Consider the following 56,783-nt stretch of genomic DNA (forward strand, 5'->3'; position numbering starts at 1 on the left):
ACTTAGCGCTGGAAAAAGTGCGCGCCATTCGCCGCAGCGCCAAAGAGCGGGTCTTTGTCACCAACGCCCTGCGCGCACTGCGTCAGGTCAGCCCCACCGGCAACATTCGCGATATTCCGTTCGTGGTGCTGGTCGGCGGTTCGTCGCTGGATTTCGAGGTCCCGCAGCTGGTCACCGATGCGCTGGCGCACTACCGCCTGGTTGCCGGGCGGGGAAATATTCGCGGCAGCGAGGGCCCCAGAAACGCGGTGGCCACCGGCCTGATTCTCTCCTGGCATAAGGAGTTCGCGCATGGACAGTAATCACAGCGCCCCGGCTATTGTGATCGCCGCCATCGACGGCTGCGACGGCCTGTGGCGCGAAGTGCTGCTGGGTATCGAAGAGGAAGGCATTCCTTTCCTGCTCCAGCATCACCCGGCCGGGGATGTCGTGGACAGCGCCTGGCAGGCGGCGCGCAGCTCGCCGCTACTGGTGGGCATCGCCTGCGACCGCCATACGCTGGTCGTGCACTACAAGAATTTACCCGCATCGGCGCCGCTTTTTACGCTGATGCATCATCAGGACAGTCAGGCCCAACGTAACACCGGTAATAACGCGGCACGGCTGGTCAAAGGGATCCCGTTCCGGGATCTGAATAGCTAAGCAACAGGAGAACAGCAGTATGAATAACGCACTGGGACTGGTTGAAACAAAAGGGTTAGTAGGCGCCATTGAGGCCGCCGATGCAATGGTGAAATCGGCCAACGTGCAGCTGGTCGGCTACGAAAAAATTGGCTCGGGTCTGGTGACCGTAATGGTTCGCGGCGATGTCGGCGCGGTCAAAGCGGCGGTAGATGCGGGCAGCGCGGCGGCAAGCGTCGTAGGCGAAGTGAAATCCTGCCACGTGATCCCGCGTCCGCACAGCGACGTTGAGGCCATTTTACCGAAATCAGCCTGATTGATGGCGAATAAGGAGCACCGCGTGAAGCAATCACTGGGATTACTTGAAGTTTGTGGTCTGGCACTGGCTATTAGCTGCGCCGATATCATGGCGAAATCCGCTTCTATCACGCTGGTCGCCCTCGAAAAGACCAATGGTTCAGGCTGGACGGTCATTAAAATTACCGGTGATGTGGCCTCAGTACAGGCGGCCATCACCACCGGTGCACAGTTTGCCGAACAGCGAAACGGTCTGGTGGCTCATAAAGTCATCGCCAGACCCGGAGAAGGGATCCTGCCCGCAGAGGCTCCCCCCCCCTCCGTCATGGAACCTGAGCCTGAAGAGTCAGAGACGGCTAATGTCGTTTCTGAAGCGCCAGCAGAAGAGCCCCTCCAGCAACAAGGCGTGGTCAGCTGCAACCTGTGCCTGGATCCCAAATGTCCGCGCCAGAAGGGCGAGCCGCGCACCCTTTGCATTCATCCCGGCAAGCGAGGTGAAGCGTAATGGATAAACAGCTTCTCGCATCAACGGTCAGTAAAGTCCTCGACGAGATGCGTCTGCGGCCCATTCCGCTGGGGGTTTCAAATCGTCATATCCACCTGTCGGCGTCGGATTATGAACGCCTGTTTCCTGGCCATCCCATCAGCGAGAAAAAAGCGCTGCTGCAGCCGGGACAGTACGCTGCGGAGCAAACCGTCACCCTGGTAGGGCCGAAGGGGCAGCTTAAAAATGTGCGCCTGCTCGGCCCACTGCGTTCGGTAAGCCAGGTGGAAATATCGCGTACCGATGCCAGAACCCTGGGGGTTGCGGCGCCGCTGAGAATGTCTGGCGATCTGAAAGGGACGCCGGGCATCCGTCTGGTCAGCCCCTATGGCGAACTGACGCTCTCGTCAGGGGTTATCGTCGCGCAACGGCATATTCATATGTCGCCGCTCGATGCGCTGATCCTGCGGGTTTCCCACGGCGATAGGGTCTCCGTGGCCATTGAAGGCGACGAGCGCGGGCTGATTTTCAACAACGTGGCGGTTCGCGTTTCACCGGATATGCGTCTCGAAATGCACATTGATACCGATGAAGCCAACGCCGCCGGCGCCGATAATCCGCAGGCCTTTGCCCGGCTGGTAGGCCCGCGATGAACGGCGAAGTTCTGCAGCGCATCGTGGAGGAAATCGTCTCCAGGCTGCAGCGTCGCGCCCACAGCACGGCGACGCTGAGCGTGGCGCAGCTGCGCGATGCCGACTGCCCCGGGCTGTTCAGCCAGCACGCCTCGCTGCGCATCCTGCTTGTCGACCTGCCGCTGCTGGGCCAGCTGACGGAGGCGGAAACCGACGATCCTGCGGCCCGGAAAATTCACGACGCGCTGGCTTTCGGCATCCGCGTGCAGCTCACCCTGCACAGTCAGCTGCTGCCGGTTATCCCGGTCAAAAAACTGGCGCGCCTGCCGGCGATCTTCACCGACGAGCGCGGGCTGCCGCTGATCCTGCACGCAGGATCGGTGCTGAGCTATCGCGACGTCGCGCATCTGGGCCAGGGTCGCCTGGTTATCCACCGCAAATGCATCGTGACCGCGCTGGCGCGCGAAGCGGCACAGGCGCGGCATATTCAATTAATTAAGCAGGAGTAAATCATGCATCTGGCACGAGTCACGGGCGCGGTTGTCTCCACGCAAAAATCGCCTTCCCTGATCGGCAAAAAGCTGCTGCTGGTGCGGCGGGTCAGCGCCGATGGCGAGCTTCCCGCCTCGCCGACCTCCGGTGATGAAGTCGCCGTGGATTCCGTCGGCGCGGGGATCGGCGAGCTGGTTCTGCTCAGCGGCGGCTCCAGCGCCAGGCACGTTTTTTCCGGGCCAAACGAGGCCATCGACCTCGCCGTTGTCGGCATTGTCGATACGCTTTCACGTTAAGGAGCGAATATGGCGATTTATACCCGAACGGGCGACGCTGGCACCACCTCACTCTTTACCGGCCAGCGGGTGAGTAAAACCCACCCGCGGGTTGAAGCCTACGGCACGCTGGATGAGCTGAACGCCGCGCTGAGCCTGTGCGCCTGCGCCGCCGCGGATGAAAATCACCGCGCCTTACTTGAGGCCATCCAGCAGCAGCTTTTTTGGTTTAGCGCAGAACTGGCCAGCGACAGTGAACGGCCGTCGCCGAAACAGCGCTACATCAGCAGCGAAGAGATTTCCGCTCTGGAAGCCGCCATCGATCGGGCCATGGCCCGCGTCGAACCGCTGCACAGTTTTATTTTACCCGGCCGCTGCGAAGCCGCGAGCCGCCTGCATTTTGCCCGCACGCTGGCCCGCCGGGCCGAACGGCGACTGGTTGAGCTGGCGGCGGAAGTCAACGTGCGCCAGGTGCTGATGCGCTACATCAATCGCTTGTCAGACTGCCTGTACGCCCTGGCGCGCGCGGAAGATAGCGATGCGCACCAGAACAACATCATTCGTGAAGTGAGCCGGCGCTATCTGGCCGCCACTCTACCGAGCCGCAGCAAGGAGAAGACGCCCCTGGACCTTTCATTCCACGATCTGCACCAGCTCACCCGCGCCGCCGTTGAGCGCGCGCAGCAGCTTCAGGTGCCGGTGGTGATCAGCATCGTTGACGCACACGGCACCGAAACCGTGACCTGGCGGATGCCGGACGCCCTGCTGGCCAGCAGCGAACTGGCGCCGAAAAAAGCCTGGACCGCGGTGGCGATGAAAATGGCGACCCATGAGCTGAGCGAGGCCGTTCAGCCGGGCGCCGCGCTTTATGGCCTCGAAACGCATTTGCAGGGAAAAGTGGTTACCTTTGGCGGCGGTTACGCCCTGTGGCGCGACGGCTCATTAATTGGGGGTCTTGGCATCAGCGGCGGCAGCGTTGAACAGGACATGGATATAGCACAGACCGCCATCGCGGCCATTAACGTGGGAACTCATCAATGAATACTACTGAACTCGAAACGCTTATTCGCACCATTCTTAGCGAACAGTTATCCCCAGCCCAAACGCCAAACCCGGCGCAGGGCAAAGGGATTTTTCAGTCCGTGAGCGAGGCCATTGATGCCGCGCATCAGGCGTTCTTACGTTATCAGCAGTGCCCGCTAAAAACCCGCAGCGCCATCATTAGCGCAATGCGTCAGGAGCTGACGCCGCATCTGGCCGCCCTGGCGGAAGAGAGCGCCAATGAAACGGGGATGGGCAACAAAGAAGATAAATTTTTGAAAAACAAAGCTGCGCTGGACAACACGCCGGGCGTGGAAGATCTCACCACCACGGCACTGACCGGCGACGGCGGCATGGTGCTGTTTGAGTATTCGCCATTTGGCGTTATCGGGTCGGTCGCACCGAGCACCAACCCGACGGAAACCATCATTAATAACAGCATCAGCATGCTGGCGGCGGGCAATAGCGTCTACTTCAGCCCGCATCCGGGAGCAAAAAAGGTCTCACTGAAGCTGATTAGCATGATTGAAGAGATTGTTTTCCGCTGCTGCGGCATCCGCAATCTGGTGGTTACCGTAGCAGAACCCACTTTCGAAGCCACCCAGCAGATGATGGCCCATCCGCGCATTGCGGTTCTGGCCATTACCGGCGGCCCGGGTATTGTGGCGATGGGCATGAAGAGCGGTAAGAAAGTCATTGGCGCTGGCGCGGGTAACCCGCCCTGCATCGTTGATGAAACGGCGGATCTGGTTAAAGCGGCGGAAGATATCATCAACGGCGCCTCGTTCGATTACAACCTGCCCTGCATTGCCGAGAAGAGCCTGATTGTGGTGGAGAGCGTCGCCGAACGTCTGGTGCAGCAAATGCAAACCTTCGGCGCGCTGCTGCTGAGCCCTGCCGACACCGACAAACTCCGGGCCGCCTGCCTGCCTGAAGGCCAGGCGAATAAAAAACTGGTCGGCAAAAGCCCATCAGCCATGCTCGAAGCGGCCGGGATCGCCGTTCCGTCGAAAGCGCCGCGTCTACTGATAGCGCTGGTTAACGCCGACGATCCGTGGGTTACCAGCGAGCAGCTGATGCCGATGCTGCCGATAGTGAAAGTTAGCGATTTCGATAGCGCGCTGGCCCTGGCGCTGAAGGTTGAAGAGGGACTGCATCATACCGCCATTATGCACTCGCAGAACGTGTCGCGCCTGAACCTCGCGGCCCGCACCCTGCAAACCTCGATATTCGTCAAGAACGGCCCCTCTTATGCCGGGATCGGCGTCGGCGGCGAAGGCTTTACCACCTTTACTATCGCCACGCCGACCGGTGAAGGGACAACCTCGGCGCGCACGTTTGCCCGATCCCGTCGCTGCGTGCTGACCAACGGCTTTTCCATTCGCTAACCGAGGTCGCGATGAAGACTTTCTCACTACAAACGCGGTTGTACAGCGGTCAGGGTAGCCTGGCGGTGCTCAAGCGCTTTACCAACAAGCACATCTGGATTATCTGCGATGGCTTTCTTGCGCGCTCGCCGCTGCTGGAAACCCTGCGTCAGGCGTTGCCCGCAGATAACCGCATTAGCGTCTTTAGCGAGATAACCCCGGACCCCACTATCCACACCGTGGTACAGGGCATTGCGCAAATGCAGGCCCTGCAGCCGCAGGTGGTCATCGGCTTCGGCGGAGGATCGGCAATGGATGCGGCGAAAGCTATCGTCTGGTTCAGTCAGCAGAGCGGCATCAGCATCGAAACCTGCGTGGCCATACCGACCACCAGCGGTACCGGTTCAGAAGTGACCAGCGCCTGCGTCATTAGCGATCCGGATAAAGGCATCAAGTACCCGCTGTTCAACAATGCGCTCTATCCCGATATGGCGATCCTTGACCCGGAGCTGGTGGTCAGCGTGCCGCCGCAGATTACGGCCAACACCGGCATGGACGTGCTGACCCACGCGCTGGAGGCGTGGGTCTCTCCGCACGCCAGCGACTTTACCGACGCGCTGGCGGAAAAAGCCGCCAAACTGGTGTTCCAGTATCTGCCCACGGCGGTGGAAAAAGGCGACTGCGTGGCGACGCGCGGGAAAATGCACAATGCCTCAACGCTTGCCGGGATGGCGTTCAGCCAGGCGGGGCTGGGGCTTAACCATGCTATCGCCCACCAGCTTGGCGGGCAGTTTCATCTCCCGCACGGACTGGCCAACGCGCTGCTGTTAACCGCGGTTATCCGCTTTAACGCCGGTCATCCGCGCGCCGGAAAACGCTACGCGCGGCTGGCCAAAGCCTGCGGCTTTTGTCCGGCAGACGCCAGCGATAGTACGGCGATCAATGCGCTGATCCAGCAAATCGAACGGCTCAAGCAGCGCTGTGCGCTGCCGTCACTGGCGGTCGCGCTGAAAGAGGGACGTGCCGAGTACTCAGCGCGCATTCCGGCCATGGTGCAGGCCGCACTGGCTGACGTGACCTTGCGCACGAATCCTCGCCCGGCCAGCGCCGGGGAAATTCAGGAACTGCTGGAGGAACTGCTATGAGTACCGCCGTCAACGCTGTTGAAATGGCCAGAAGCGCCGATGAAATCCGCGAGCGCGTTCGCGCAGCGGGCGTCGTCGGCGCGGGCGGCGCGGGTTTTCCCGCCCACGTGAAGCTGCAGGCGCAGGTGGAGATCTTTCTGGTTAACGCCGCCGAGTGCGAACCGATGCTCAAGGTCGACCAGCAGCTGATGTGGCAGCAGGCTGCACGTCTGGTCCGCGGCGTGCAGTACGCGATGACGGCAACCGGCGCACGCGAAGGGGTGATTGCCCTGAAAGAGAAGTACCGCCGGGCTATCGACGCCCTCACCCCGCTGCTGCCTGCCGGTATTCGCCTGCATATTCTGCCGGATGTCTATCCCGCAGGCGATGAGGTGCTGACTATCTGGTTAGCTACCGGTCGACGGGTCGCACCCGCCGCGCTGCCGGCCAGCGTTGGGGTCGTGGTGAATAACGTACAAACGGTGCTCAACATGGCCCGTGCGGTTGAGCAGCAGTTTCCGGTGACCCGCCGCACGCTGACCGTTAACGGCGCGGTCGCCCGGCCGCTGACCGTCACCGTCCCCATCGGCATGTCGCTGCGCGAAGTGCTGGCACTGGCGGGCGGCGCGACGGTCGACGACCCCGGTTTTATTAACGGTGGCCCGATGATGGGCGGCCTGATGACTTCTCTCGATAGCCCGGTAACCAAAACTACCGGCGGCCTGCTGGTGCTGCCGAAAAGCCATCCGCTTATCCAGCGGCGGATGCAGGACGAGCGCACGGTGCTTTCCGTGGCCCGTACCGTCTGCGAGCAGTGCCGACTATGTACCGATCTCTGCCCACGGCATCTGATCGGCCACGAACTCTCCCCGCACCTGCTGGTGCGGGCGGTGAACTTTCATCAGGCCGCCACGCCCCAGCTGCTGCTGAGCTCCCTCACCTGTTCGGAATGCAACGTCTGCGAAAGCGTGGCCTGCCCGGTAGGGATCTCGCCGATGCGCATCAACCGCATGCTGAAACGCGAGCTGCGCGCGCAAAACCAGCGCTATGAAGGGCCGCTCTATCCGGCCGACGAAATGGCGAAATATCGCCTCGTGCCGGTGAAGCGACTGATCGCCAAACTGGGGCTGAGCCCCTGGTATCAGGAGGCGCCGCTGGTGGAAGACGAACCGGCAGTAGAAACCGTGACGTTGCAGTTGCGTCAGCATATCGGCGCCAGCGCGGTAGCGAACGTTGCGGTGGGCGACCGCGTTACCCGCGGGCAATGCGTTGCCGACGTTCCGGCGGGGGCATTAGGCGCGCCGGTTCACGCCAGCATCGACGGCGTGGTTGCGGCCATCAGCGAACAGGCCATCACGGTTGTAAGAGGTTAACCATGTCTCAGGCTATAGGAATTTTAGAACTCACCAGCATTGCCAAAGGAATGGAACTCGGCGATGCGATGCTGAAAAGCGCCAACGTCAATCTGCTGGTCAGCAAAACTATCTGCCCGGGTAAGTTTTTACTGATGCTCGGCGGGGATATTGGCGCTATCCAGCAGGCCATTGAAACCGGCACTTCGCAGGCCGGCGAAATGCTCGTCGACAGCCTGGTGCTGGCGAATATCCATCCCAGCGTACTCCCGGCCATCAGCGGCCTGAACAGCGTAGACAAACGCCAGGCAGTCGGCATCGTTGAAACCTGGAGCGTTGCGGCCTGCATCAGCGCCGCGGACCGGGCGGTGAAAGGCTCCAACGTCACCCTGGTACGGGTGCATATGGCTTTCGGCATCGGCGGTAAATGCTACATGGTGGTGGCGGGCGACGTTTCCGACGTCAACAACGCGGTTACGGTAGCCAGCGAAAGCGCGGGTGAAAAAGGGCTGCTGGTTTATCGTTCGGTGATCCCGCGACCGCATGAAGCCATGTGGCGACAGATGGTGGAGGGATAATGGAAAGACAGCCAACAACGGATCGCATGATTCAGGAATACGTTCCCGGGAAACAGGTCACCCTCGCGCACCTGATTGCCAATCCCGGGAAAGATCTCTTTAAGAAACTCGGCCTGCAGGATGCGGTGTCCGCCATCGGCATCCTCACCATTACGCCCAGCGAAGCGTCGATTATCGCCTGCGATATCGCCACCAAATCCGGCGCGGTGGAGATCGGTTTTCTTGACCGCTTTACCGGCGCCGTGGTGCTGACCGGCGACGTTTCCGCCGTCGAGTACGCCCTCAGGCAGGTGACGCGCACCCTGGGCGAGATGATGCAGTTTACTACCTGCTCAATAACCCGGACGTAGCGCGATGAAACGTCTGATGTTGATCGGCCCCAGCCAGTGCGGCAAAACCTCGCTGACCCAGGGCCTGCGCGGCGAAGCGCTCCATTATAAGAAAACCCAGGCGATTGAATGGTCGCCGATGGCCATCGACACGCCGGGCGAATATCTGGAGAACCGCTGCCTTTATAGCGCTCTGTTGACCAGCGCCTGCGAGGCCGACGTTATCGCTCTGGTGCTGAACGCCGACGCGCAGTGGGCGCCGTTTTCTCCGGGTTTTACCGCTCCGATGAACCGCCCGACGATTGGCCTGGTCACGAAAGCCGACCTTGCCGATGCGCAGCGGATATCGCTAATCGGCGAGTGGCTCAGGCAGGCTGGCGCCCAGCAGATTTTTATCACCAGCGCGCTGAATAATCTGGGTCTTGATGCCGTGCTGGATTTTCTGAATTCGAAGGAACCTTTATGTCTTACAAAATAATGGCCATTAATGCCGGCAGTTCATCGTTAAAATTCCAGCTGCTGGAGATGCCTCAGGGCGATATGCTCTGCCAGGGATTGATCGAGCGTATCGGCATGGCAAACGCCCAGGTGACCCTCAAAACGCCGGCGCAAAAATGGCAGGAAACGGCGCCCGTAGCCGATCACCGTGAAGCCGTCACCCTGCTGCTGGAAAAGCTCCTCGACCATCGGATTATCCAGAGTTTGCGGGATATCGATGGCGTCGGCCACCGCGTGGCGCACGGCGGGGAGCGCTTTAAAGATTCGACGCCGGTGACCGATGAGACCTTAGCGGAAATCGAGCGCCTGGCGGAGCTGGCCCCGCTGCATAATCCGGTCAACGCGCTGGGCATTAAAGTCTTCCGCCAGCTGCTGCCCGACGCGCCGTCGGTGGCGGTGTTTGATACCGCTTTTCACCAAACGCTCGACGAGCGCGCGTTTATCTATCCGCTGCCCTGGCGCTACTACAACGAGCTGGGCATTCGCCGTTACGGCTTCCACGGCACCAGCCACAAGTACGTTAGCGCGACGCTGGCGGAAAAGCTGGGCGTACCGTTGAGCGCTCTGCGCGTGGTGAGCTGCCATCTCGGCAACGGCAGCAGCGTATGCGCAATCGAAGGCGGGCGCTCGGTTAACACCTCAATGGGCTTTACGCCGCAGTCCGGCGTGATGATGGGCACCCGCAGCGGCGATATCGATCCGTCGATTCTACCGTGGCTGGCGCTGCATGAGGGAAAAACGCCAGAGCAGCTTAATCAGCTGCTGAATAACGAGTCCGGCCTGCTGGGGGTTTCCGGCATCTCGCACGATTATCGCGATGTCGAGCAGGCGGCGGACGGCGGTAATCGTCAGGCAGCCCTGGCGCTCTCGCTGTTTGCCGAGCGCATTCGCGCCACCATCGGCAGCTATATTATGCAGATGGGCGGCCTGGACGCGCTGATCTTTACCGGCGGCATCGGCGAAAACTCCGCCCGCGCCAGGAGCGCCATCTGCCATAACCTGAATTTCCTCGGGCTCTCGGTCGATGAAGAGAAAAACCAGCACAACGCTACCTTTATTCAGGCCGAAAATGCGATGGTCAAAGTGGCGGTCATCAATACCAATGAAGAGCTGATGATTGCCCGCGATGTGATGCGCCTGGCGCTGCCGCAAGCGCACGAGCTGGCGGTGTCGGTATAAACGGCGCCTCTCCCCTTGCGGAGAATCATGGTAACCGGCGAATCGCCGTGCCACTATGCGCCCTGGCGAAGGTAAGCGGAAAGGTGAAAACGTGGCCGTTGCACAATGTCCCGCCTCGTGCGGAGAACTTATCCAGGGCTGGATCCTTGGCAGCGAGAAGCTGGTCTCCTGCCCGGTGGACTGGTACAGCACCGTCGAGGTCGAGACCGGCACGCCGCGAAACGATGAGCGGCCACTGTCGCGGGCGATGGTCGACCAGCTGCTGGCCCACTGGGGCTACCCGGCGGCGCTGAGTCAGCAGATCCGCATCACCCTGCACTCGACGATCCCGGTCGCCAAAGGGATGGCCAGCAGCACCGCCGATATCGCCGCCACCGCGGCGGCTACCGCCCATCATCTGGGCCACGCGCTGGATGAGCCGACGCTGGCGCGCCTGTGCGTCGCGCTGGAGCCCACCGACAGCACCCTGTTCCGCCAGCTGACGTTGTTCGACCATAATACCGCCGCCACGCAGATTGCCTGTGACAGCCAGCCTCAGCTCGATCTGCTGGTGCTGGAAAGCCCCGCTACGCTGCTGACCACCGATTACCACCGACTTCCCCGGCTTGAAAAGCTGCACGCCTACTCCGCGTCTCTGCAGCTAGCCTGGGAGAAAGTTCAGCTAGCCTGCGAGACGGATAATCCCCGGCGGATGGGAGAGGCCGCGACGCTTAGCGCCGTCGCCAGCCAGCATCTGTTACCAAAGCCGGGGTTTGATACGCTGCGGGGGCTGGTGGAAGAGTGCGATTTATACGGTATTAACGTGGCGCACAGCGGCAGCGTAGTCGGCCTGATGCTCGACCGTCAACGTCACGACATTGAGTATTTACAGCGACGGCTGGAAGAGACGCGACTTAGCGAGCTCTGGCCCAGGCAGCACCTGCTGCGCATGGTGCAGGGCGGCGTCGAACTGCGCTAACGCTGCCGCAGCTATGCCCCGGAGGCGGCGCTGCGCGCCTTATCCGGGCTACCGACCCGCAGACGGCTATGAACCCGTAGCCCGGCTAAGCACAGCGCGAGCCGGGAAGAACCGCAGACGAACAATAGCGGCAGACATCTACTCGTTAAATACCCGCCTGAAGGCCGTCAGCAGCCGGGTATTTTCCTGCTGGCTGCGGATCGCGACGCGAAAGTAGCGCCCGTCGAGCCCTGGATAATTGGCACAGCTGCGGATCAGGATGTGCTGCTGCAGCATCGCGTATTGCAGATCCAGATCTGCAACGTCGCAGCGCAGAAACAGATAGTTTGCCTGTCCGGGATAGACCGTCAGGCCGGGAATATGGCGCAGTTGATGATAAAAGCGCTGCCCTTCCTCCGCCAGCCACTGCCAGGTTTTCTGCTGGTAGGCGCTATCCTGGAGAATGATCTCCCCCGCCAGGGCGGCAAAAGCATTTATCGACCACGGCATTTGTCGCTCGCGCATTCTTGCCACCGCCCGCGCATCGCCATTGACCAGATACCCCAGGCGCAGGCCAGGTATGGCATAAAATTTGGTGAGCGAACGCAGCACCCACACGTGCGGATTGTGGGCCAGAAGCGGAATAAATCCCGGCTCATCGGGGATAAAATCGATAAACGCCTCATCGAGGATCAGGGCGATGTCCAGCGACTGACAGCGTTCAGCAATCAGCGCCAGCAGTCGACGATCGGGCAGCAGGCCGGTTGGGTTGTTCGGCGTGCAGAGAAATAAGCAGTCCAGATCCGGCGTCAGGGCGTCAAGAATCGCTCCGGTGAGCTGCCAGCCATCCTCCTCGCGCAGCAGAAATTCCCGCACCGCGCACTCCACCGACTGCAGCGCCCGGCGATATTCGGCAAAACCCGGAGTGACGATCATCGCCTGGCGCGGTTTCAGCCCCTGAACCAGGGTAAAAATCGCTTCAGTTTCGCCGTTTCCTGCAAGGATCGACGACGCAGGAATATGATGATGTTCCGCCAGCGCAAGGTGCAGCTGCTGATACTCAACGTCGGGATAGCGTTCAGCGCAGTCCATATTGTTGAGAATTGCGCGCTTTAAACTTTCCGGCATTCCCAGCGGATTGATGTTGGCGCTAAAATCCAGCAGCTCGTTGGGGGCAATGCCCAGCAGGGCGGCGGCCTCGCGGATATTGCCGCCATGGGCGCTTTTCAGTAAGGCCATATCCTTTTCCTGTGTGGTTATCCACGCCGGGCCAGCGTCGCGCCGTCGGCGAAGTACGCTTTAATCCCGGCAAGGATCGACTCGGCCACCTCCTGCTGGAATTTGGCCGTTTTCAGCTTCCGCTCCTCTTCCACGTTACTGATAAACGCCGTCTCCACCAGAATGGAGGGGATATCGGGCGCCTTGAGCACCGCAAAGCCCGCCTGCTCTACCCGATTTTTGTGCAGATTATTGATGTTACCCATTTTCTCCAGCACCGCCTTACCAAATTTAAGGCTGTCGGCGATGGTGAGGGACTGCACCATATCGAACATGGTGTGGTCGACATAGCGATCGCCGCTCTTGCTGACCCCACCGATCAGATCCGAGGCGTTCTGCGTCTGGGCGAGATATTTTGCCGCGGTACTGGTGGCTCCCTTGGTGGAGAGCGCAAACACCGAGGAGCCGCTGGGCTGGCGGCTGGTAAAGGCGTCGGCGTGAATCGATACGAACAGGTCGGCGCGCTGCTTCTGCGCCTTGGCGACACGCACCTTCAGCGGGATAAACACGTCTTCGTTGCGGGTCATATAGGCCTTCATATTGCCTTCTTTGTCGATCAGCGCCCGCAGGCGACGGGCAATCTGCAGCACCACGTCTTTCTCGCGGGTGCGATACTTGCCCACAGCGCCCGAATCTTCGCCGCCGTGGCCGGGATCGAGCATAATGACAATCGGCCGATCGCGCCCGGCTTTGCCCGGCTGCGGCCCGCTTTGCGCCGGCGGTACCTGACGCTGCAGATCGCCTTTGTTGTAATCCTCGAGCAGCGCCAGCAGCGGATCCTGCACATCGGTGGCGTTGGCGGGGTAAAGATCCATCACCAGACGCTCTTTAAAGCCGGCCACCGGCGCAAGGGCAAACAGCTGCGGCTTAACGTTCTGCTTGAGCTCGAAGACCATGCGCACGGTTTGCGGATCAAACTGGCCCACGCGGGCGGACTTAATAAAGGGATCGTCATCGCGGATCTGCCCTCCCATGCCTTTCAGCACCGAGTTCAGATTAACCCCTTCCAGATCCACCACCACCCGTTCCGGATTACTGAGGGCAAACTGCCGGTATTTCAGCACATGATTCGATTCCACCGTGACGCGCGTGTAGGTCGATGCAGGCCAGACGCGAACGGCAACCACCCGCGCGGCGGCGGCCAGCCCAACGGGGCTCACGCTCATTAACCACATGGCGCCCGCGCCCTGCAGCAGACGGCGACGGCTTAATCCAGAGTTGTTTCCCGACATGCCACTCCCAAGCAATAAAACGCATTTATACCCAAAACAAACAGATTGACCAGAAACTTTAACGAAAGGCATATAACCTGTCATCTATAAAAGGGTAAACATTCATTGACACCCTGCGCCGGGTCACATGTTTTTCAGGGCTTAGCCTCAAATTGGGGCTTGCGTTTAACGGCAAAACAGAATAAAAATACAATAATTACGAATAATCATGCATTGAGGGTTTGTCATGGTGAAGGAACGTCGCACTGAACTGGTAGAAGGATTCCGCCATTCTGTTCCCTATATTAATGCCCATCGGGGAAAAACGTTTGTCATCATGCTGGGCGGCGAAGCCATTGAGCATGAAAATTTCTCAAATATTGTCAATGACATAGGGTTATTGCATAGCCTGGGCATTCGCCTGGTAGTGGTCTATGGCGCCCGCCCGCAGATTGACGCTAACCTCGCCGAGCACCATCACGAGCCGGTCTATCACAAGCAGACGCGAGTGACTGACGCCAAAACGCTGGAGCTGGTTAAGCAGGCGGCGGGGATGCTGCAGCTGGAGATCACCGCCCGCCTGTCGATGAGCCTCAACAACACCCCATTGCAGGGAGCCCATATCAACGTCGTCAGCGGCAACTTTATCATTGCCCAGCCGCTGGGCGTTGATGACGGCGTTGATTATTGCCACAGCGGCCGCATTCGCCGCATTGACGAAGAGGCGATTCATCGCCAGCTCGACAGCGGCGCCATTGTGCTGATGGGGCCGGTCGCGGTGTCGGTCACCGGCGAAAGCTTTAACCTGACTTCGGAAGAGATCGCCACCCAGTTGGCCATCAAGCTGAAAGCAGAGAAAATGATCGGCTTCTGTTCTTCGCAAGGGGTTTACAACCAGGCCGGGGAAATTGTCTCCGAACTGTTCCCCAATGAAGCGCAGGCCCGCGTCGAAGAGCTGGAAGCGGACGAAGATTATAACTCCGGTACCGTGCGCTTCCTGCGCGGGGCCGTGAAGGCCTGCCGCAGCGGCGTGCGGCGCTGCCACCTGATCAGCTATCAGGAGAATGGCGCGCTGCTGCAGGAGCTATTCTCACGCGACGGCATCGGCACCCAGATCGTCATGGAGAGCGCAGAGCAAATCCGTCGGGCGACCATCAACGATATCGGCGGTATTCTCGAGCTGATAAGCCCGCTGGAACAGCAGGGCATCCTGGTGCGCCGCTCCCGCGAGCAGCTGGAGATGGAGATCGACAAATTCACTATTATTCAGCGGGATAACACCACTATCGCCTGCGCCGCCCTCTATCCTTTCCCGGAAGAGAAGATCGGCGAAATGGCCTGCGTGGCGGTGCATCCGGATTACCGGAGCTCGTCGCGGGGAGAGGTGCTGCTGGAGCGTATTGCCGCCCAGGCCAGACAGATGGGGCTGAGCAAGCTGTTTGTGTTAACCACCCGCAGCATCCACTGGTTCCAGGAGCGCGGCTTCACGCCGGTGGATATCGACCTGCTGCCGGAGAGTAAAAAGCAGATGTATAACTATCAGCGCCGGTCGAAGGTGCTGATGGCCGACCTCGCTTAAGCCCTTCTTCGCTGTTGCTAACGGCCCGGGATAAAACGGCGTTTATCGCTCCCCGGGCCAGTCCCCTGCTACGCCTGGCCGGCACGCTGTCTGCGGCTCGCGGGTAGAATTCTGCTTTTCGCGTAGACCCTTTACCTCGCTGGCTCACCGATATGCGCCCAGCCGTCGAGGAGCGTCGTCACGCTACCCGTCGCCCAAACGCGGCATCTCAGGGGGCTTTGTGCCCGGCGAAGATCTCCGTCAGGCCGCTTCGCCGCTCGGTTCGCGTCACAATGGCCTGGGAGAACACCTGCTCGTCGGCATAGAGCGACAACCGCTGTTTCGCGCGGGTGATCGCGGTGTAGACCAGTTCGCGCGTCACCAGCGGGACGCTGCGCGCCGGCAGGATCAGCGCCGCATGGTCGAACTCCGATCCCTGCGATTTATGCACGGTCATCGCCCAGGCGGTATCATGCTCCGGCAGGCGGCTCGGCTGCACCGACTTGATGGCGCCGTCGGGCATCAGGAACCACACCCTCAGCTCGCCGTTGCGCTCCAGCGCTATCCCGATATCGCCATTAAACAGTCCCAGCGCGCTGTCGTTGCGCGCGATCATAATCGGCCGACCGTCATACCAGCGGGAGTGGCGCGGCAGGGCGATCGCCCGCTGACGGTTGAGCCGCTGCTCCAGCCGCTCATTGACGCCGCTCACGCCGTACGGCCCTTCCCGCAGCGCGCACAGCAGCTGAAATTCGCTGAAGGCGGCCAGCATCGCCTGCGGTTCCGCCCGCTCGCGGCGCAGCTGCAGGTAGCGCTCATAGCCCTGCTGTGCCGCGCCGAGCATGGCTTCGTACTCTTCGGTCGTGCTGAGGGGATGAAGCGCGATATCGTCAAACGGCTGGCGCAGCGTGGCCTTCACCTCCGCGCGCGCGCCAGCGTTCACCGCCCGCGCCAGGCTCCCAATGCCGGAGTGACTGCCGAAGCGATAGCTCTTTTGCAGCAGGCACAAGCTATCTCTCAACGCGCCAGCGATAGCTCCCTCGCCCGCTGGTACCGGTGAACCGGTCAGCCGGGTCAGCTCCTGCGCCCGCGCGGCGGTGTAGCCCGAGCTCGCCCAGGCGCAGATATCCCCCAGCACCGCCCCCGCTTCCACGGAGGCCAGCTGGTCGCGATCGCCGAGGAAGATCACCCGCCCGTGAGCCGGCAGCGCATCGATGAGCCGCGACATCATCGGCAGGTCGATCATCGAGGCTTCATCCACCACCAGCACGTCCAGATGCAGCGGGTTGCCGGCGTGATAGCGCATGCGCTGGCTGCCGGGCTGGGCGCCCAGCAGACGATGCAGCGTGCTGGCCTCGGTGGGAATCAACGCTTTCTGCGCGTCGGTCAGCGGCAGTTTTCTCAACGCCGCGCCCAGCGATTCGGTCAGACGCGCCGCCGCTTTCCCCGTCGGCGCCGCCAGGCGAATACGACAGCGCGGACTGTCTTCAATCTGGATTAGCGCCGCCAGAAGTTTGGCCACGGTGGTGGTCTTCCCGGTCCCGGGACCGCCGGAGATCACCGAGATGCGGCGGGTCAGCGCCACCGCTGCGGCCACTTTTTGCCAGTCGGTTTCGCCGGTGGCAGGGAACAGAGCGTTCAGGGTTGACGTCAGCCGGGCCTCATCCATCTCCAGCACCCGGTTGGCTTCGTTGAAGAAGCGGGCGACGGTCAGCTCGTTGCGCCACATCCGGTTCAGATAGAGCCGGTCGCCGCATAAGATCATCGGCGCCGGGGCATCGCCGCCGCTCACCGCCGACGAAGCGAGCAGCAGCGCGGGCCAGTCTTCAGGCGCGCCGGCTTCGGCCAGCAGCCGATCGCGGATCTCCCCCGCTTTCCCACCGAGCGCCTCGTCGCCGCTCAGCCGCGAGAGCGGCAGGCATACGTGCCCCTCGCCGGCGTCCCGGCTCAGCAAGGCCGCCGCCAGCTTGACCGCCGGCGGGTCGTTTTGCGCCACCATCAGGGCAAACTGGACGTCCAGCGGCCGCAGCAGACGCTGCTCCACCGCCGCCAGCAGTAGTTGTTCGAAAGTCATGAGGCCTCCTCCTGAGTTTCTCCGGCAAAAAGCTGATCCAGACCGTCAATCAGCGGTCGCACCGGCCGGGTGGTGAAGATCCCTTGCCCCCCCTCCTGCCCGTCCATGCCGCGCAGGAAGAGATAAATCACGCCGCCGAAGTGGCGGTCATAGTCGTAATCGGCCAGCCGGTGGCGCAGATAGCGGTGGAGCGCCAGGCTGTACAGCTGATACTGCAGATCGTAGCGGTGAGCCCGCATCGCCTGCTCCATCGCGGGCCGGGTATAGGCCTCGCGATCTTCCCCCAGCCAGTTCGATTTGTAATCCAGCAGGTAATAGCGGCCTTCATGGCGGAAGACCAGATCGATAAAGCCCTTCAGCATGCCGCGCACCTGGCGGAAATCCAGCGGCGGCGTGTCGGCGGAAAGGGGATCGTACTGGCGGATAAGCGCGTCAAGGCGCTCCGCCGTCAGCAGCTGGGCGATAGGCAGATAAAATGCCATCTCCACCTGTTTATCCCGCGCCGCCAGCTGATTGAGCGCGATATCCGGCCCCGGCAGACGGGTCTGCAGCACGCCCCCCAGCCAGTCGGTCAGCACCGGCGCCCACTGCGCGTCAAACCCGCTCAGCTGCAGTTTCTCCGCCATCCACCCGTCCGGCACCGGCTGGGTAAAGTCCAGCTCCTCAAACAGACTGTGCAGGAAGGTTCCCGGCGCGGCGCCGCGCGGAAACTGGTGCGGGGTCAGCTGCGGCTCTTCCACGACTTCGCCGACGCCGGCGGCATCGACATCCAGACGCGGCAGCAGATCCTGTCCGCCGCTGAAACCATGCTGCTGCAGCCCGGAATAGCTGGTCACCCGCCAGTCGTCGGCGATGCGGCGCTGCAGCTCGCGCGCCGACAGCGGGGGAATGCTCGCCGCCGGCGCCTGCCACGGGGTCAGATCCAGCTCGCCAGGTCTCTGTAATGCAATATCGCCATGGCAGAAGTCCGCTAAACGCGCGGCCAGCCCGGCGGCATCCATGGCTTCGCCCGCCTGCAGCAGCCGCCCGAGGGCGCTCAGATGAAAATCGCTGTTGCCGGACTTTCGACTGCTGAGGGGCGCCACGCCAAGGCTGCAGTGCCAGACCGCGCGGGTCAGGGCGACGTACAGCAGGCGCAGATCTTCCGCCAGCCGTTCCGCCTCCGCCAGCTCGAGGCTGGCCTCATCTTGGCCCAGATCCAGCACCGCCGCAAACGTCTCGCGATCGTGATAGAACGCCTGGTCCTGTTTGCGAAACCGGGCGATAAACGGCAGCCAGACCAGGGGATATTCCAGTCCTTTTGACTTGTGAATAGTGACGATTTGCACGAGGTGCTTATCGCTTTCGAGACGCATCTGCTGGCTGGCGGCGTTGCTGTCCGGCTCGGCGATATGCTGCGTCAGCCAGCGCACCAGGGCATGCTCGCTTTCCAGCTGGCTGGCCGCCTCCTGCAGCAATTCGCTGATGTGCAGTATGTCGGTTAAGCGCCGCTCGCCGCCCCGGGTCGCCAGCAGGTTCTCGGCGATGTGCCGGGCCGTCATCAGCGCCCGCAGCATCGGCATCACCCCGCGCTGACGCCAGATCTGGCGGTATTCGCTGAACTCCTCCACCAGCGCGTCCCACGCCTGCTCATCCTGGTTGAGGTTTTCAATATCCAGCGCGGTCAGGCCAAACATTGAGGTCGCCAACGCGCTGCGCAGGGTATTTTCCCGCTCCGGGGACAACACCGCCTGCAACAGCCAGAGCAGCTCCTGGGCCTCCAGCGTCTCAAAAACGCTGTCGCGGTTGGAGAGGTAGACCGAGGGGATGCCCAGCGTCTGCAGCGCTTCACGCACCTGCGCCGCCTCCAGCCGGTTGCGCACCAGCACGGTAATATCCGAAGCCTGCACCGGGCGCGAGGTTTCCCCACGCCACAGCCGTGCGCGCCCCTGTTGACCGGCGCTCAGCCAGTCGCGGATCTGCGTGGCGCAGAGCTGGGCCATAAACGTCTGATAATCGCCGGCGCCAACGGTGTCGCCGGGCATCAGCCAGACGTTCATCGCCGGGACATCCGCCGCGTCAACGGTAAAGCGCAACCCCTGGTTCTTCGCCGCCGACTTCACCGGCAGGAACGGTATCTCACGAAACATGAAGGGGTTATCGCTGAGGCTGAACAGCCGGTTGACGCTACCCACCATGCCAGGCGAGGAGCGCCAGTTGGTGTCAAGCGTGTAGTGCGCGGCAACGTCGCCGCGCGCTTTCATATAGGTAAAGATATCGGCGCCGCGAAAGGCGTAGATGGCCTGCTTCGGATCGCCGATCAGCAGCAGCGCCGTCTCCGGACGCTGGCGCCAGATACGGCGGAAAATCCGGTACTGCTGGGGGTCGGTATCCTGAAACTCATCGATCATCGCCACCGGAAAACGCTGGCGAATGGCGCTGGCCAGCGCCTCGCCGCTGTCGCCGCGCAGCGCCTCGTCAAGCCGGCTGAGCATGTCGTCAAATCCCAGCTCGCCGCGGCGGCGCTTTTCGCGCGCGACCGCATCACGGATCTCGACCATCGCTCTCGCCAGCACCAGATCGGTGAGCGTCAGCGACGAGGCCAGCAGCGATTCGACGGCGCTAAACAGAGGATGCACGGGCGGTTCGCCACCGGCTTTGGTACGCTCAAGCAGAAACGACTGGGCAAATTTCTCCAGCGCGTCGGGCAACTGATAGCTCAACGTCTCTTCCTGCGCCCAGGCGGTCACTTTCTCAAGCCATTTGCCCTGGTTGCCGCGATTGAACTTCCGCCGGTCAAGGCCGGAATCTTCAAGCACGCCTTCGATCTCCCCCACCTGCTCGCGCCACTGCTGCTTGAGCGAGTCAATGCGGCCGATGATTTGCTGATGGCGTTTGGCCAGCGTCTCGTCGGCGGCTGGCGGCGACTTGAGCTGCGGCGCTTCGCCCTGCAGCCAGCGGTCAAGGGACTTCAGCAGGTCGCGCGGCCCTTTCCACACGTCATGGATCACCGCCGCGATATCGCGGGTCAGTGGATAACAGTGACGGCGCCAGAAGTCGGCGCAGGCCTGATAGCGCAGGCGGGATTCATCCTCGATCAGCTGCTGCTCGAACAGCATGCCCGACTCGAAGGCGTTAAGGCTCAGCATCCGCTGGCAAAAACCGTGGATGGTGAACACCGCCGCCTCGTCCATCTGCCGTTCGGCCAACAGCAGGGTCTTCGCGGCATCGTCTTTATCGGCGATCTCCGCCAGCAGCGCGCTGTAGAGCGGGTTGTCGGATTCACCGCGCATACAAGCGATGCGCAGTTCATGGATGTTGCTGCGGATACGTCCGCGCAGCTCTTCGGTCGCCGCCTCGGTAAAGGTCACCACCAGCAGCTCTTCAACGCTGATGGCGCGGGGATAGGCGGCCTCGCCGCCCAGCCCCAGCAGCAGCCGCAGATACAGCGCGGCGATGGTAAAGGTTTTTCCGGTGCCCGCAGAGGCTTCTATCAGGCGCTCGCCCCTCAAGGGCAAGCGCAGGGGATCCAAAGACTCAGCGGTGTCGGTCATTCATTCTCTCGCATCAGGGGTAAGGATTGCTGCAATGCGCTGACGTTTTCCCACACTTTGCCGCCTGCCGGCTGGGCGTAGTCCGCTTTGCCATTCTGGCTACCGGAAATCTGGGACAATATCGTCATGCCCTGCGGATCCACCACCGTCTGATGGAAGAAATCGGCAAGTTTTTGCGGCGTCAGCAGTTTAATCTGAGCCACTACTTTATCACGTGAATCAAAACGCATATTACCGCGATCGAAATCTTTGCTCAGTTTCGATGCCTCTTCGCCCAGCGTCTGCGGCGCCTGCAGCATCTGGCTTATCACCGCCTGCTGGAGTTGGGCAAACTCTTCCGGCTTCATCGCCCGCAGCTTCGCCTCCGCGGTGGGGAAGAAGGCCTGGAACCGCTGCCAGAGGAAAGCCGGCTGCTTATCGCTACTCTGCAGCAGGAAGCCCATGCCCCACTGGCGCCCCACGTTCATCGGGAAGGCAAAGACCGCGTAGCCGAGCTGCTCTTCGGTGCGCAGCTGGTTGTAGAACCACGGCTGAATAATCTGTCCCAGCAGGGTGCTGGCGGCGGTGCTGCTGAACTCATCCACGTTGGGCGGCGCAAACACCGCGGCCAGCGCGGAGTCGGTGCTGTTGCCCGCTTTGTTGAAGATCGCCAGCTGCTGCCGGTTCACCACCACGTCTTTATTGCGGCACCATTCGTTGCCGTCAGCGCCCAGCTGCTGCTGGATCTGGCGAGCCAGCGTCGTGGCGGCATCGGCGGACATATTGCCGATCACCATCAGTTCAGGGCGCCCCTTGGTTTTCAGGTTGGCGCGGTAGTCGAGCACTTCCTGCAAGGTGATGGAAGGCAACAGCGCCCGGCGTACTTCGCGCTGGAAATACGGTACCTGGGAGACCATCTGGATCGGCATTATCGCCTGATCGTAGGCTTTGCCCTTCTCAGCGGAGTCCATCATTTGCGCGTACCAGGATTTGGCCTGCTCCAGTTGCTCCTCGGTCGGCGTATAGCTGAAGTATCCCTGCAGCAGGTCGCTGAACAGCGCCGGCAGGTGCTGGGTGTAGCCGTTGGCATTGACCATTAACCCGTTATTGGCGCCGGTGGAGAACGAAATGCCGCCGACCGCCGCCTGGTTACTGAGCTGATCGAGGGCGATGCCGGCGAGATAATCGTTGAGGGCAAACATCACCTGCCGGCGAGCGCTGTCCATCGCCTGGGGATTACGCAGCACAAGAGAGATATCCGCCTTCGGCTCGCTGGCGAAATACTGGCTCGGGGCATAAACCACCCGCAGGGTCGGCTCATCGAGGATCAGCTGAGGGTGCGGCCAGGCTTTATCGCTTTTGATGAGGGTGAAATCATCCGGAATATAGGGGTTGAGCGCCGGCAGCTGCAGCTTGATCGCCTGCGCTTTTTGCTGCCAGTCAGCGAACGTCTGCTCGCCGATCTTATCCACCTGATACGGCGCATCGACAAAATAAGCGGTCTTGTTATGCGGTTCCTGCGGGCTGATATACCAGATGCGCGCGTTCTGCGGAGTCATCATCGCCAGCCGGTCTTTGATCGCCTGCGGGTCGTAGCGATCGGCAATGTTGACCACGTCCAGCGCATGCTCGACCGGCACCCGGATCATGGTATCCGCCAGCCATTCCACGTAATCCATGTCGCGGTTGATCGACGGATAGCGGAAATCCAGCGCCAGCACATGCGCCAACTCGTCAAAGTAACGTTTGTCGACGCCCTGGGTACGCAGGAGGTTGAGGTAGCTGAATATGGCCGCCGTCACTTCGTCGCGGTGCGCCAGGCCTTTATCGGTGAGGGTGGCCGAGATCGCCAGCACGCCGCTGTTGCCGTTCACCACCGGATCAGAATCCGCGCGGATACCTTCCGCCAGTCCCTGCTTTTGCAGCCAGTCGGAGAGCGTCCCCGGGCTGCGGTTGCCGATCAGGTAAGTGACCAGTTCATCCGTTTTGCTGCGGAAACGATCGCTGTTGTTGTCGATGCGAAACTCGACGCGCAGCACTTTACGCGGCATCGCCGGCACATAGTGAATAATGATGCCTTTTTGCGCATCGGTTACCACCGGGACGCTTATTTCCGGCCTGCTGATGTGACGATTCGGCACGCGGCCAAAGGTGTCAGCGGCCATGCGCGCCAGCTCCGGCAACGGCTTGTTGCTGTAGATCACCGCTTTCATCAGGTTGGCGGAGTACCAGCTATCGCGGAAGGTGTGCAGCGCATCAAGTACCGGGTTGCCGGGCTTATCGCTAAGCGTCTCGAGGTTGCCGCCAGAGAAGTGGGCCGCCGGGTGAGCCGGGTTAATGGTTTCTGCGCTGACCTGGGCCATGCGCATCCCGTCTCGCGTCCGGGCCATCGTCAGCTCGGCGTTGACCGCGTTACGTTCGCGGTCGGCATATTTTTTATCCAGCAGCGGCGCGGCGATGGCGTCGGCCAGCCGGTCTACGGCCCCGTCCAGCGCATCATTCTCCACTTCGAGATAGAACGCGGTGCGGTAGGGCGCGGTGCTGGCGTTATGGCTGCCGCCGTGCAGCTTAAGAAACTCTGCAAGGCTGTCAGGCTGGGGATATTTTTGCGACCCCATCAGCGTCATATGTTCCAGAAAATGCGCCAGCCCCTGATGATCGGCCGGATCCTGCAGGGATCCCACCGGCACCACCAGCGCCGACAGCGATTTCACCGCCTGCGGATCGGAAACCAGCAGCACGACCATGTCGTTATCAAGACGGATCGCCTGATACTGACGCGTATCTTTTTCGCTTTTGCGGATCGTCTCCTGAACAGGCTGCCATCCGGTGTCGGCTTGACTCAACGGCGCCCAGAGGGCGGCCAGCACTACAAAAACCTTGAACCATAAACTGCGGGGCATTCACGAACCTCATCATTAACAAACTTGCGCTGCACGGCGTGCAGCCTTTTATGTCCATCAGTCCGTGATACGTTGCGCATAATAAATGAACCGCCATTCACTGCGCAATTTTTATACTATTTAAATTTGTGTGGACTGATGGTAACGATATAGCGGTAACAGATAACGCTGCGTCTGGGCAATGATTTCTTCGTAATGCGCCGGCTCCAGCGAACGCCACAGGCGTTGATACCAGATATCGGCGCCCTCCCCGCTGACCACCATGTTACCTTCGTAGGTCTGCAGGAATTTGCTCCGCGCTTTCTGCTGCGTCTCTTCGTCCATTACGATGACATCCTTTTCGGCGTCATAACAGGCTTTCAGCCAGGCGCCACCGCTTTCCGGCAGCAGCAGCAGCGGCTGCGACATCCCCAGCAAATAGCCATCCACCAGCTCATTAAGGTACGCCTGCGCCTCGGCGGGCGCCAGCGGCGGAAAACGCCACTCTCCCTCTTTACGCACAAACAGCCGGCTCTCGCCGGTGCCGCCGCTGGCACAGTAGACAAGGTGTTCCAGCCAAAGTTGCATCCCCTGGGAGACGCTCAGCAGCGAAGGCCGCCAGCGCAGCAGCCCGTCCGGCTGCACCTGCTGCAGCCAGCCGGTCAGATTTACGCCGCCGCACTGGAGATCGATCTCCATGCTCTGCGCCTGCTGGCGCTCGGCTTTCACCCGCTCGGCCAGGGCCTGCATCTCCAGACGCTGCGTCTCCCACACCAGCTCGCCAAAGGCGCCATACGGCAGCTCGCCGGCGGCGCGGAAGCGGCGGAACATGGCCGAGGCGTCCTGTTCCTCGATAAGGGTATTGAGCAGTTGCTGGTTCAGTTGATAACGGCTCAGCCCTTCCAGGGTGAAGGGCTCGTCATCGGGAATATCATCCTCTTCCGCACGGAAATTGACCCGCAGACGCTGCTGAAAGAACGCGCGAACCGGGTGCTGCCAGAAGCGCAGGAGCTGCTCGAACGGCAGGCTGTCTATCGGCGGCGGGGTAAGCGGTTGAATGAAGTCGCTATGCGCCTCACCCTGCTGGCCGGCGGCAGCCAGCCATTCCCGGGCGTAGCTCTTGTTCTCGTCCTCCTGGAAATTGGCGATGTCGAACGGCATGCGGGTATGCAGGTGAGTGATGTGGGCTTTAACCCGCGCCTCGCTGGCGTCGCAATCAAGCTCCTCGTCGCCGGCGAGACAGTGGCTCTGGCCGATGTAATCCACCAGCTCCTGCACCAGCACCGAGGGAAAGCGCTCGCTGTTGTCCTGGATAGAACGGCCGATGTAGCTGATATACAGCGTCTGTTCGGCGGACATCAGCGCCTCAAGGAACAGGTAGCGGTCATCATCGCGCCGGCTGCGGTCGCCGCGCTGCGGCTTCTGGCTCATTAAATCAAAGCCCAGCGGCGGCAGCGTTCGCGGATAAACCCCATCGTTCATCCCCAGCAGGCAAACCACTTTGAAAGGAATAGAGCGCATCGGCATCAGGGTGCAGATGTTGACCGGGCCGGCGAGAAAGCGCTGGCTGATCCGTTGTTGATCGAGGCGCTGGGCCAGCTCATCGCGCAGCAGCGTCAACGGCACCTGGTCGCCATACTGCGCTTCCAGACCGCTATCAATCACCGCCAGCCACTGCTGCTCAATCAGCGCCAGCGCCGCTTCGGTCTCGCTGTCCGGCAGGAAAAAGTCATTCAGCAGATCGCGACAGACCGGCAGCCACTCCGCCAGCGGCCGCTGCTGGGCGAGACCGCGTCGCCACAGGTTAAGCTGCATCAGCAGCGATGCGAGGTTACCCACCAGCTCGGCGATCAAACCACTGGATTCGTCATAGGGCAGCACCGACTGCCATTCGCCCTCCCGGCTGTCCATCGCGTAGCCCAGCAGCATGCGGGTAAGGCCGAACCGCCAGGTGTGCTGGCCGGTCGCCGGCAGGTCAAGCTCACGGACGTTGTCGTCATCCATTCCCCAGCGGACCCCGGACTCGTTGACCCACTGGCGCAGGTAGCGCAGCCCCTCTTCGTTGATGTTAAAGCGCGCCGCCAGCACCGGCACGTCCAGCAGCGCCAGCACATCTTCGCTGGCGAAGCGGCTGTCGGGCAGCGAGAGCAGCGTGATAAACGCCTGCAGCACAGGGTGCGACTCCCGGGCGCGGCGGTCGGAGATCGCCCACGGCAGCCAGCGGTCGCCGCTGGCGGCGCCAAACACCGCCTGTATATAGGGGCTGTAGCTATCGATATCCGCCACCATGACGATGATATCCCGCGGCGTGAGCGTCGGATCCGCCTCCAGCATCGCCAGCAGCCGATCGTGCAGAACCTCCACCTCACGCTGCGGACTGTGGCAGACGTGAATGCTCAGGCTGCGGTCATCCTGCGCCAGCGGACGTTTGTCGCGACTGTGAGCGAACGCCTCTGCGCTCTGCCCGGCCACCGCCGCGTTGCGCAGTTCGAGGATATCCGACTGCAGGTTATGCAACAGGTTATCAGGAACGATATCGACAAAGGCGTCCAGCTCCTCATAGCGCTCCAGCCCCGCCAGCAGGTAGATATAGTCGCGTCCCAGCTTGCCCCAGGAGGCGAGCAGCGGGTTGCCGACATCCTGCTCCCCGGCGTCATTAAACAGCCCTGGCGCCTGCCCGGCGTCGCGGAACAGGGGCAGCGCGCGCGCCTCGCGGTGATGGCGTCGCTGACGCGACAGTAGCTTCGCCAGAAACGCCGGATCTTTAATATCTCCCCAGTAGTAGCGGCAGGGGTTGGTGAACAGCACATAGACATCGACATGCTTACCCAGCGCCTGCAGCGCCTGCAGGTAGACCGGCGGCAGCGCGGAAATTCCACAAATAAAGACGCGCGACGGCAGCCCGGCGGGCGGTTCATCCGCCTTTTCCAGGGCGCTGATAAAGCGCTGATAGAGATTGGCGCGGTGCCACTGCGGCTGACCGAGCTCGGCGGTATAGCGCACCAGCGCTTTCCACAGCGGCGCCTGCCACTGCTGGGCGTCGCCGAGGCCGTCAACCCGCTGATCGGCCTCCCAGCGCATCAGCCATTCCGGGCGATAGACCAGATACTGGTCATAAAGGTCCGCTACCCGGGCGGCCAGCTGAAACAGCTTGCGTTTGTCGCCGTCATCGCTCAGATACTGGCGCAGCAGGATAAAATCGTCTTCTTCCAGGTGCTGTGGCAGGAGAGTCATCAGCTTCCAGCTCATGCTCTGCTTGCTGAAGGCGCTTTCGCCAGGGATATCTTTCAGGACGCGCACGAACATATCCCAGATAAAGCTCGCCGGCAGCGGAAACTCGATGTTGGCGGCAATTCCGAAGCGCGAGGCCAGGGTCATCTGCAGCCACTGCGCCATACCGGTACTCTGCACCAGCACCATTTCAGCCTGAAAAGGGTCATCCAGCCGCTGGCGCTCGACGATAAACTCCATCAACGCCTCGAGAACATCCAGCCGGTTTGAGTGGTATACCCTTAACATAATTGCTCCTGACTACTGGCTGACCGGGCAATGCAGCCGGGTCATCTGCGCCCGCTTTGCAACGGGCATACTGATCGTTACCGTGATGCTGACACATCTTTGCGTCGATGTCTGCATACGGCTTACCTGCTCGCCTGCCGGCGGAGGCGGCGCGGAAAGCTGGCTATAGCGCCAGGCGTCGCGCCATAGCTGACGCGTCTGGTTCAGCTGGTGGACCCCTTGCGCCATTCCGCGCTGATAGCCGCCCAGCGCGGCGACCGTCAGCACCATCAGCGCCATCGCCAGCACGGTCTCCGGCAGGCTAAAACCCCGCTGGCGCTTCATGGCATTTGACATAAGCTCACCTCCCTGAGCGGGCAAAAATCGCTCCAGCCATGGGCGGAGAAACGCACCTGCCCGCCGCGCACCTCGCCGGACTGCCAGACCTGCACCTCGCCGCTGGCGCTGCTGAGCAGCAGCGAACCGTCGTCGAAGATGCGCAGACAGGCGCGCCAGCCCTGCTGCGCCTGCTCGCGGCAGGCCAGCGGCGCCTGTGCCGACCAGGCCTGCTGCTTTCCCCACTGTAGCGCCGAATGGGCCACAGCCGTATCGCGGATCGCCTGCGTTTCGCTGGCGGTTTGCGCCAGCAGCGCCCGCTGCTGCAGATTAAGCCCCTCAAGCAGCAGGCTACCGAGAGTCAGCAACAGGAGCACCATCAGCAGCGACGACATTCCACGCTGGCGGATCACAGGTTATACCCCGTCACCCGCTGCTCCACCTCGGCCGCCAGACCCGCCTGCCGGGCAGAGCGCGCCGCCAGCGTCACGATCAGCTCCGGCGCGAAGCCCTCGGTCAGCAGACGCTGCGCCGCAAAGCGCGTCACCACGATAGCGGCCGGATTGGTGATTTTCTCCCATCCGCTGCCGCGGCAGTCGCTGGCTCCGCGCAAAGTCTCCAGCGCGCCGTCGCGCAGGCGAAAGCCGGTGCTCTCCGCCGCTGCCGCAGGGGAGGTTTCCCATGTCCCATTGCTGTTCGCGTCCCAGCGCACAATCAGGCACTCGCCGTCGCCGGCAAGCTCCAGTCCGGCTCCGCCGCACGCTCCCCGGCAGTATCCGGCGCGCTGCAGATGTTTACCCACGGCATGCACCCGCTGCCACAGTTCGTTCTCCAGGGCCAGCTGTTCGCCCTGGCGCAGAATATGGCGCTGCAGGGCGGGTAGAAAGCGGCAGGCGCCAATCAGCAGCAGCGAGCCTATCGCCATGGCGATAAGCGCCTCCGCAAGGGAAAACCCGCGGCGGCTCACTGGCACCCTCCCGCGCTGTCGCTGCGGCATAAACGAATCCGCCCCCAGTGTGAAATCACAATGCTCCAGCTGCCGGCCTCGCTCTGCAGCCGCAGATTCCCCGCCCAGGCGGTGCTGCGCAGTCCGTAGAATCCCAGGCCAGGCGTGACGCCTGCCAGCGAGATCCCCGGCCAGCGCGGGCGCAGCGTTAAGGTCGACGCGGAGGCGCACGCCGGCGCCTCCCCCTGCGCACTCAGGCACCAGCCCTCTTCATCCTGGCCGACGCGAAGCACGCGGTCCCGGTTGTAGGCGTTGGCGTCATCGCGCAGGAAGACCAGGAAATCCCGCACCTGGACGGCGGTTTGCCACAGTCGTTGCTGCTGCTGCCAGCGCTGCCAGCCGTACAGGCCGCCGACGCTGAGGATCATCATTAACGTCAGCGTCACCAGGGTTTCCATCAGGGTATAGCCATGTTCTCTGTTCATGGCGCAGAGTATGCCGCGGCGGTTAGCCCTGGCGCGACGACGGAAAATAGCTTTCCCGGCCAGACACGCAAAAAAGGTTTGTATGATCAACAGCAGAACATTTTTTTGCGAGCCTCTTTCCAACATTCCCGCCCACAACCGCCTGTGGCCAGGGGCGGGATGAAGCGTTCCTATCCTAATGGCGACGAGGGCTGCCACCCCATTCAGGTGGTGAAAACGGCATAAAAAAACCGGCGCCATTGGACGCCGGTTGGTCATATCTGCAGAGGGGGTTAAATCGCCACTGGCGCTTTGATTCCCGGGTGCGGATCGTAACCTTCAATCTCGAAGTCTTCAAAGCGGTAGTCGAAGATCGACGCGGGCTTGCGTTTGATGACCAGCTTCGGCAACGGACGCGGTTCGCGGCTCAGCTGCAGATTGGTCTGCTCGAGATGGTTGCTGTACAGATGGGTATCGCCACCGGTCCAGACGAAATCGCCGACCTGCAGATCGCACTGCTGCGCCACCATATGCACCAGCAGCGCGTAGCTGGCGATGTTGAACGGCAGGCCGAGGAAGACGTCGCAGGAGCGCTGATACAGCTGGCAGGAGAGCTTGCCGTCGGCGACATAGAACTGGAAGAAGGCGTGGCACGGCGCCAGGGCCATCTTATCCAGCTCGCCGACGTTCCACGCCGAAACGATGATCCGGCGGGAGTCCGGGTCGTTTTTCAGCTGGTCCATCACCGTGCTGATCTGGTCGATATGACGACCGTCCGGCGCAGGCCAGGAACGCCACTGTTTGCCGTAAACCGGCCCCAGGTCGCCATTTTCATCTGCCCACTCGTCCCAGATGGTGACGTTGTTGTCGTGCAGATAGGCGATGTTGGTGTCACCCTGCAGGAACCACAGCAGTTCATGGATGATGGAGCGTAAATGACAGCGCTTGGTGGTCACCAGCGGGAAGCCTTCCTGCAGGTTAAAACGCATCTGATGGCCGAAAATAGAGATCGTGCCAGTGCCGGTGCGGTCATTTTTTGGCGTGCCCTCGGCGAGCACTTTCTGCATCAAATCAAGATACTGTTTCATGGTTCCTCAAGAATTCAGTTGCTGCGGACGGTGGCGGTAAGCCCAAACCATCATGATGATACCCGCAAGCACCATCGGGATCGAAAGAATCTGCCCCATGCTGATGTACTGCACCCAGCCGCCGGTGAACTGTGCGTCGGGCTGGCGGAAGAATTCCACGATAATGCGGAACAGGCCGTAGCCAATCAGGAACAGGCCGGAAACGGAACCGGTCGGGCGCGGTTTACGGATAAACAGGTTCAGGATCAGGAACAGCACCACGCCTTCCAGCGCCAGCTCGTACAGCTGCGACGCGTGGCGCGGCAGCGCGCCATAGGTATCAAACAGCGATTGCCATTCCGGGTGGGTCGGCAGCAGCGCCAGGTCTTCAGCACGGGAGCCCGGGAAAATCATCGTGTAGTGGAAGCTCGGGTCCACGCGGCCCCACAGCTCGCCGTTGATAAAGTTGCCCAGACGCCCGGCGCCAAGGCCAAACGGGATCAGCGGCGCGATAAAATCGGAGACCTGGAAGAAGGTCCGTTTGGTGCGTCTGGCGAAGATAATCATCACCAGGATCACGCCGATCAGGCCGCCGTGGAACGACATGCCGCCGTCCCAGACGCGGAACAGATACAACGGATCGGCAAGAAAGACCGGCAGGTTGTAGAACAGCACGTAGCCGATACGGCCGCCCAGGAAGACGCCGAGGAAGCCCGCGTAAAGCAGGTTTTCCACTTCATTTTTCGTCCAGCCGCTGCCCGGACGATTCGCCCGACGGGTGGCCAGCCACATCGCAAAGACAAAGCCCACCAGGTACATTAAACCGTACCAGTGGAGGGAGACCGGGCCTAGAGAAAAAATGACCGGATCGAACTCCGGAAAATGCAGGTAGCCACTATTCATCTGTCACCATAAAGACTTGTTATTCCGCCGAAAGTGGACAGCGGTGATGATCCATGCCCGATTAAAACGGGCACGCCGAAGGAGGCGAATCATAGCATAAGCCTGGGGTGCGATCCGCGCCGGCGTGTAAAAGATATGTATACGGATGCTAATAGAATGCCGTTTTCCCGGTGGTATCCTATTTTGCCGGAGGGTGCGAACAGAGGATTCCCGGGTTACGGCTTACGCCTCACCCGGGCTACCGCTACCGCCCGCCGCGGATCAGGCCGCCGAGACCGCGCCGCTCCATAAAGGCCGCCACCTGATGGCGCACCTCGGCGGTCATCTGGGCTTCGAGGCTGCGACGCGACAGCTCCTGCGCCTCTTCGATATCGATGCGGCGCAGCAGATATTTCACCCTCGCCACCGAGCGGCCGTTCATCGACAGATGGCGATAACCGAGACCGATGAGGATCGTCACGCACATCGGGTCGCCTGCCATCTCGCCGCACAGTCGCAGATCGATGCCAAAGCGCTCCGCGTCATGGGCGATCATCGCCAGCGCCCGCAATACCGCAGGATGCAGGCTGTCATACATGCTGGCGACCCGGGTATTGTTACGGTCGACGGCCAGCAGGTACTGGGTCAGGTCGTTCGTGCCTACCGAGATAAAATCGATCCGGCTGGCCAGCTGCGGCAGCATAAAGACCATCGACGGCACCTCCAGCATCACCCCCAGACGCGGACGCGGGATGGCGTAGCCGATCATCTCTTCGACTTCCCGGCTGGCGCGATCGATCAGCCGACGGGCCTCATCGACCTCTTCCAGACTGGTCACCATCGGCAGCAAAATGCTGAGGTTGCCGGTGGCGGCGTTGGCGCGCAGCATCGCTCGCACCTGGATCAAAAAGATCTCCGGCTGATCGAGGGTGATGCGGATCCCGCGCCAGCCAAGGCACGGGTTCTCTTCACTGATCGGCATGTACGGCAGCTGTTTATCCGCGCCGATGTCCAGAGTACGCAGGGTCACCGGTTTGCTGTTAAACATCTGCAGCATGCCCTGATACTGGGCGACCTGCTCCTCTTCTGAGGGGAAGCCGCTCTGCAGCATAAAAGGAATTTCGGTACGGTACAGACCAATACCGTCAACAAAGCTGCCGAGCTTCTCTTCGTGCTCCGGGCTTAAGCCGGCGTTGAGCATGACTTTCACCCGTTCGCCGCTTTTCAGCTCCGATGCGCGCTGGAGATCGTCCTCCGCCAGGCGGCTGAGCTCGTTCTCTTCGCTGATAAGCCGCTGATATTCCTGCAACAGAACAGGTTCAGGATCCACCAGCAGCTCGCCGCGATAGCCATCGACAATCAGCGTATGGCCATGCAGCAGCGAGGGCTGAATATCGGCGCCCATCACCGTTGGGATGCCAAGGGCCCGCACCATAATGGCGGCATGGGAGTTGGCAGCGCCATCGCGCACCACCACGCCGGCCAGACGATCCTGCGGCACCTCGGCGAGGGTGGTGGCCGACAGCTCGTCCGCCACGAGGATAATGCGCGCCGGCCAGGTGTTAGGTCCCTGAATACTGTCGTCGAGATGGAACAGCAGACGCTGACCCAGCGTGCGCAGGTCGCCGGCCCGTTCTTTTAGATAGCCGTCGCTCAGCGCGGCAAACTGTTCGGCGAACTTCTCGATGATCTTTTTGACCGCCCACTCGGCGACGGCGCCTTTGTCGACTTCGGCAAAGAGCTCGCGACGCAGGCGGGCGTCGGAGAGCAGGTGCGAGTAGAGATCGAAGATCGCCGCCGTCTCTTTTTGCGCGCCGGCGGCGTAGCGTTTGCTGTAGCGACGAAACTCGTTGGCCGCTTCTTCCAGCGCGCCGGTCAGGCGTTCACGTTCCGAGGCGGTGTCCAGCGTCGAGGCTTCATACACCTGCTCCATCAGCGGCAGGCTGACGTCCATCCAGCCCTCGGCGATCGCCACCCCGGAAGAGGCCGGCAGAGCGCGAATGCGCGTCTGACGATACTGACCGAACAGGGCGTTCAGCTGGGACTGGGAGAGGATCGCCGCCATCTGGGTGGCGAGAGTGACGAGGAAAGACTCTTCGCTTTCATCAAACTGGCGCAGCTCACGCTGCTGGACCACCAGCACGCCCAACAGCTGGCGGCGCTGGATGATCGGCACGCCAAGGAAGGCGCGGAAGCGGTCCTCTTTGACGGCGGGAATATACTTGAAGCTGGGGTGTTTTTGCGCATCGGCGAGGTTGATGGGCTCCGCCAGGCGGCCAACCAGCCCCACCAGGCCTTCATCGAACGCCAGCGCAACGGTGCGCCCGCGAGGTTTTTTTAACCCGCGGGTAGCCATCAGGTAATAGCAGCGTCGATCATTGTCAGCCAGGTAAACCGAGCAGACTTCCGTCTCCATCGCCTGGCAGACATCCGTCACCAGAATATCCAGCGCCTCGTTTAAACGCGGCGCACTCGCGACCTTCTCGACTATTTCTCGCAACCGAGTGAGCATAATGTGCGTGGCTTAACCTCTTTTACGTCGATAAGCAGGCGCGCTTTGCGGCTTAGGTGCGCTCTCCGCCAGCGACATAGTGACGCTGGCGAACTCTTTCATCACCCGGCGGTAGACGTCGCGTTTGAACGACACCACCTGACGCACCGGGTACCAGTAACTCACCCAGCGCCAGCCATCAAATTCAGGTGTGCTGCTGGTTTGCATATTGATGTCCGCGTCGTTACCGATCAACTGCAAAAGAAACCACTTTTGTTTCTGGCCGATACAAACCGGCTTTGTGTCCCAACGCACCAAACGTTTAGGCAACTTGTAACGCAGCCAGTTACGGGTTGAGGCAAGGATCCGCACATCTTTACGGCTTAACCCGACCTCTTCAAACAATTCCCGATACATCGCCTGCTCTGCGGATTCTCCTGGATTTATGCCCCCTTGCGGGAACTGCCACGAGTGCTGACCATAGCGTCGGGCCCACATGACCTGGCCCTGACGATTACAGATTACAATACCGACATTTGGGCGGTAGCCATCGTCATCAATCACCGGACTACCTCAAGATAAGCTTCAATGTGAATGATTGTTTCACACTCGTCGGAAACGGTAAACCACTCTGTTCGCACACTGAGAACGGATAACATTTGAATAACTCACAGTAATTGCCAGAGTTATAAACAGCGAAAGCGCCCGGCGTCCGATTTTATTCACTTTTTCTGTGGATAGAGTTGTGAAGAAGTACGGAATTAACCCGGGAAAACCCGGAGTAATCTGAACATCGCACTGCTAGCACCTTATAATAATGATAGCATATTCATTAAGTTAGAATATATTCCTTTCACTTATTACAGCATAACGTGACGATCATCACACATGCGATCCGCCGACTGATGAAAGATCGAGCAATGTCGATTTTATCCACAGATTACGCGCAGGTCGCGGGCATATTTTCTCTAAAAATTCGATTTTCGTCGCACGTCAAGGCTGTAAATCGAACCAGTAGTGGGGCTTTTCCCCAGTTATCCCACTTTTCTGTGGATAACATGGTGTAAGATCCTGTTTATTGTCAGTGACCAGTTCTGGAAAACCTGTTTTCATGGTTTTCACCTGCCGCGTAATGACCTTAAAAAATCATATAAATCATGGGATTGGTATAGTTACTCAGAAAACGATAAACTCTATCCACAACGCGCAAAATTAGCGCTCATTTTTTAACCAAAGGTGTCGCCCTATGCCCGCTATCGCTCCGCTCTCCTCTCCGCCGCAAAGTCAGGAACAGCTGTTGGCCCAGGCCCGCCAGCTGGCCGGCTATACGCTGGGTGAGCTGGCGGCGCTGGCCGGGATCCCCATTCCCCGCGATCTGAAACGTGATAAAGGCTGGACGGGCATCCTGCTGGAGCTGTGGCTGGGGGCCAGCGCGGGCAGTAAACCCGAGCAGGATTTCGCCGCGCTGGGGGTGGAGCTCAAAACGATCCCTATCGACAGCCGGGGCCGTCCGCTGGAGACCACTTTTGTCTGCGTCGCCCCGTTAACTGGCAATAGCGGCGTCACCTGGGAGAGCAGCCATGTGCGGCATAAGCTGCAGCGAGTCCTGTGGATCCCTGTGGAGGGAGAGCGCGCCATTCCTCTGGCGGCGCGGCGCGTCGGCGCACCGCTGCTGTGGAGTCCGGACGAAGAAGAGGAGCGCCAGCTGCGCATGGACTGGGAAGAGCTGATGGATCTTATTGTCCTCGGTGAGGTGGAGCGCATTACCGCCCGCCACGGCGAGGTGCTACAGCTAAGACCGAAAGCGGCCAACAGCAAGGCGTTGACCGAAGCCATCGGCGCCCGCGGGGAGACGATCCTCACGCTGCCGCGCGGCTTCTACCTGAAAAAGAATTTTACCGCCGCCCTGCTCGCCCGCCATTTTTTGTTACAACACGATTAATTTTTTGTTCTGCGTTGGGGCTTGCATATAATTGCTGCTTTCTATTTTGCAGGACTTTGAACAATGTTATTTGCATGGATAACCGATCCTAACGCCTGGCTGGCGCTGGGCACCTTGACGCTGCTGGAGATCGTGCTCGGGATCGATAATATTATTTTTCTCTCTCTGGTTGTGGCCAAGCTCCCCACCGCCCAGCGCGCCCACGCGCGACGGATCGGTTTAATGGGGGCGATGGTCATGCGCCTGGCGCTGCTGGCCTCTATCGCCTGGGTCGTTAAGCTGACCAACCCGCTCTTTACCGTCCTCGGTCAGGAGATTTCGTTTCGCGATCTGATCTTGCTGTTTGGCGGACTGTTCCTTATCTGGAAAGCCAGTAAAGAGATCCATGAATCTATCGAAGGCGAAGAGGAGGGGCTGAAAACTAACGTTCACTCCTTCCTCGGCGCCATCGTGCAAATCATGCTGCTGGACATCATCTTTAGCCTCGACTCGGTGATCACCGCCGTCGGCCTGTCGGATCATCTGTTTATTATGATGGCGGCGGTTGTGATTGCGGTGGGGGTCATGATGTTCGCCGCGCGACCTATCGGCGATTTTGTTGACCGTCATCCGTCGGTGAAAATGCTGGCGCTGTCGTTTCTGATCCTCGTCGGCTTTACCCTGATGCTGGAAAGTTTCGACGTCCATGTGCCGAAGGGATACATCTACTTCGCGATGTTCTTCTCTATTGCGGTGGAGATTCTTAACCTGCTGCGCAATAAGAAAAACCCGCTGTAAACCACAAAATTGCAGCCTGGTCACAGGCTGCAACCCTTTTTCAGACTTTACTGCTTTTTATGTCTCACAAATCAGGCTATTAATAGACAGGTATGGGGTGCAGCTACTCAAGAGGTGATGACGATGAAAAAATGGGCAGTATTGATTTCCGCCGTAGGACTGGCGTTCTCGGTTTCCGGTTGCAGCAGCGATTACGTCATGGCGACCAAAGATGGGCGAATGATCCTGACCGACGGTAAACCCACCGTGGATGACGATACCGGTCTTATCAGCTACGAAGATCAGCAGGGTAATAAAATGCAGATCAATCGTGACGACGTTTCACAAATCATTAAGCGTTAATTTTTCCCCGTCGGCCCCAGCCTCTGTTGACGCTGCGCTTACCGACAACCAGTCTTCTGAGAAGAGTCGGGACACACCAGGACACCGCGGGTTTCACCCACCGCACCTCCTCGTCACCCGGCTTTTTTGATTTTTTTACTTCCTCTTTTTCTCACCCTCTGCCATGTTGATACTCCTTTGTCGGGGAATGCCTGACCTTATAAATAAAAAGGAAGCTGGCTATGCAGTATCACCGTATCCCACACAGTTCACTTGAAATCAGCACCCTCGGGCTGGGAACCATGACCTTTGGCGAGCAGAACAGCGAGGCCGATGCCCATCAGCAGCTCGACTATGCGGTCGCCAACGGCATCAATCTGATCGATGTCGCTGAAATGTACCCTGTCCCGCCGCGCCCGGAAACTCAGGGGCTGACCGAAACCTACGTCGGCAACTGGCTGGCGAAACGCGGCAATCGCGAAAAGCTGGTGCTCGCCTCGAAGGTCAGCGGGCCCGCGCGTAATAACGACAGCAGTATTCGACCAAACCACGTCCTGGACCGGAAAAATATCCGCGAGGCGCTGCACGCCAGTCTGAAGCGTCTGCAGACCGATTATCTCGACCTGTATCAGGTACACTGGCCGCAGCGCCCCACTAACTGCTTTGGCAAGCTGGGCTACACCTGGGCCGACGCCGCCCCCGCGGTGACCCTGCTGGATACCCTCGAGGCGCTGACCGAGTTCCAGCGCGCCGGCAAGATCCGCTACATCGGCGTGTCGAACGAAACCGCCTTCGGCGTGATGCGTTATCTGCACCTGGCGGATAAGCACGACCTGCCGCGGATCGTGACCATTCAGAACCCCTACAGCCTGCTGAACCGCAGCTTTGAAGTCGGCCTGGCGGAAGTGAGCCAGTTCGAAGGCGTGGAGCTGCTGGCTTACTCCTGCCTGGCTTTCGGCACCCTGACCGGGAAGTACCTCAACGGCGCGAAGCCGGCGGGGGCGCGCAATACGCTGTTCAGCCGCTTTACGCGCTACAGCAGCGAGCAGTCGCAGAAAGCGGTGGCGGCGTACGTGGATATCGCCAAACGCCACGGCCTCGATCCGGCGCAAATGGCGCTGGCCTTTGTGCGTCGGCAGCCGTTTGTCGCTAGCACCCTGCTGGGGGCGACGACCATGGCGCAGCTGCAGGCCAACGTGGAAAGTTTACAGCTTGAGCTGAGCGAAGAGGTATTAGCGGAGATTGAAGCGGTGCATCAGGTTTATACCTACCCGGCACCGTAGCACGACCTGTCGACGCCGGCTTCTGGCGTCGCGTTGTTGCCCGGTGGCGGCTACGCCTTACCGGGCCTACGCTACCCCGGTCGGGTAGCCACCTCAGCAGCCGCGGTAGCCCGGGTCAGGCGCAAGCCGCAACCCGGGATTTCCCTCTGCCCGCGCGCCTGGCAGGGGTTACGATTTCGAGTCAACCGCGACGAGAAGTTATTTACGCCGCCCCCAGACCCACAGCGCGGCGATGGCCACGGCAAACACCGCGCCAAAACCTATCCCCACGGCGACCGGCGGAACGCCCACGCTCACCGCCAGGGAATAGAGCCCCAGCATCAGCAGCATCGCCACGTTTTCGCCCAGGTTCTGTACCGCAATCGCGTTACCCGCCCCGACCGAGTGTTTCCCGCGCTCCTGCAGCAGCGCATTCAGCGGCACGATAAAGAAGCCGCCGAACACCCCGAGCAGCAGTAACAGTCCGAACGCCGGCAGCAGCGACTGCTGCACCGCAAACGCCATTACCGCAATACCGATCAATATCCCGGCCGGCATACAGCGCGACACCGTCTCCAGAGTCACCAGCTTCGCCGCCGCCCCGGCCCCCAGCACAATCCCCACCGCCACCATCGCATTAAGATAGGTGGGCATGGCGTTGCTGGTAATGCCCAGCGCTACCGGCACCCAGATCACCAGCAGGAAGCGCAGGGTCACGCCAGCGCCCCAGAACAGGCTGGTGCCCATCAGCGAAAAGCGGGTTTCGCCGTTGCGCCACAGCGTGCGGCAGGCGCTGAAGAAGCTGTGCGTCATCGGCTTAAAACGCCATGACTGCCCCGGACGCGCCGCCGGCAGCCTGGGTATCCACAGGTTAGCCACCACCGCCCCGCCGTAGACCAGCGCGCAGACGATCAGCGCCGCCAGCACGTGCCAGTCGGCGAGGATCCCGCCGGCCATGGAGCCCAGCAGGATCGCCGCGATGGTCGAGGACTCCATCAGTCCGTTAGCCTTCACTAACTTATCGCCGGTGGTCAGTTCGCCGAGAATGCCATACTTGGCCGGCGAATAGGCGGCGGCGCCAATCCCCACCAGCGTATAGCCGATAAACGGATTAACGCCGAAGCAGATGCAGCCGGCGCCGAGCAGCTTCAGGCCGTTGGCCACCATCATCACCCGGCCTTTGGCAAAGCTGTCGGCGAACTGGCCGACAAAGGGAGCAAACAGGATGTAAGCGCCCACAAACAACATCTGCAGGACCGGCTGGCTCCACTCCGGATAATAAAGCTGCTTCATCAGCGCCAGGGTGGCGAAGAGAAGCGCATTGTCGCCGAAGGCCGACAGGAACTGGGCGCAGATCACCGCCATCATCCCTTTTGAATACAGCGAAGGGTTAGTATGCACTGACTCACTCATGGGTTGTTTCCGCCTCGTCGACCATGTTTTTCAGGGTGACATAGTCTGGCTTGCCGCTGCCGAGCACCGGCAGCTGTTTCAGCCAGCGTATATCGCGCGGCACCGCCAGCTCCGGTACGCCGTGCTGGCGAGCGTAGCGCAGCAGGGCTTCGCGAGTCAGTTCATTATCGGTGGTAAACAGCACCAGCGCCTCGCCTTTGCTGGCGTCCTGTTTAATCGCCGTGGCGTGCATTTTGTCCGGCGATGCGCCGAGGGCCACCTGCTCCACCATCTCAAGAGAGATCATTTCGCCAGCGATTTTGGCGAAGCGCTTCGCGCGGCCCTGGATGCGGACATAGCCCTGCTCGTCGAAGGTGACGATATCGCCGGTGTCATACCAACCCGCTTCCTTTTCGCCGTGCTGATTTTCCGCCGTCGGCGCTTCCAGCACCCCGGGATTTTCCACCCGCAGGTAGCCTTTCATAATGTTCGGCCCTTTCAGCTGCAGCCGCCCCCCTTGCTCAATGCCAGGCATCGCCAGCAGGCGGGCGTCCATCCCCGGCAGGATACGCCCCACGGTGCCGACCTTCGCCGCCATCGGCACGTTGATCGAGACCACCGGGGCGCACTCGGTCACGCCATAACCTTCGAGAATGCGCAGGCCGAATTTATCCTGCCACAGCTGTTTGGTGCTCTCCTGCAGCTTCTCCGCCCCGGCGACCACATAGCGCAGACGATAGAAATCATAGGGGTTAGCGAAGCGGGCATAGTTGGCGAGGAAGGTCGAGGTGCCGAACAGCACTGTGCAGTTGCGATCGTAGACCAGCTCCGGCACCACGCGATAGTGCAGCGGGCTGGGATAGAGAAACACCTCCGCACCGGTAAGCAGCGGCGTCAGCAGACCGACGGTGAGGCCAAAGGAGTGGAACAGCGGCAGCGCCGACATAAAGCGGTCATTAGCGGTAAAGTCGGCAATGGTTTTGATCTGCTCGACGTTGGCCAGCAGACTTTTATGGCTGTGCACCACCCCTTTCGGATTGCCCTCCGAGCCGGAGGTGAAGAGGATCATCGCCGCGTCTTCCGGCTGCTGCTTAACCTGCGCCAGACGCGGCGCCAGCAGATGGCCGAAAATCCACAGTTTGTCCGCAGGGGTGATATCGCCTTTGAGATCTTCCAGGAACACCCAGCGCACCTGGGTCAGCTGCTCCGGCAGGTGCCAGAGCTTGCCTTTATCGAGAAAGGTGCGCGAGGTAAAAATGGTGTTGAGTTCCGCGGCGGCGATGGCGCTGCTGAGCCCTTTCACCCCGGCGGTATAGTTCATCATCGCCGGAATGCGCCCGCGGGCGATCGCGCCGAAAATCACCGCCGCGCTGATGCCGGCGTTGGGCAGCATCAGACCGATCTTCTCGCCCTGCTGGCTGTATTTTTCCAGAATGCGGGCGACAAACAGGGTTTTGGTCAGCAGCTTGCGATAGGTATCCGGCTGGAAGTTGATATCCTCCACGCAGGGTTTGCGCGCGCCGAAGCGGTCCTGCGCCGCCAGCAGCGACTCATACAGGGTTTCCCGCGGACGCACCGCCATCCGGGCTTCCATCATGATCTGATGCAGCATTTCTCCGGCGATTTTGCGCCGGTCGCGGGCGCGCGGCGCCTCAGGCATCGGCAGATGGGTGGGCGGCAGCAGATGCAGCTGAATACGCGGGAACAGGCGACGTTTCACCAGCCCCTTCAGTCGGCTAAAGGGCGTCAGCTCAGCGCCTTCAATGCGCAGCGGCACGATGGTCGCCTGCGATTTGGCGGCGACAAAGGCGGCGCCGTCATAAATTTTCATCAGCGAGCCGCTGACCGAAATTCGCCCTTCCGGGAAGATGACCACCGGCCGCCCCTGTTCAATCAGGCGCACCAGATGTTTGATCGACATCGGTTTGGTCGGGTCCAGCGGCACAAAATCGATAATCGGCGTCAGCGCGCGCATAAACCAGCGCTGGCTGATTGAGGTATAGACGGCAAAAACCGGTCGGACCGGCAAAAACAGCGCCAGCAGAATGCCGTCGAGGAACGAGACGTGGTTCGGGGTAATTAAGACTTTTTGCTGGTGCAAAGCCTGCGTGTCGCCGGTCAGTCTGACCCGGTATAACCCCTTGAACAGCAGTCTGAAAAATCCCAAAAGCATAACAACTCCATGTGACCGGTGATGAGTCAAAGCAGGTTACACGAGAAGGCGTGGGAAAGCAGTGCAGCGGGGGGATTTTCAGAATAAAAAAAACCTGCGCATCCGCGCAGGCTGGTGTAAGACGTCCAGTACGAAGAGCGTACCTGAGAAACTCACCTATCAATACCTCTGGGATCTCGATTGTCGCGTTTTTCGCCCGCTTCGGGCCAGCGGGAAAACGCAAGGGAGTGAGCCTAAGTGCAACCATTTATTACGATTTTCGCTATCTGTAACAACGCCGGCGACGGGCAAAAAAAAACCTGCGCATCTGCGCAGGCTGGTGTAAATAAAGTGGTCAACATGACGTTGACTCCACCTATCAATACCTCTGGGATAGCCAGAATATCAACCTGCTCGGCGGACAAACCAGCGAACATTCGCAACAGCGCATCGCAAAGTGTAAGCAAAGGTTTGTATTTCCCCGAGCCGGTTTCAATTACTGATAGCGTCAATGTAAACAGGTCACCGATAAGCCCGCTCTGAATCACATTTGCGCCATTCCTTCGCCGCCGCGCCTTGAATCTGCCGCTCTTTCCCGTAACATAGCAGTATGTAAACGCTTACCCTATAAAAGGCATGGTATGGCGACAATTAAGGATGTAGCCCGACTCGCAGGAGTCTCCGTCGCTACCGTCTCCCGCGTCATCAACAACTCTCCCAAAGCCAGCGAAGCCTCGCGTCAGTCCGTGGGCGCGGCGATGGAAACCCTCAACTATCACCCCAACGCGAACGCCCGGGCGCTGGCCCAGCAGTCCACAGAAACCGTCGGCCTGGTGGTGGGTGATGTCTCCGACCCCTTCTTCGGCGCGATGGTCAAAGCCGTCGAACAGGTGGCCTATCGCACCGGCAACTTTTTGCTGATTGGCAATGGCTACCACAACGTGCAGAAGGAGCGCCAGGCGATAGAGCAGCTGATCCGTCACCGCTGCGCGGCGCTGGTGGTGCATGCCAAAATGATCCCCGATGAGGAACTCGCCGGGCTGATGAAGCAGATCCCCGGCATGGTGCTGATCAACCGCATCCTGCCCGGATATGAAACGCGCTGCGTAGCGCTGGACGATCGCTACGGCGCCTGGCTGGCGACCCGCCATCTGATCCAGCAGGGGCACACGCGTATCGGCTACCTGTGCTCAAACCACGATATCTCTGATGCGGAAGATCGCCTGCAGGGGTACTACGCGGCGCTGGAGGAGAGCGGCCTGCCGTGCAACGACCGGCTGGTCACGTTCGCCGAGCCGGATGAAAGCGGCGGCGAACAGGCGATGACCGAACTGCTTGGCCGCGGCCGCCACTTTAGCGCCGTCGCCTGCTATAACGACTCGATGGCCGCCGGCGCGATGGGTGTGCTGAACGACAACGGCATCGACGTCCCGCGGGAAATTTCACTGATCGGCTTCGACGATGTCCTGATTTCGCGCTATGTTCGCCCGCGGCTGACCACCGTCCGCTACCCGATCGTCACGATGGCGACCCAGGCGGCCGAGCTGGCCTTAGCCCTGGCGGAGCAGCGCCCGGCGCCGGAGATCACCCACCTGTTCAGCCCGACGCTGGTGCGCCGTCATTCGGTGGTGGCCCCGCAGGAAGGCGATAAGTCGTAGCGATAGAGATGCACGGCGGTGGCCGGGTAATCCAGCCCCTCGCCGATGTAGCGCCAGCCGAAGCGTTCATAAAAATCGCGGCAGGCGGAGTAGAGATAAAGCTCCCGATAGCCCGCGCGGCGGGCATAATCGATCACATGCCGCTGCAGCTGTCCGGCCAGCCCCTGACCGCGAGCGGCGGGCGCGACGTACAGCGCCGCCAGCCAGGGAAACAGATCCTGGCGGCTGATCAAATCGCAGCGCCAGAGGCCAATCGTTCCCAGCAGCTGCTCCCCTTCCACGGCAATAAAGGTCAGCGGCAGCGCCTCCGCCGTCTGGCTATGCTGCACAATGCTGGCGAAAAACTCCCGCGGCAGCGCCTCGCCGCCAAAGGCCTGCCACAGCCGGTCGGTCACCTCCCGGGCGAACTGCGGCGCGGCATATAGCGGCAGGATCGTCATACCAGCTTCCCCTGAAAAATCGGCACCGAGTCGAACAGATAGCCGTCAAAGTCCGGGGCGTCTTCATCGGACAGCTCCAGCAGACTGTTTTTAACGTTTTCCAGATGCTGCCACATCGCCTGCCAGGCGCCCATCACATCGCGACGCCGCAGCGCGGCAAGCAGGGTCTGCCGGTCGCCGAGCCACTTCAGCCGCCAGGCGCGGCTGGCAATATGCACATTGAACTGCTGCCACAGCGGGCTGCTGTCCATCTGCAGCCAGATCCGCTCCACCGTCGCTAACAGCATCTGGTTCTGCGTCGCCCCGGCCAGCACCAGATGGAACAGACGAGCGTTATCCTGGGCGGTGTCGTTGAGGGCGATTGCCCGCTGCTCCTGCTCGATAATCCGCTTCAGATTATCGATATCGGCGCGGGTGGCCATTTTCGCGGCAAAGGCGGCGATATTGCTCTCCAGCAGCTGGCGCGCCTGGAGAATTTCAAACGGACCAACGTCGCTGCTGAGCAGTTGCTCTTCTTCGCTGTCGTTTTCGTGCGGGATACGCATGACGTACACCCCGGATCCCTGACGGATATCCACCGTCCCCTGCAGCTCCAGCATCAGCAGCGCTTCGCGCACGATGGTCCGGCTGACGCCATAGGTTTCGGCAATATGGCGTTCCGGCGGCAAGCGCGACCCGACCGGGTAGCGCCCCTGCGCGATCTGGGCGCGCAGGTCATCACCAATCTCCTGATAGGGCTTCTTTTCCGGCGGAATTATCGCTTTTTCCACAAAATCACCTGTGCGTTACATGCCTGCGAGTCAAACACGGCGCTATCTTAGCAAATATTGCCCCCGGCTAGCGGTATTCATCATCGATATCCAGCACCAGTTCACGCCGTTCGCCGAGCTGACGAAACCAGTGCGCCGAGGCTTTGGGTCGCCGGGCGCGATGGTTTTGCAGATCGATTTCGATAAGCCCGTAGCGGTTTTTAAAGGCGTTCATCGGCGACACGTTGTCGGTAAACGCCCACAGCATATAGCCCTGGCAGTTGGCCCCTGCCTCGCGGGCGCGCAGGGTGTGCCACAGATGTTCGCTGATAAAACGAATGCGGTAGCTGTCGTCAATGGCGCCTTCGCGGTTACGGAACTGGCCTTCGTTTTCCACCCCCATCCCGCTCTCCGCCACGAACCAGGGAATGTTGCGATAGTCATTTTTTATCCGCATCGCCATATCAAAGATGATTTGCGGGTAGATTTCCCAGCCGCGGGAGGCGTTCATCCGCCGGCCGGGCAGCTCAAACGGCTCATAATACCAGGCCGGATGGAACGGGGTATGCGGATGCCAGGCCCGCGACGGGGCTTTGACCCGGTGCGGATAGTAAAGGTTAATCCCCAGCTCATCGACGGTGTGCTCGCGGATAATCGCCAGATCCTCCGCGCTGGCCTCCCACGTCACCTGATGCTGCTCAAGCAGCGCGAGAAGCGCCGGCGGCCAGACCCCGTGCACCAGCGGGTCGAGAAACATACGGTTGTAGAACAGATCGTAGATCTCCGCCGCGCGCAGGTCATGCGGGGCGCGGGAGCGCGGGTAGGTCACCTCCGGATTGAGGATGCAGCCGACGGTCCCGGGATAGCCTAGCTCGCGAAATCGCTTCACGACGCAAGCGGTCGCCAGCACCTTATGGTAGTTCCACTGCATCCAGGTGCTGGTGTTCTGCTCATAGGGCCAGCGCAGGGCATCAAGATAGACCCGGGTCTGCACCACGATCGGCTCATTAAAGGTAAACCAGCGGGTCACCTTCGGGTGGTAGCGGGCAAAAACCTGCTCCGCGTAGCGCACAAACAGCTCGACCACCGTTTTCGACCCCCAGCCGCCATACTTTTCCAGCAGATAGCCCGGTAGTTCGTAATGCTCAAGGCAGATCATCGGCGTGATGCCGTTGGCCAGCAGCGCATCGAACAGCTGGTCGTAATAGGCCGCATACTCCTCATCCACCGTGACGTTTTCATAGTCGGTCAGAAAGCGCGACCAGTTGATCGAAGTGCGGTAGTGGGTCAGCCCGGCCAGCTTCATCAGTTGCACATCTTCCTGAAAGCGGTTGATAAAATCGGTAGCCACCGCCGGGCCATAGCCGTTATGCCAGACGTGACGGTCGTTTTTGTACCAGAGATCGGGCCAGGAGTCCTGCCCCGGTTTTTTCCCGCTCCAGCCCTCGGTCTGCCAGGCGGAAGCCGCCGCGCCAAGGATAAAATCATCGGGAATAGTCATCCGTACGGTAGTCATAGGCTCCTCAGACAGGGTTGGCGGTCTGTTGATTGTCTGCCTGACGCTGCGCGGCATCGGCACGGCGGGAGGCGATTTTGACGAAAGGCAGATAGATAAGCACCGCGGCCACGATGCAGATCAGCTGGGTGACCACCGCCCCCATCGAGCCGGCGGTGGAGAGCCAGGCGTTGATCAGCGGCGGCGTGGTCCAGGGCACCATCACCACCGCCTTGCCGGCGAAGCCGGTCAGGGTGGCGAAATAGCCGATGCTGCCGGTCACCAGCGGGGTGATGATAAACGGGATGGCGAGGATCGGGTTGAGCATGATCGGCATCCCGAAGATCACCGGCTCGTTAATATTGAACAGCCCCGGGCCTATCGACAGCTTGGCGATCTCTTTCATCTCTTTGCGCCTGGTGGCGATCATCACCGCAATCAGCAGGCCGATGGTCAGCCCCGAGCCGCCGATGCTCATGTAAACATCCCAGAAGGGCATGGTGATGATGTTCGGTACCTCTTTCCCCTGCTCAAAGGCGCTCATATTGACGGTGATCGCCCCCAGCAGCAGCGGCTCGCGGATCGGCTTGATCATCTGGTTGCCGTGAATACCGATCACCCAGAACAGCTGGGCGACGAACATCAGCAGCAGGATCCCCGGCAGGCTCTGCACCACCCGCTCCAGCGGCTGCTGCACCACCTGGTAGACCGCATCGTAGAGATACATTCCCGTCAGCTGGTGGAAGAGAAAACCAAAGGTGGCGATCGCGGTGGTGGTGATGATCGCCGGGATCAGCGCCGAAAAAGAGGCGGAAACGTTCGGCGGCACGGTATCCGGCATCTTGATCTTCAGTCCCTTGCGCCCCTCCAGCCAGCAGTAAATCTCGACCGACAGAATGGCGATGAACATCCCGAGGAACAGGCTGCGGGTGTCGGAGAACTGACGCAGCAGGACATCTTTCACCACGTGCATCTGGCCATCGACCATCATCTCCACCGTGGTCGGCGTGACGCAGATAAAACAGATCACCGCCAACAGGCCGGGAAACAGGCTTTTGATGCCGTTGATCCGCCCCAGCTCAATGCCGATCAGAAACACGGCGCCGATATTGAGGAAGTTGAGCGTGGCGTAGTTCAGCGCGCTGGTGATCGGCTTCAGCGCGGCGAGAAAGGAGAGCGAGGAAAAGCTGGCGAGCCCATTCTTTGGATCCAGCACCATATTGGAGATCAGTACCGAAAAGGCCCCGACGATGATCACCGGCATCAGGGTAATAAACGCCGATTTGATCGCCATAATGTAGCGATAGCTGTTGAATGTCGTCGCGAAACGCCCCAGCGCGTCGATCAGTTTGTCCTGTAATGCCATAAAAGAGTACCTCAGAGTAAAGGGCTTATTGCGGCCAGGTGGACAGCCAGAGACTTTTGGCATACCAAAACATAGTTGCCAGGTAAAAATTGTTCTGTGACAGCGCTCGCAACCCGCTGCGTGGTATCCCAAATATCGATAATAAAAGCTATTGGCATACCAGATAGCGCCGGTTGGTCAGTTCCTGCTAAAAGCGTGATCGCGATGGTTTTTCCGCCCCGCCCCGTCGATATGTCCCTTTTCGGTCTGTGATAAACTGCGCCTTACCACGTGAAATCAGGAATCGATGAATGGCTACAATGCTGGATGTCTCAATTCGCGCAGGCGTCTCGAAAGCGACGGTTTCCCGCGTGTTGAACGGCACAGGTCAGGTGAAAGAGAGCACCCGCCAACAGGTCTTTAAAGCGATGGAAGAGCTGGGCTATCGGCCGAATTTCCTTGCCCGCTCGCTGGCCAATCAGACCAGCAACAGTATCGGGCTGGTCGTCTCCACCTTTGACGGCTTCTACTTTGGCCGTCTGCTGCAGCAGGCGTCACGCCAGACCGAAGCCTGGGGAAAACAGCTTATCGTCACCGACGGCCATGATACGCCGGAGCGCGAAGAGGAAGCGGTGCAGATGCTCGCCGACCGGCAGTGCGATGCGATCATCCTCTATACCCGGCATATGAGCGAGAAGGCGATCATGTCGCTGATTAACTCGATCGCCATGCCGCTGGTGGTGATTAACCGTGATGTGGCGCAGGCCCGCGAACGCTGCGTGTTCTTCGAACAGCAGGAAGCCGCCTTCCAGGCCGTGGAGTATCTGATTACCCAGGGCCACCGCGATATTGCCTGCATCACCGTCCCGATGCACACCCCCACCGGCCAGGCGCGCCTGCAGGGCTATCGCAACGCGCTGATAAAACATGGTATTGAGTGGGATCCGAGCCGGGTGAAATACGGGGACTCGACGATGACCCGCGGCTACGAGCTGTGCCGGGAACTGCTGGACGAGAAAGCCCGCTTCAGCGCGCTGTTTTCCTGTAACGATGATATGGCGCTGGGAGCGTCTAAGGCGCTGCATCAGGCGGGGCTGCGTATTCCGCAGGATGTGTCGCTGTTTGGCTTCGACGATGCGCCAAGCGCGAAATGGCTGGAGCCGGGGCTGTCGACGGTCTATCTGCCGATCGACAACATGATCACCACGGCGATCGATCAGGCGATCAAGCTTGCTAACCAGCAGCCGATCGAAACGATCCCGCCGTTCACCGGCACGCTGGTGTTGCGTGAGTCGGTGACGACGGGACCTTTTTTTAAATAAGCTCCAAGGCCAGCAGCTCCTGGATGGTCTGGCGACGGCGGATCAGCCGCGCCTTGCCGCCATCAAACAGCACCTCCGGCAGCAGCGGACGGCTGTTATAGTTGGATGACATCGAAGCCCCGTAGGCGCCAGTGTCATGGAGCACCAGATAATCCCCTGGGGCCACCGCCGGCAGCAGACGGGTCTCGACTTTCCCCCCTTCCTGCTGGGTAAAGACGTCCCCGGACTCGCACAGCGGCCCGGCCACCACGGTCTCCACCTGCGGCGCGGCGCTGAGATCGCGGCCATCCGCCGCCAGAGCGGTGATATGATGATAGCTGCCGTACATTGCCGGGCGCATCAGGTCGTTAAAGCCGGCGTCAATCAGCACGAAGTGGCGGCTGCCCATCTCTTTCACGCTGCGCACCTGCGACACCAGCACGCCGGACTCGGCCACCAGGAAGCGTCCGGGTTCAATCTCCAGTTTCACCGGGTGACCCAGATGGGTGGCGATCTGCTCCCGGGCGCGGTTCCACAGGCCATAATAGTGAGCGGTGTCGATGGCCTCTTCGCCCTCGCGGTAAGGAATAGACAGGCCGCCGCCGGCGGAGATGGCCTGCAGATCCTGACCAAAGTCGACAACCTGGCGCACCATCGCGCCGCACACCTGCTCCAGGTGACCATAGTCGACGCCAGAGCCGATATGCATATGGATCCCCACCAGCTGCAGCTGATAGCGACGCATCACTTCCAGCGCCGCCGGCAGGTGGCTGTACCAGATGCCATGCTTGCTGTTCTCACCGCCGGTATTGGTTTTCTGGCTGTGGCCGTGGCCAAAGCCCGGGTTGACGCGCAGCCAGACGCGATGGCCCGGCGACACTTCACCCAGCTGGCTCAGCATGTCGATCGAGCCGGCGTTCACCGGGATCTGTAACGCCTTGACGCGATCGAGGGTCGCCTCGTCGATCAGATCGGCGGTGAAGACAATATCCTCTGGATTCTGCTGCGGATCGTAGCCCGCCGCCAGCGCACGCTCGATCTCCCCCAGCGACACCGAGTCCACCTTCACCCCCTGCTCGCGCATCAGACGCAGAATATGGATGTTAGAGCAGGCTTTTTGCGCAAAACGCACCACATCAAACTGGCTGAGCTGGGCAATCTGGCGGCGAATAATCTGCGCATCATAGACCCAGACCGGGCAGCCAAATTCCGCCGGCAGGCGCAGCAGATTGTCCGCGGTCAGATCGGTATCGGTGGCGTAAAGCGAGTGTGGCATAAGAACTCCGGTGTAGTGCGTGTGTTGGTCGCTGTTTTTTCTGATTACGCCACAGCGCCGGACGAATAAAAAATATCGTTTTATCGCGACTCTATGCAAAAATGATATAGTTCCAGCCGAGCCTCAGGGAGACCGCATGCCAGCCGTCAATTTGCGTCATATCGAAATCTTTCATGCGGTGATGACCGCCGGCAACCTGACCGAAGCCGCGCGGATGCTGCATACCTCCCAGCCCACCGTCAGCCGCGAGCTGGCGCGCTTTGAGAAGGTGCTCGGCCTGCGGCTGTTTGAACGGACCCGCGGTCGCCTGCAGCCAACCGTGCAGGGCCTGCGCCTGTTTGAGGAGGTTCAGCGTTCCTGGTACGGCCTGGACCGCATCGTCAGCGCCGCCGAGAGCCTGCGCGAGTTCCGCCAGGGCGAGCTGTCGATAGCCTGTCTGCCGGTCTTTTCCCAGTCCTTTCTGCCGCTGCTGTTGCCGCCGTTCCTCGCCCGCTACCCGGAGGTCAGCCTGCAGATCGTCCCCCAGGAGTCGCCGCTGCTGGAGGAGTGGCTCTCCGCCCAGCGCCATGACCTTGGCCTGACGGAGACCCTGCATACCCCCGCGGGCACTGAACGCACCCCGCTGCTGACGTTGAATGAAGTCTGCGTCCTGCCCGCCGGCCATCCGCTGGCGGCGCAGACGACGCTGACCCCCGCCGATTTTCAGGGCGAGAACTACATCAGCCTGTCGCGCACCGACAGCTATCGCCAGCTGCTCGACGCCCTGTTCCTTGAGCATCAGGTCAAGCGGCGGATGGTGGTCGAAACCCACAGCGCGGCCTCGATCTGCGCCATGGTGCGCGCCGGCGCCGGGATCTCGGTGGTTAACCCGCTGACCGCCCTGGACTATGCCGATAGCGGCGTGGTGGTGCGCCGCTTCAGCGTCGAAGTGCCGTTTACCGTCAGCCTGATCCGCCCGCTCCATCGCCCGCGATCGGCGCTGGTCGACGCCTTCGTGACGCACCTGCAGCAGAGTCTGCCGCAGATCCTCACGCCGCTGGCGTCGGTTCTGCAGAGAGCATAAAGTTGACCGCGTCCTCAGCGTGGATCGCCGCGGTGTCAAAGACCGGCAGCGGGCTGAGCTCGGCAGGCACCAGCAGGCCAATTTCCGTGCAGCCGAAAATAACCCCTTCCGCCCCCTGCTCCGCCAGGGCGGCAATCACCTGCAGATAATAATCCCGCGACGCCTCGCTGAAGGTGCCGAGACAGAGTTCGTCGAAAATGATCTGATTGATCCGCGCCCGATCGTCGGCCTCGGGGATCAGCGTCTCGATGGCAAACTGCGCCTGCAGACGACCCCGGTAAAAGGTCTGCTCCATGGTATAGCGGGTGCCCAGCAGCGCGACCCGCCGCTGGCCCTTGGCGGCAATCGCCCTTCCGGTGGCGTCGGCGATATGCAGAAAGGGAACCTGGCAGCGGGCGGCGATGGCATCCGCCACCTTGTGCATGGTATTAGTGCACAGGACAATGCCCTCAGCGCCCGCCTGCTGCAGCCCAACCGCGGCGTCGGCGAGGATCGCGCCGGCGCGATCCCAGTCGCCGGTGGACTGACAGGCTTCAATCTCGTGAAAATCGACGCTATGCAACACCAGTCTGGCGGAGTGCAGCCCGCCCAGTCGCGCCTTCACGCCTTCATTAATCAGGCGATAGTAAGGGATCGTTGACTCCCAGCTCATGCCGCCTAACAGGCCAATGGTTTTCATCTTCTGCTCCTTATGTTGTTTCTGCCAGTGAAACAAACTTGTGATCAACTTTCCACTTCTCTGGCCGCGTATTTCTTTTTCATGAAGAGTGAGATAACTTAAGTGAAACAATGTTTCATTTTAACAACAGGATCGGCAGATGTTTATTTTCCATAAAGACACCACCCTTGAAGACCTTGGCAATGGCGTAACCCGCCGCATTCTGGCCCATGACGGCAAAATGATGGCCGTGGAGGTAAATTTTGCCGCCGGCGCCGTCGGCCCAATGCATAACCACCCTCACGAACAGCTCACCTACGTGCTCTCCGGCGAGTTCGAATTCACCATCGGCGAGGAGACGCGCGTCGTCAGCGCTGGCGATACGCTGTACAAGCAGCCGGGGATCATGCACGGCTGCGTCTGTCTGCAGCCCGGCACGCTGCTCGATACCTTTACCCCCATCCGCGAAGATTTCCTCCAGGGTTAATCCCTGTCGGGGGGCGCTTGCCGCCCCCGGTTATCTATCTGTACCTTCGAATAAAATATACCAGCAAAATCATTACCCTGATAATAATATTCCCCGCCTCGCTTACGCTGATATTTCATACTTTTCAGCCCCTCACAAACGCCTAAAATGCTTACCATCTCACCTTTTTGAAACATCGTTTCGACTTTGATCACATTTCCATCCAGATCTGCATGACGCGGAAATAAATCGCAATAAAATGAAATTAAAACGGTGTTTTATAAAAAAAGATCAGCATAAAAAAAGAGCCTGACGGCCCCTCCACGCTGGGCCAGTTAAAACCTAATCCATTCATTAACAAGGATATGTTAACCAGAGGAAGCGTTCAGACTTTTTTGCGTGGTTCGCGGCCAAAGGCCGACAGCGCCGCGTCACCGGATCCGTATTACAACTCGTAAGCCAGGTAGGTATGTATGAATGAAAACAAGCTGCTGGGATTGGCATGGATATCGCCCTATATCATCGGGCTGATTGTCTTTACCGCTTTTCCTTTTGTTTCATCTTTCTTTCTCAGTTTTACTGAGTACGACTTGATGAGTCCGCCGGTATTTAACGGCATTGAAAACTATCGCTATATGTTGACCGAGGATAGCCTGTTCTGGAAATCGATGGGGGTGACCTTTGCCTACGTCTTTTTAACCATCCCCTTAAAACTGGCTTTCGCCCTCGGCATTGCCTTTGTGCTCAATTTCAAACTGCGCGGTATCGGCTTTTTCCGCACCGCCTACTATATCCCGTCGATCCTTGGCAGCTCGGTGGCGATTGCCGTGCTGTGGCGCGCCCTGTTCGCCATTGACGGCCTGCTGAACAGTTTTCTCGCCGTCTTTGGCATCGATGCCATCAACTGGCTGGGGGAACCCTCGCTGGCGCTGATGTCGGTCACCCTGCTGCGCGTCTGGCAGTTTGGTTCCGCGATGGTCATCTTCCTCGCCGCGCTGCAGAACGTCCCGCAGTCGCAGTATGAGGCGGCGATGATCGACGGCGCCTCGAAGTGGCAGATGTTTATGAAGGTCACCGTGCCGCTGATCACCCCGGTGATTTTCTTCAACTTTATTATGCAGACCACCCAGGCGTTCCAGGAGTTTACCGGCCCGTACGTGATAACCGGCGGCGGCCCGACCTATTACACCTACCTGTTCTCGCTCTACATCTACGATACCGCCTTTAAGTACTTCGACATGGGCTATGGCGCCGCGCTGGCGTGGGTGCTGTTCCTCGTCGTGGCGGTCTTTGCGTCGATAGCCTTTAAGTCATCGAAATACTGGGTCTTCTATTCCGCCGATAAGGGAGGCAAAAATGGCTGATATTCAACAGATGGCGCCGGTGATAAGCGACGCCGATCGTGAGGTCGCCCGTACGCTGCGCCGGGAAAAGGTGAGCCGGGTGGTGCGCTACGTCGTGCTGGTGTTCGTCGGCCTGCTGATGCTCTACCCGCTGGCGTGGATGTTCTCCGCCTCGTTCAAGCCGAACCATGAGATCTTCACCACCCTCGGGCTGTGGCCGACTCACGCCACCTGGGACGGGTTCATCAACGGCTGGAAGACCGGCACCGAATACCATTTCGGCCACTATATGCTGAACACCTTTAAGTATGTGATCCCGAAGGTCGTGTTAACGATCATCTCCTCCACCATTGTGGCGTACGGCTTCGCACGCTTTGAGATCCCGTGGAAGAAGTTCTGGTTCGCGACGCTCATCACCACCATGCTGCTGCCGAGCACCGTCCTGCTGATCCCGCAGTACCTGATGTTCCGTGAAATGGGGATGCTGAACAGCTATCTGCCGCTGTATCTGCCGCTGGCCTTCGCCACCCAGGGATTCTTTGTCTTCATGCTGATCCAGTTTCTGCGCGGCGTCCCGCGCGATATGGAAGAGGCGGCGCAGATCGACGGCTGCAACTCCATCCAGGTGCTGTGGTATGTGGTAGTGCCGATCCTCAAGCCGGCCATTATCTCGGTGGCGCTGTTCCAGTTCATGTGGTCGATGAACGACTTTATCGGTCCGCTGATCTACGTCTACAGCGTCGATAAGTATCCCATCGCGCTGGCGCTAAAAATGTCTATCGACGTCACGGAAGGCGCTCCGTGGAACGAAATTCTGGCAATGGCGAGCATCTCCATTCTGCCGTCCATCATCGTCTTCTTCCTGGCTCAACGCTACTTCGTGCAGGGCGTGACCAGCAGCGGAATCAAAGGTTAAGAGGGAAATATCATGGCTGAAGTGATTTTCAACAAACTGGAAAAAGTTTACTCAAACGGGTTTAAAGCGGTGCATGGTATCGACCTGAAGATTGCCGATGGCGAATTTATGGTGATCGTCGGCCCTTCCGGCTGCGCCAAATCGACCACCCTGCGCATGCTGGCGGGTCTGGAGACCATCAGCGGCGGCGAGGTGCGGATCGGCGATAAGATCGTCAACAACCTGGCGCCTAAATCCCGTGGTATCGCGATGGTGTTCCAGAACTACGCCCTCTATCCGCATATGACGGTAAGGGAAAACCTCGCCTTCGGCCTGAAGCTGAGCAAGCTGCCCAAGGCGCAGATTGATCGGCAGGTGGAGGAAGCGGCGAAAATTCTTGAACTGGAGGAGCTGCTGGAACGTCTGCCGCGCCAGCTCTCCGGTGGCCAGGCGCAGCGCGTGGCGGTGGGCCGGGCGATCGTCAAAAAACCGGACGTCTTCCTGTTCGACGAACCGCTCTCCAACCTTGACGCCAAGCTGCGCGCCTCGATGCGCATCCGCATTTCCGATCTGCATAAGCAGTTGAAAAAATCCGGTAAACCGGCGACCACCGTCTACGTTACCCACGATCAGACGGAAGCGATGACCATGGGCGACCGCATCTGCGTGATGAAGCTCGGCCACATTATGCAGGTCGATACCCCGGACAACCTCTACCACCAGCCGAAAAATATGTTTGTCGCCGGCTTCATCGGCGCGCCGGAGATGAATATTCGCCCCAGCCAGCTGGTTGAGCACGACGGCCGCCTGTGCCTGACCCTGGGCGACCAGCGCCTGCCGTTGAACGACCGTCTGGCGGAGAAAGTCGGCGCGTATCAGCATCAGGAGGTGTTCTACGGGGTCCGCCCGGAATTCGTGTCGCTCTCCGACGCGCCGTTCGCCGAAGGCGGCTGCATGGGCGAGATGGTGCGGGTGGAAAACATGGGCCATGAGTTCTTTGTCTATCTGCAGGTCGCGGGCTACGAGCTGACCGCTCGCGTGCCGTCGGACGATGCGAAGCCGATGATAGCTAAGGGACTGAATCGAAAAGTCTATTTCACCTTTGATCTTAACAAGTGTCACATCTTTGACGCCAAAACCGAACAGAACCTCTCTCTGTGAACCCTGGAGCATAACAATGAAAAACGTGCTGATAAGCGCCACCCTCTCCGCCACCCTGGGCCTTAGCGCCTTCTCCTCGCTGGCGCAGGATGTCGACCTGCGTATGTCCTGGTGGGGGGGCAATGGCCGCCATCAGGTGACTCTCAAGGCGCTGGAGGCTTTTCACCAGCAATATCCCGATATCAATGTCAAAGCGGAATATACCGGCTGGGACGGCCATCTTTCGCGCCTGACCACCCAGATAGCCGGCGGCACCGAGCCAGACGTGATGCAGACCAACTGGAACTGGCTGCCGATTTTTTCGAAAAATGGCGAGGGTTTTTACGATCTCAACACTCTGAAAGACGAGATCGATCTCAGCCAGTTCGACGCCAAAGAGCTGCAGTCCACCACGGTCAATGGCAAGCTCAACGGCATCCCGGTGTCGGTCACCGCCCGGGTCTTCTACTTTAACGACGAAGCGTGGAAAAAAGCGGGCATCCCCTTCCCGAAAACCTGGGATGAACTGCTGGCGGCGGGGAAAACTTTCGAAAGCAAACTCGGGAAACAGTACTACCCGGTGGTGCTTGAGCACCAGGACGTGCTGGCCCTGCTCAACTCTTACATGGTGCAAAAATACAACCAGCCGGCCATCGATGAGAAAGGACGCAAATTCTCCTACAGCAAAGCGCAGTGGGCGGACTTCTTCGGCATGTATAAGAAGCTTATCGACAGCCATGTCATGCCGGACACCCGCTACTATGCCTCCTTCGGCAAGAGCAACATGTACGAGATGAAGCCGTGGATCCAGGGTGAATGGGGCGGGACCTACATGTGGAACTCCACCATCAACAAATATTCCGACAACCTGAAGCCGCCGGCGAAGCTGGTGCTGGGGGAATACCCGATGCTCCCCGGAGCCACCGATGCCGGACTGTTCTTCAAGCCTGCGCAAATGCTGTCGATTGGCAAATCGACGAAAAACCCGCAGGCGGCGGCGAAAGTGATTAACTTCCTGCTGAACAGTAAAGAAGGGGTGGATATTCTCGGACTGGAGCGCGGCGTGCCGCTGAGTAAAGCGGCGGTCACCTACCTGACCGAAGACGGGATCATCAAAGCCGACGATCCGGCGGTGTCCGGTCTGAAGCTGGCGCAATCCCTGCCCACCACTCTGCCGGTCTCGCCGTACTTCGACGACCCGCAGATCGTCGCCCAGTTCGGCACTACCCTGCAGTACATCGACTACGGTAAAAAGTCGGTGGAAGAAGCGGCCGAGGACTTCCAGCGCCAGACCGACCGCATTCTGCGCCGCGCGATGCGCTAACCTGCCCGTCGGAAACCTCCCGCGGCGTCCGCCGCGGGAGAGCCTGCCTGAGTATCCTGTCAGAAGAAATATTTAAAGCGCACCCGGGCGCCGTAGCGTTCATCGGGATTCCCACTCTTCGCTGCCGTGGAATCGAGCCACGAGGCGTAGGCGCCAAGGTAAATATTGAAGTTCGGCATCGCCATAATATTCGGCAACTGCCAGGAAGTATGCACGGTGTGGATGTCATAGCGCCCCGGCGCGAGGATTGCGCAGTCGTCATCGCACTCGCTGCTCACCCCGGCCATGTTGAACTGGTCGATTTTGTTATGCGCGTAGATATAGCCCAGCTCCACGCGATGCCACAGGGCGTTGATCCCGGCGCTGAAGTCGGTTTCGT

53 protein-coding genes and 2 pseudogenes (2 of these 55 running past the window's edge) are annotated in these 56,783 nt (G+C 60.3%); 30 read left to right on the forward strand and 25 right to left on the reverse strand.

Annotation, left to right across the window (positions count from 1 at the left end; all coding sequences use genetic code 11):
• From pduG to ABLV04_RS11905, 16 genes are all read left to right on the forward strand, one after another.
• Positions 1-302, forward strand: the 3' end of a protein-coding gene (gene pduG / locus ABLV04_RS11830) for a propanediol dehydratase reactivase alpha subunit PduG (RefSeq protein ID WP_348815762.1). Its footprint begins 1,531 nt before the window's first position; the window shows 302 of its 1,833 coding nt (coding positions 1,532-1,833); its start codon lies beyond the left edge, outside the window; its stop codon occupies positions 300-302.
• The gene (gene pduH, locus ABLV04_RS11835) at positions 292-642 is read left to right on the forward strand and encodes a propanediol dehydratase reactivase beta subunit PduH (protein WP_004105142.1); all 351 of its coding nucleotides are present in this window, start codon (positions 292-294) and stop codon (positions 640-642) included. The genes pduG and pduH overlap by 11 nt, the downstream gene beginning before the upstream one ends.
• A 19-nt stretch (positions 643-661) precedes the next feature.
• Positions 662-937, forward strand: coding sequence for a propanediol utilization microcompartment protein PduJ (gene pduJ, locus ABLV04_RS11840; RefSeq protein WP_001057755.1), 276 nt, complete (start codon positions 662-664; stop codon positions 935-937).
• Positions 938-940: 3 nt separating this feature from the next.
• The gene (locus ABLV04_RS11845; protein ID WP_086075064.1) at positions 941-1,423 is read left to right on the forward strand and encodes a BMC domain-containing protein; all 483 of its coding nucleotides are present in this window, start codon (positions 941-943) and stop codon (positions 1,421-1,423) included.
• Complete coding sequence (locus ABLV04_RS11850) at positions 1,423-2,055, forward strand: phosphate propanoyltransferase (RefSeq protein WP_180266108.1); 633 nt, start codon at positions 1,423-1,425, stop codon at positions 2,053-2,055. The genes ABLV04_RS11845 and ABLV04_RS11850 overlap by 1 nt, the downstream gene beginning before the upstream one ends.
• Positions 2,052-2,543 (forward strand): microcompartment protein PduM, encoded by a 492-nt coding sequence (gene pduM, locus ABLV04_RS11855; protein WP_180266109.1) that lies wholly within the window; start codon positions 2,052-2,054, stop codon positions 2,541-2,543. The genes ABLV04_RS11850 and pduM overlap by 4 nt, the downstream gene beginning before the upstream one ends.
• Before the next feature lie 3 nt (positions 2,544-2,546).
• Positions 2,547-2,822 (forward strand): propanediol utilization microcompartment protein PduN, encoded by a 276-nt coding sequence (gene pduN, locus ABLV04_RS11860; protein ID WP_000549823.1) that lies wholly within the window; start codon positions 2,547-2,549, stop codon positions 2,820-2,822.
• A gap of 9 nt (positions 2,823-2,831) precedes the next feature.
• Positions 2,832-3,842, forward strand: a complete 1,011-nt coding sequence (gene pduO / locus ABLV04_RS11865) for a two-domain cob(I)yrinic acid a,c-diamide adenosyltransferase PduO (RefSeq protein ID WP_180266110.1) — start codon at positions 2,832-2,834, stop codon at positions 3,840-3,842.
• Positions 3,839-5,230 (forward strand): CoA-acylating propionaldehyde dehydrogenase PduP, encoded by a 1,392-nt coding sequence (pduP, locus tag ABLV04_RS11870; protein ID WP_180266111.1) that lies wholly within the window; start codon positions 3,839-3,841, stop codon positions 5,228-5,230. Before pduO ends, pduP begins: the two co-directional genes overlap by 4 nt.
• Positions 5,231-5,241: 11 nt before the next feature.
• Positions 5,242-6,354, forward strand: coding sequence for a 1-propanol dehydrogenase PduQ (gene pduQ, locus ABLV04_RS11875; RefSeq protein WP_004105190.1), 1,113 nt, complete (start codon positions 5,242-5,244; stop codon positions 6,352-6,354).
• On the forward strand, positions 6,351-7,706 hold the full coding sequence (pduS, locus tag ABLV04_RS11880) for a cobalamin reductase PduS (RefSeq protein ID WP_180266112.1): 1,356 nt from the start codon (positions 6,351-6,353) through the stop codon (positions 7,704-7,706). The genes pduQ and pduS overlap by 4 nt, the downstream gene beginning before the upstream one ends.
• Before the next feature lie 2 nt (positions 7,707-7,708).
• Complete coding sequence (pduT, locus tag ABLV04_RS11885; protein WP_000075777.1) at positions 7,709-8,263, forward strand: propanediol utilization microcompartment protein PduT; 555 nt, start codon at positions 7,709-7,711, stop codon at positions 8,261-8,263.
• Entirely contained in the window at positions 8,263-8,613 is a 351-nt protein-coding gene (gene pduU / locus ABLV04_RS11890; RefSeq protein WP_032453966.1) for a propanediol utilization microcompartment protein PduU, read from the forward strand. Before pduT ends, pduU begins: the two co-directional genes overlap by 1 nt.
• Before the next feature lie 4 nt (positions 8,614-8,617).
• Entirely contained in the window at positions 8,618-9,070 is a 453-nt protein-coding gene (pduV, locus tag ABLV04_RS11895; RefSeq protein ID WP_004115034.1) for a propanediol utilization protein PduV, read from the forward strand.
• Positions 9,055-10,269, forward strand: coding sequence for an acetate/propionate family kinase (locus tag ABLV04_RS11900; protein WP_135718972.1), 1,215 nt, complete (start codon positions 9,055-9,057; stop codon positions 10,267-10,269). Before pduV ends, ABLV04_RS11900 begins: the two co-directional genes overlap by 16 nt.
• Positions 10,270-10,360: 91 nt before the next feature.
• Positions 10,361-11,227: an L-threonine kinase gene (locus ABLV04_RS11905; protein ID WP_132133851.1), complete on the forward strand. Its 867-nt coding sequence runs from the start codon at positions 10,361-10,363 to the stop codon at positions 11,225-11,227.
• Between the two features lie 138 nt (positions 11,228-11,365).
• On the opposite strand, the gene cobD is transcribed toward ABLV04_RS11905, so the two are convergent.
• Entirely contained in the window at positions 11,366-12,445 is a 1,080-nt protein-coding gene (gene cobD, locus ABLV04_RS11910) for a threonine-phosphate decarboxylase CobD (RefSeq protein WP_048298196.1), read from the reverse strand.
• Between the two features lie 17 nt (positions 12,446-12,462).
• Positions 12,463-13,716, reverse strand: a complete 1,254-nt coding sequence (amiC, locus tag ABLV04_RS11915; protein WP_023290890.1) for an N-acetylmuramoyl-L-alanine amidase AmiC — start codon at positions 13,714-13,716, stop codon at positions 12,463-12,465.
• Positions 13,717-13,942: 226 nt separating this feature from the next.
• Between amiC and argA the strand changes: the two genes are divergently transcribed.
• On the forward strand, positions 13,943-15,274 hold the full coding sequence (gene argA / locus ABLV04_RS11920) for an amino-acid N-acetyltransferase (RefSeq protein ID WP_004149616.1): 1,332 nt from the start codon (positions 13,943-13,945) through the stop codon (positions 15,272-15,274).
• Positions 15,275-15,482: 208 nt separating this feature from the next.
• Here the strand turns inward: argA and recD are convergent, their stop codons facing one another.
• From recD to rppH, 12 genes are all read right to left on the reverse strand, one after another.
• Positions 15,483-17,327, reverse strand: coding sequence for an exodeoxyribonuclease V subunit alpha (recD, locus tag ABLV04_RS11925; RefSeq protein ID WP_180266113.1), 1,845 nt, complete (start codon positions 17,325-17,327; stop codon positions 15,483-15,485).
• On the reverse strand, positions 17,324-20,860 hold the full coding sequence (gene recB / locus ABLV04_RS11930; RefSeq protein WP_180266114.1) for an exodeoxyribonuclease V subunit beta: 3,537 nt from the start codon (positions 20,858-20,860) through the stop codon (positions 17,324-17,326). Before recB ends, recD begins: the two co-directional genes overlap by 4 nt.
• The gene (gene ptrA, locus ABLV04_RS11935) at positions 20,857-23,742 is read right to left on the reverse strand and encodes a pitrilysin (RefSeq protein ID WP_032453972.1); all 2,886 of its coding nucleotides are present in this window, start codon (positions 23,740-23,742) and stop codon (positions 20,857-20,859) included. Before ptrA ends, recB begins: the two co-directional genes overlap by 4 nt.
• 120 nt (positions 23,743-23,862) lie before the next feature.
• Complete coding sequence (gene recC / locus ABLV04_RS11940) at positions 23,863-27,240, reverse strand: exodeoxyribonuclease V subunit gamma (RefSeq protein WP_023290894.1); 3,378 nt, start codon at positions 27,238-27,240, stop codon at positions 23,863-23,865.
• Between the two features lie 12 nt (positions 27,241-27,252).
• Positions 27,253-27,576 (reverse strand): prepilin-type N-terminal cleavage/methylation domain-containing protein, encoded by a 324-nt coding sequence (locus tag ABLV04_RS11945; protein WP_023290895.1) that lies wholly within the window; start codon positions 27,574-27,576, stop codon positions 27,253-27,255.
• Positions 27,561-27,968, reverse strand: a complete 408-nt coding sequence (locus tag ABLV04_RS11950) for a DUF2509 family protein (protein WP_048298203.1) — start codon at positions 27,966-27,968, stop codon at positions 27,561-27,563. The genes ABLV04_RS11945 and ABLV04_RS11950 overlap by 16 nt, the downstream gene beginning before the upstream one ends.
• Positions 27,965-28,522: a prepilin peptidase-dependent protein gene (locus ABLV04_RS11955; RefSeq protein WP_180266115.1), complete on the reverse strand. Its 558-nt coding sequence runs from the start codon at positions 28,520-28,522 to the stop codon at positions 27,965-27,967. Before ABLV04_RS11955 ends, ABLV04_RS11950 begins: the two co-directional genes overlap by 4 nt.
• Positions 28,519-29,070, reverse strand: coding sequence for a prepilin peptidase-dependent protein (locus ABLV04_RS11960; RefSeq protein WP_032453981.1), 552 nt, complete (start codon positions 29,068-29,070; stop codon positions 28,519-28,521). The genes ABLV04_RS11955 and ABLV04_RS11960 overlap by 4 nt, the downstream gene beginning before the upstream one ends.
• A gap of 188 nt (positions 29,071-29,258) precedes the next feature.
• Positions 29,259-30,053 (reverse strand): thymidylate synthase, encoded by a 795-nt coding sequence (thyA, locus tag ABLV04_RS11965; protein WP_023319077.1) that lies wholly within the window; start codon positions 30,051-30,053, stop codon positions 29,259-29,261.
• 6 nt (positions 30,054-30,059) lie between these two features.
• Positions 30,060-30,935 carry a prolipoprotein diacylglyceryl transferase gene (lgt, locus tag ABLV04_RS11970; protein WP_004205445.1) on the reverse strand — a complete coding sequence of 292 codons (876 nt, stop codon included), beginning with the start codon at positions 30,933-30,935 and terminating at the stop codon, positions 30,060-30,062.
• A 244-nt stretch (positions 30,936-31,179) separates the two neighbouring features.
• Entirely contained in the window at positions 31,180-33,426 is a 2,247-nt protein-coding gene (gene ptsP / locus ABLV04_RS11975; RefSeq protein ID WP_023290901.1) for a phosphoenolpyruvate--protein phosphotransferase, read from the reverse strand.
• 12 nt (positions 33,427-33,438) lie between these two features.
• Complete coding sequence (gene rppH / locus ABLV04_RS11980) at positions 33,439-33,969, reverse strand: RNA pyrophosphohydrolase (RefSeq protein ID WP_004205443.1); 531 nt, start codon at positions 33,967-33,969, stop codon at positions 33,439-33,441.
• A 453-nt stretch (positions 33,970-34,422) separates the two neighbouring features.
• Here rppH and ABLV04_RS11985 point away from each other — a divergent pair.
• The 5 genes and pseudogenes from ABLV04_RS11985 to ABLV04_RS12005 all read left to right on the forward strand — a co-directional run.
• Positions 34,423-34,563, forward strand: a pseudogene (locus ABLV04_RS11985) (hypothetical protein); the annotation flags it as partial.
• A gap of 88 nt (positions 34,564-34,651) precedes the next feature.
• Positions 34,652-35,347 carry a DNA mismatch repair endonuclease MutH gene (gene mutH / locus ABLV04_RS11990; RefSeq protein WP_048298206.1) on the forward strand — a complete coding sequence of 232 codons (696 nt, stop codon included), beginning with the start codon at positions 34,652-34,654 and terminating at the stop codon, positions 35,345-35,347.
• Positions 35,348-35,410: 63 nt separating this feature from the next.
• On the forward strand, positions 35,411-36,124 hold the full coding sequence (locus ABLV04_RS11995) for a TerC family protein (RefSeq protein ID WP_348815769.1): 714 nt from the start codon (positions 35,411-35,413) through the stop codon (positions 36,122-36,124).
• A gap of 123 nt (positions 36,125-36,247) precedes the next feature.
• The gene (locus tag ABLV04_RS12000) at positions 36,248-36,466 is read left to right on the forward strand and encodes a YgdI/YgdR family lipoprotein (RefSeq protein ID WP_002915974.1); all 219 of its coding nucleotides are present in this window, start codon (positions 36,248-36,250) and stop codon (positions 36,464-36,466) included.
• 221 nt (positions 36,467-36,687) lie between these two features.
• Entirely contained in the window at positions 36,688-37,728 is a 1,041-nt protein-coding gene (locus ABLV04_RS12005; RefSeq protein WP_008806332.1) for an NADP(H)-dependent aldo-keto reductase, read from the forward strand.
• 198 nt (positions 37,729-37,926) lie between these two features.
• Here ABLV04_RS12005 and lplT read toward each other — a convergent pair whose 3' ends face one another.
• The 3 genes and pseudogenes from lplT to ABLV04_RS12020 form a co-directional block, all read right to left on the reverse strand.
• Complete coding sequence (lplT, locus tag ABLV04_RS12010) at positions 37,927-39,120, reverse strand: lysophospholipid transporter LplT (protein ID WP_023290904.1); 1,194 nt, start codon at positions 39,118-39,120, stop codon at positions 37,927-37,929.
• Positions 39,113-41,272, reverse strand: coding sequence for a bifunctional acyl-ACP--phospholipid O-acyltransferase/long-chain-fatty-acid--ACP ligase (aas, locus tag ABLV04_RS12015; protein ID WP_023290905.1), 2,160 nt, complete (start codon positions 41,270-41,272; stop codon positions 39,113-39,115). Before aas ends, lplT begins: the two co-directional genes overlap by 8 nt.
• Before the next feature lie 262 nt (positions 41,273-41,534).
• A pseudogene (locus tag ABLV04_RS12020) lies at positions 41,535-41,799 on the reverse strand (hypothetical protein).
• Positions 41,800-41,892: 93 nt separating this feature from the next.
• Between ABLV04_RS12020 and galR the strand changes: the two are divergent.
• Entirely contained in the window at positions 41,893-42,909 is a 1,017-nt protein-coding gene (gene galR / locus ABLV04_RS12025) for an HTH-type transcriptional regulator GalR (RefSeq protein WP_002915981.1), read from the forward strand.
• Here the strand turns inward: galR and ABLV04_RS12030 are convergent.
• The 4 genes from ABLV04_RS12030 to ABLV04_RS12045 form a co-directional block, all read right to left on the reverse strand.
• Positions 42,870-43,349, reverse strand: coding sequence for a GNAT family N-acetyltransferase (locus ABLV04_RS12030; RefSeq protein ID WP_060592051.1), 480 nt, complete (start codon positions 43,347-43,349; stop codon positions 42,870-42,872). The two genes, galR and ABLV04_RS12030, sit on opposite strands and share 40 nt — an antisense overlap.
• Entirely contained in the window at positions 43,346-44,119 is a 774-nt protein-coding gene (locus tag ABLV04_RS12035; RefSeq protein WP_004205433.1) for a GntR family transcriptional regulator, read from the reverse strand. The genes ABLV04_RS12030 and ABLV04_RS12035 overlap by 4 nt, the downstream gene beginning before the upstream one ends.
• A gap of 67 nt (positions 44,120-44,186) precedes the next feature.
• Positions 44,187-45,614 carry a glycoside hydrolase family 1 protein gene (locus tag ABLV04_RS12040; protein ID WP_023290907.1) on the reverse strand — a complete coding sequence of 476 codons (1,428 nt, stop codon included), beginning with the start codon at positions 45,612-45,614 and terminating at the stop codon, positions 44,187-44,189.
• A 7-nt stretch (positions 45,615-45,621) separates the two neighbouring features.
• On the reverse strand, positions 45,622-46,959 hold the full coding sequence (locus ABLV04_RS12045; RefSeq protein ID WP_023290908.1) for a PTS transporter subunit EIIC: 1,338 nt from the start codon (positions 46,957-46,959) through the stop codon (positions 45,622-45,624).
• Between the two features lie 299 nt (positions 46,960-47,258).
• Here ABLV04_RS12045 and ABLV04_RS12050 point away from each other — a divergent pair, with 299 nt between their 5' ends.
• Positions 47,259-48,260, forward strand: a complete 1,002-nt coding sequence (locus tag ABLV04_RS12050; RefSeq protein WP_004229436.1) for a LacI family DNA-binding transcriptional regulator — start codon at positions 47,259-47,261, stop codon at positions 48,258-48,260.
• On the opposite strand, the gene lysA is transcribed toward ABLV04_RS12050, so the two are convergent.
• Positions 48,253-49,515 (reverse strand): diaminopimelate decarboxylase, encoded by a 1,263-nt coding sequence (lysA, locus tag ABLV04_RS12055; RefSeq protein ID WP_023290909.1) that lies wholly within the window; start codon positions 49,513-49,515, stop codon positions 48,253-48,255. The genes ABLV04_RS12050 and lysA overlap by 8 nt on opposite strands.
• A gap of 136 nt (positions 49,516-49,651) precedes the next feature.
• Here lysA and ABLV04_RS12060 point away from each other — a divergent pair, with 136 nt between their 5' ends.
• Complete coding sequence (locus ABLV04_RS12060) at positions 49,652-50,578, forward strand: LysR family transcriptional regulator (RefSeq protein WP_023290910.1); 927 nt, start codon at positions 49,652-49,654, stop codon at positions 50,576-50,578.
• Here ABLV04_RS12060 and ABLV04_RS12065 read toward each other — a convergent pair.
• Positions 50,544-51,257: an aspartate/glutamate racemase gene (locus tag ABLV04_RS12065; RefSeq protein WP_023290911.1), complete on the reverse strand. Its 714-nt coding sequence runs from the start codon at positions 51,255-51,257 to the stop codon at positions 50,544-50,546. The two genes, ABLV04_RS12060 and ABLV04_RS12065, sit on opposite strands and share 35 nt — an antisense overlap.
• A gap of 139 nt (positions 51,258-51,396) precedes the next feature.
• Here ABLV04_RS12065 and ABLV04_RS12070 point away from each other — a divergent pair, with 139 nt between their 5' ends.
• Positions 51,397-51,723 (forward strand): cupin domain-containing protein, encoded by a 327-nt coding sequence (locus ABLV04_RS12070; protein WP_023290912.1) that lies wholly within the window; start codon positions 51,397-51,399, stop codon positions 51,721-51,723.
• On the opposite strand, the gene ABLV04_RS12075 is transcribed toward ABLV04_RS12070, so the two are convergent.
• Positions 51,720-51,917, reverse strand: coding sequence for a hypothetical protein (locus ABLV04_RS12075; RefSeq protein ID WP_072420552.1), 198 nt, complete (start codon positions 51,915-51,917; stop codon positions 51,720-51,722). The two genes, ABLV04_RS12070 and ABLV04_RS12075, sit on opposite strands and share 4 nt — an antisense overlap.
• A 258-nt stretch (positions 51,918-52,175) precedes the next feature.
• On the opposite strand from ABLV04_RS12075, the gene ABLV04_RS12080 reads away from it, so the two are divergent.
• From ABLV04_RS12080 to ABLV04_RS12095, 4 genes are read left to right on the forward strand one after another with little or no spacing between them, the layout of a single operon-like run.
• On the forward strand, positions 52,176-53,066 hold the full coding sequence (locus tag ABLV04_RS12080) for a sugar ABC transporter permease (protein WP_002915995.1): 891 nt from the start codon (positions 52,176-52,178) through the stop codon (positions 53,064-53,066).
• Positions 53,059-53,961, forward strand: coding sequence for a carbohydrate ABC transporter permease (locus ABLV04_RS12085; RefSeq protein WP_023290913.1), 903 nt, complete (start codon positions 53,059-53,061; stop codon positions 53,959-53,961). Before ABLV04_RS12080 ends, ABLV04_RS12085 begins: the two co-directional genes overlap by 8 nt.
• Before the next feature lie 12 nt (positions 53,962-53,973).
• Positions 53,974-55,101 (forward strand): ABC transporter ATP-binding protein, encoded by a 1,128-nt coding sequence (locus ABLV04_RS12090; RefSeq protein ID WP_017899248.1) that lies wholly within the window; start codon positions 53,974-53,976, stop codon positions 55,099-55,101.
• Between the two features lie 16 nt (positions 55,102-55,117).
• On the forward strand, positions 55,118-56,404 hold the full coding sequence (locus ABLV04_RS12095) for an ABC transporter substrate-binding protein (RefSeq protein ID WP_032453986.1): 1,287 nt from the start codon (positions 55,118-55,120) through the stop codon (positions 56,402-56,404).
• 59 nt (positions 56,405-56,463) lie between these two features.
• On the opposite strand, the gene ABLV04_RS12100 is transcribed toward ABLV04_RS12095, so the two are convergent.
• On the reverse strand, positions 56,464-56,783 hold the 3' end of the coding sequence (locus tag ABLV04_RS12100) for a carbohydrate porin (protein WP_023290915.1). It continues 1,024 nt past the right edge of the window; the window shows 320 of its 1,344 coding nt (coding positions 1,025-1,344); its start codon lies beyond the right edge, outside the window — the gene reads right to left on this strand; it ends in the stop codon at positions 56,464-56,466.

This window comes from Klebsiella sp. JN_Kp127, from assembly GCF_040062505.1.
Classification (GTDB): Bacteria; Pseudomonadota; Gammaproteobacteria; order Enterobacterales; family Enterobacteriaceae; genus Klebsiella; species Klebsiella quasipneumoniae.

Excerpts from the sequence above, each read along its gene's own strand:
- pduH (WP_004105142.1), top strand. The coding sequence starts at position 292 with ATGGACAGTAATCACAGCGCCCCGGCTATTGTGATCGCCGCCATCGAC.
- pduJ (WP_001057755.1), top strand. The coding sequence starts at position 662 with ATGAATAACGCACTGGGACTGGTTGAAACAAAAGGGTTAGTAGGCGCC.
- ABLV04_RS11845 (WP_086075064.1), top strand. The coding sequence starts at position 941 with ATGGCGAATAAGGAGCACCGCGTGAAGCAATCACTGGGATTACTTGAA.
- ABLV04_RS11850 (WP_180266108.1), top strand. The coding sequence starts at position 1,423 with ATGGATAAACAGCTTCTCGCATCAACGGTCAGTAAAGTCCTCGACGAG.
- pduM (WP_180266109.1), top strand. The coding sequence starts at position 2,052 with ATGAACGGCGAAGTTCTGCAGCGCATCGTGGAGGAAATCGTCTCCAGG.
- pduN (WP_000549823.1), top strand. The coding sequence starts at position 2,547 with ATGCATCTGGCACGAGTCACGGGCGCGGTTGTCTCCACGCAAAAATCG.
- pduO (WP_180266110.1), top strand. The coding sequence starts at position 2,832 with ATGGCGATTTATACCCGAACGGGCGACGCTGGCACCACCTCACTCTTT.
- pduP (WP_180266111.1), top strand. The coding sequence starts at position 3,839 with ATGAATACTACTGAACTCGAAACGCTTATTCGCACCATTCTTAGCGAA.
- pduQ (WP_004105190.1), top strand. The coding sequence starts at position 5,242 with ATGAAGACTTTCTCACTACAAACGCGGTTGTACAGCGGTCAGGGTAGC.
- pduS (WP_180266112.1), top strand. The coding sequence starts at position 6,351 with ATGAGTACCGCCGTCAACGCTGTTGAAATGGCCAGAAGCGCCGATGAA.
- pduT (WP_000075777.1), top strand. The coding sequence starts at position 7,709 with ATGTCTCAGGCTATAGGAATTTTAGAACTCACCAGCATTGCCAAAGGA.
- pduU (WP_032453966.1), top strand. The coding sequence starts at position 8,263 with ATGGAAAGACAGCCAACAACGGATCGCATGATTCAGGAATACGTTCCC.
- pduV (WP_004115034.1), top strand. The coding sequence starts at position 8,618 with ATGAAACGTCTGATGTTGATCGGCCCCAGCCAGTGCGGCAAAACCTCG.
- ABLV04_RS11900 (WP_135718972.1), top strand. The coding sequence starts at position 9,055 with ATGTCTTACAAAATAATGGCCATTAATGCCGGCAGTTCATCGTTAAAA.
- cobD (WP_048298196.1), bottom strand. The coding sequence starts at position 12,445 with ATGGCCTTACTGAAAAGCGCCCATGGCGGCAATATCCGCGAGGCCGCC.
- amiC (WP_023290890.1), bottom strand. The coding sequence starts at position 13,716 with ATGTCGGGAAACAACTCTGGATTAAGCCGTCGCCGTCTGCTGCAGGGC.
- argA (WP_004149616.1), top strand. The coding sequence starts at position 13,943 with ATGGTGAAGGAACGTCGCACTGAACTGGTAGAAGGATTCCGCCATTCT.
- recD (WP_180266113.1), bottom strand. The coding sequence starts at position 17,327 with ATGACTTTCGAACAACTACTGCTGGCGGCGGTGGAGCAGCGTCTGCTG.
- recB (WP_180266114.1), bottom strand. The coding sequence starts at position 20,860 with ATGACCGACACCGCTGAGTCTTTGGATCCCCTGCGCTTGCCCTTGAGG.
- ptrA (WP_032453972.1), bottom strand. The coding sequence starts at position 23,742 with ATGCCCCGCAGTTTATGGTTCAAGGTTTTTGTAGTGCTGGCCGCCCTC.
- recC (WP_023290894.1), bottom strand. The coding sequence starts at position 27,240 with ATGTTAAGGGTATACCACTCAAACCGGCTGGATGTTCTCGAGGCGTTG.
- ABLV04_RS11945 (WP_023290895.1), bottom strand. The coding sequence starts at position 27,576 with ATGTCAAATGCCATGAAGCGCCAGCGGGGTTTTAGCCTGCCGGAGACC.
- thyA (WP_023319077.1), bottom strand. The coding sequence starts at position 30,053 with ATGAAACAGTATCTTGATTTGATGCAGAAAGTGCTCGCCGAGGGCACG.
- lgt (WP_004205445.1), bottom strand. The coding sequence starts at position 30,935 with ATGAATAGTGGCTACCTGCATTTTCCGGAGTTCGATCCGGTCATTTTT.
- ptsP (WP_023290901.1), bottom strand. The coding sequence starts at position 33,426 with ATGCTCACTCGGTTGCGAGAAATAGTCGAGAAGGTCGCGAGTGCGCCG.
- mutH (WP_048298206.1), top strand. The coding sequence starts at position 34,652 with ATGCCCGCTATCGCTCCGCTCTCCTCTCCGCCGCAAAGTCAGGAACAG.
- ABLV04_RS11995 (WP_348815769.1), top strand. The coding sequence starts at position 35,411 with ATGTTATTTGCATGGATAACCGATCCTAACGCCTGGCTGGCGCTGGGC.
- ABLV04_RS12000 (WP_002915974.1), top strand. The coding sequence starts at position 36,248 with ATGAAAAAATGGGCAGTATTGATTTCCGCCGTAGGACTGGCGTTCTCG.
- ABLV04_RS12005 (WP_008806332.1), top strand. The coding sequence starts at position 36,688 with ATGCAGTATCACCGTATCCCACACAGTTCACTTGAAATCAGCACCCTC.
- lplT (WP_023290904.1), bottom strand. The coding sequence starts at position 39,120 with ATGAGTGAGTCAGTGCATACTAACCCTTCGCTGTATTCAAAAGGGATG.
- aas (WP_023290905.1), bottom strand. The coding sequence starts at position 41,272 with ATGCTTTTGGGATTTTTCAGACTGCTGTTCAAGGGGTTATACCGGGTC.
- galR (WP_002915981.1), top strand. The coding sequence starts at position 41,893 with ATGGCGACAATTAAGGATGTAGCCCGACTCGCAGGAGTCTCCGTCGCT.
- ABLV04_RS12030 (WP_060592051.1), bottom strand. The coding sequence starts at position 43,349 with ATGACGATCCTGCCGCTATATGCCGCGCCGCAGTTCGCCCGGGAGGTG.
- ABLV04_RS12040 (WP_023290907.1), bottom strand. The coding sequence starts at position 45,614 with ATGACTACCGTACGGATGACTATTCCCGATGATTTTATCCTTGGCGCG.
- ABLV04_RS12045 (WP_023290908.1), bottom strand. The coding sequence starts at position 46,959 with ATGGCATTACAGGACAAACTGATCGACGCGCTGGGGCGTTTCGCGACG.
- ABLV04_RS12050 (WP_004229436.1), top strand. The coding sequence starts at position 47,259 with ATGCTGGATGTCTCAATTCGCGCAGGCGTCTCGAAAGCGACGGTTTCC.
- lysA (WP_023290909.1), bottom strand. The coding sequence starts at position 49,515 with ATGCCACACTCGCTTTACGCCACCGATACCGATCTGACCGCGGACAAT.
- ABLV04_RS12060 (WP_023290910.1), top strand. The coding sequence starts at position 49,652 with ATGCCAGCCGTCAATTTGCGTCATATCGAAATCTTTCATGCGGTGATG.
- ABLV04_RS12065 (WP_023290911.1), bottom strand. The coding sequence starts at position 51,257 with ATGAAAACCATTGGCCTGTTAGGCGGCATGAGCTGGGAGTCAACGATC.
- ABLV04_RS12070 (WP_023290912.1), top strand. The coding sequence starts at position 51,397 with ATGTTTATTTTCCATAAAGACACCACCCTTGAAGACCTTGGCAATGGC.
- ABLV04_RS12080 (WP_002915995.1), top strand. The coding sequence starts at position 52,176 with ATGAATGAAAACAAGCTGCTGGGATTGGCATGGATATCGCCCTATATC.
- ABLV04_RS12085 (WP_023290913.1), top strand. The coding sequence starts at position 53,059 with ATGGCTGATATTCAACAGATGGCGCCGGTGATAAGCGACGCCGATCGT.
- ABLV04_RS12090 (WP_017899248.1), top strand. The coding sequence starts at position 53,974 with ATGGCTGAAGTGATTTTCAACAAACTGGAAAAAGTTTACTCAAACGGG.
- ABLV04_RS12095 (WP_032453986.1), top strand. The coding sequence starts at position 55,118 with ATGAAAAACGTGCTGATAAGCGCCACCCTCTCCGCCACCCTGGGCCTT.